The sequence below is a fragment of the Halogranum roseipondis genome (assembly GCF_059695585.1).
Window position 1 is genome coordinate 57,672 of the sequence record NZ_JBUEED010000004.1, and the last position, 57,671, is coordinate 115,342.

53 protein-coding genes and 1 pseudogene (1 of these 54 only partly in view) are annotated in these 57,671 nt (G+C 56.7%); 44 read left to right on the plus strand and 10 right to left on the minus strand.

The genetic code is table 11. The features are described 5' to 3' along the window. The 12 genes from EOHIBHHM_RS19830 to EOHIBHHM_RS19885 form a co-directional block, all read left to right on the plus strand. On the plus strand, window positions 1-282 hold the 3' portion of the coding sequence (locus tag EOHIBHHM_RS19830; RefSeq protein WP_497257483.1) for an SWIM zinc finger family protein. Its footprint begins 255 nt before the window's first position; 282 of the gene's 537 nt are visible here — the last part of the coding sequence; its start codon lies beyond the left edge, outside the window; its stop codon occupies window positions 280-282. Between the two features lie 334 nt (window positions 283-616). After that, window positions 617-1,081, plus strand: coding sequence for a hypothetical protein (locus EOHIBHHM_RS19835; RefSeq protein WP_497257485.1), 465 nt, complete (start codon window positions 617-619; stop codon window positions 1,079-1,081). Next, a complete protein-coding gene (locus EOHIBHHM_RS19840; RefSeq protein WP_497257487.1) occupies window positions 1,078-1,347 on the plus strand; it encodes a hypothetical protein in 270 nt (89 codons plus the stop codon). The genes EOHIBHHM_RS19835 and EOHIBHHM_RS19840 overlap by 4 nt, the downstream gene beginning before the upstream one ends. A 79-nt stretch (window positions 1,348-1,426) precedes the next feature. Next, complete coding sequence (locus tag EOHIBHHM_RS19845; RefSeq protein ID WP_487331558.1) at window positions 1,427-1,969, plus strand: hypothetical protein; 543 nt, start codon at window positions 1,427-1,429, stop codon at window positions 1,967-1,969. A 144-nt stretch (window positions 1,970-2,113) separates the two neighbouring features. Further along, entirely contained in the window at window positions 2,114-2,503 is a 390-nt protein-coding gene (locus EOHIBHHM_RS19850; RefSeq protein WP_487331559.1) for a hypothetical protein, read from the plus strand. Window positions 2,504-2,515: 12 nt separating this feature from the next. Then, complete coding sequence (locus EOHIBHHM_RS19855) at window positions 2,516-2,902, plus strand: hypothetical protein (RefSeq protein ID WP_497257489.1); 387 nt, start codon at window positions 2,516-2,518, stop codon at window positions 2,900-2,902. Between the two features lie 70 nt (window positions 2,903-2,972). Further along, entirely contained in the window at window positions 2,973-3,371 is a 399-nt protein-coding gene (locus EOHIBHHM_RS19860; protein WP_497257491.1) for a hypothetical protein, read from the plus strand. A gap of 3 nt (window positions 3,372-3,374) precedes the next feature. Continuing rightward, window positions 3,375-3,878, plus strand: coding sequence for a GNAT family N-acetyltransferase (locus tag EOHIBHHM_RS19865; RefSeq protein ID WP_497257493.1), 504 nt, complete (start codon window positions 3,375-3,377; stop codon window positions 3,876-3,878). Beyond that, complete coding sequence (locus EOHIBHHM_RS19870) at window positions 3,875-4,558, plus strand: hypothetical protein (protein ID WP_497257495.1); 684 nt, start codon at window positions 3,875-3,877, stop codon at window positions 4,556-4,558. The genes EOHIBHHM_RS19865 and EOHIBHHM_RS19870 overlap by 4 nt, the downstream gene beginning before the upstream one ends. Then, window positions 4,533-5,702, plus strand: coding sequence for a hypothetical protein (locus tag EOHIBHHM_RS19875; protein ID WP_497257497.1), 1,170 nt, complete (start codon window positions 4,533-4,535; stop codon window positions 5,700-5,702). The genes EOHIBHHM_RS19870 and EOHIBHHM_RS19875 overlap by 26 nt, the downstream gene beginning before the upstream one ends. 57 nt (window positions 5,703-5,759) lie before the next feature. Beyond that, complete coding sequence (locus tag EOHIBHHM_RS19880) at window positions 5,760-6,524, plus strand: CPBP family intramembrane glutamic endopeptidase (protein WP_497257499.1); 765 nt, start codon at window positions 5,760-5,762, stop codon at window positions 6,522-6,524. An 87-nt stretch (window positions 6,525-6,611) separates the two neighbouring features. Beyond that, window positions 6,612-7,124: a hypothetical protein gene (locus EOHIBHHM_RS19885; protein ID WP_089768484.1), complete on the plus strand. Its 513-nt coding sequence runs from the start codon at window positions 6,612-6,614 to the stop codon at window positions 7,122-7,124. An 8-nt stretch (window positions 7,125-7,132) separates the two neighbouring features. On the opposite strand, the gene EOHIBHHM_RS19890 is transcribed toward EOHIBHHM_RS19885, so the two are convergent. Continuing rightward, entirely contained in the window at window positions 7,133-7,507 is a 375-nt protein-coding gene (locus EOHIBHHM_RS19890) for a hypothetical protein (RefSeq protein ID WP_497257501.1), read from the minus strand. Window positions 7,508-7,612: 105 nt separating this feature from the next. Between EOHIBHHM_RS19890 and EOHIBHHM_RS19895 the strand changes: the two genes are divergently transcribed. Together EOHIBHHM_RS19895 and EOHIBHHM_RS19900 are read left to right on the plus strand one after the other, a co-directional pair. Beyond that, window positions 7,613-8,494, plus strand: coding sequence for a hypothetical protein (locus tag EOHIBHHM_RS19895; RefSeq protein ID WP_497257503.1), 882 nt, complete (start codon window positions 7,613-7,615; stop codon window positions 8,492-8,494). Between the two features lie 585 nt (window positions 8,495-9,079). Then, window positions 9,080-9,592: a hypothetical protein gene (locus EOHIBHHM_RS19900; RefSeq protein ID WP_497257505.1), complete on the plus strand. Its 513-nt coding sequence runs from the start codon at window positions 9,080-9,082 to the stop codon at window positions 9,590-9,592. A 67-nt stretch (window positions 9,593-9,659) separates the two neighbouring features. Here the strand turns inward: EOHIBHHM_RS19900 and EOHIBHHM_RS19905 are convergent, their stop codons facing one another. After that, window positions 9,660-10,472 (minus strand): hypothetical protein, encoded by an 813-nt coding sequence (locus tag EOHIBHHM_RS19905; protein WP_497257507.1) that lies wholly within the window; start codon window positions 10,470-10,472, stop codon window positions 9,660-9,662. Between the two features lie 152 nt (window positions 10,473-10,624). On the opposite strand from EOHIBHHM_RS19905, the gene EOHIBHHM_RS19910 reads away from it, so the two are divergent. From EOHIBHHM_RS19910 to EOHIBHHM_RS19930, 5 genes and pseudogenes are all read left to right on the plus strand, one after another. Next, on the plus strand, window positions 10,625-11,509 hold the full coding sequence (locus tag EOHIBHHM_RS19910; protein WP_497257509.1) for a hypothetical protein: 885 nt from the start codon (window positions 10,625-10,627) through the stop codon (window positions 11,507-11,509). Between the two features lie 143 nt (window positions 11,510-11,652). Next, a complete protein-coding gene (locus EOHIBHHM_RS19915) occupies window positions 11,653-11,829 on the plus strand; it encodes a hypothetical protein (RefSeq protein ID WP_497257511.1) in 177 nt (58 codons plus the stop codon). A gap of 22 nt (window positions 11,830-11,851) precedes the next feature. Then, window positions 11,852-12,136 (plus strand): annotated as a pseudogene (locus EOHIBHHM_RS19920) (transposase); the annotation flags it as partial. 86 nt (window positions 12,137-12,222) lie between these two features. Continuing rightward, window positions 12,223-12,822 (plus strand): DUF7995 family protein, encoded by a 600-nt coding sequence (locus EOHIBHHM_RS19925; protein ID WP_497257513.1) that lies wholly within the window; start codon window positions 12,223-12,225, stop codon window positions 12,820-12,822. A gap of 6 nt (window positions 12,823-12,828) precedes the next feature. Beyond that, the gene (locus EOHIBHHM_RS19930; RefSeq protein ID WP_497257515.1) at window positions 12,829-13,134 is read left to right on the plus strand and encodes a hypothetical protein; all 306 of its coding nucleotides are present in this window, start codon (window positions 12,829-12,831) and stop codon (window positions 13,132-13,134) included. A gap of 965 nt (window positions 13,135-14,099) precedes the next feature. On the opposite strand, the gene EOHIBHHM_RS19935 is transcribed toward EOHIBHHM_RS19930, so the two are convergent. After that, window positions 14,100-15,497 carry a Cdc6/Cdc18 family protein gene (locus EOHIBHHM_RS19935; protein ID WP_123539434.1) on the minus strand — a complete coding sequence of 466 codons (1,398 nt, stop codon included), beginning with the start codon at window positions 15,495-15,497 and terminating at the stop codon, window positions 14,100-14,102. A 900-nt stretch (window positions 15,498-16,397) separates the two neighbouring features. Between EOHIBHHM_RS19935 and EOHIBHHM_RS19940 the strand changes: the two genes are divergently transcribed. The 5 genes from EOHIBHHM_RS19940 to EOHIBHHM_RS19960 all read left to right on the plus strand — a co-directional run bounded on the left by EOHIBHHM_RS19940 (window position 16,398) and on the right by EOHIBHHM_RS19960 (window position 20,407). Then, a complete protein-coding gene (locus EOHIBHHM_RS19940; protein ID WP_497257517.1) occupies window positions 16,398-17,285 on the plus strand; it encodes an N-6 DNA methylase in 888 nt (295 codons plus the stop codon). 654 nt (window positions 17,286-17,939) lie between these two features. Continuing rightward, the gene (locus EOHIBHHM_RS19945; protein ID WP_211087405.1) at window positions 17,940-18,947 is read left to right on the plus strand and encodes a hypothetical protein; all 1,008 of its coding nucleotides are present in this window, start codon (window positions 17,940-17,942) and stop codon (window positions 18,945-18,947) included. 70 nt (window positions 18,948-19,017) lie between these two features. Then, window positions 19,018-19,554, plus strand: coding sequence for a metal-dependent hydrolase (locus EOHIBHHM_RS19950; RefSeq protein WP_497257328.1), 537 nt, complete (start codon window positions 19,018-19,020; stop codon window positions 19,552-19,554). Window positions 19,555-19,695: 141 nt separating this feature from the next. Beyond that, window positions 19,696-19,905: a hypothetical protein gene (locus EOHIBHHM_RS19955; protein ID WP_089768651.1), complete on the plus strand. Its 210-nt coding sequence runs from the start codon at window positions 19,696-19,698 to the stop codon at window positions 19,903-19,905. Window positions 19,906-19,915: 10 nt separating this feature from the next. Then, a complete protein-coding gene (locus EOHIBHHM_RS19960) occupies window positions 19,916-20,407 on the plus strand; it encodes a hypothetical protein (protein WP_089768523.1) in 492 nt (163 codons plus the stop codon). Window positions 20,408-20,445: 38 nt separating this feature from the next. Here EOHIBHHM_RS19960 and EOHIBHHM_RS19965 read toward each other — a convergent pair whose 3' ends face one another. Then, window positions 20,446-20,598, minus strand: coding sequence for a DUF7837 family putative zinc-binding protein (locus EOHIBHHM_RS19965; protein WP_164471136.1), 153 nt, complete (start codon window positions 20,596-20,598; stop codon window positions 20,446-20,448). Between the two features lie 348 nt (window positions 20,599-20,946). Between EOHIBHHM_RS19965 and EOHIBHHM_RS19970 the strand changes: the two genes are divergently transcribed. The 3 genes from EOHIBHHM_RS19970 (at window position 20,947) to EOHIBHHM_RS19980 (ending at window position 22,252) form a co-directional block, all read left to right on the plus strand. Further along, a complete protein-coding gene (locus EOHIBHHM_RS19970) occupies window positions 20,947-21,168 on the plus strand; it encodes a hypothetical protein (protein ID WP_089768525.1) in 222 nt (73 codons plus the stop codon). A 79-nt stretch (window positions 21,169-21,247) separates the two neighbouring features. Then, window positions 21,248-21,715, plus strand: coding sequence for a hypothetical protein (locus EOHIBHHM_RS19975; RefSeq protein WP_123622964.1), 468 nt, complete (start codon window positions 21,248-21,250; stop codon window positions 21,713-21,715). A 21-nt stretch (window positions 21,716-21,736) separates the two neighbouring features. After that, window positions 21,737-22,252 (plus strand): hypothetical protein, encoded by a 516-nt coding sequence (locus tag EOHIBHHM_RS19980; protein ID WP_156105791.1) that lies wholly within the window; start codon window positions 21,737-21,739, stop codon window positions 22,250-22,252. A gap of 73 nt (window positions 22,253-22,325) precedes the next feature. Here the strand turns inward: EOHIBHHM_RS19980 and EOHIBHHM_RS19985 are convergent, their stop codons facing one another. After that, window positions 22,326-22,493, minus strand: a complete 168-nt coding sequence (locus EOHIBHHM_RS19985) for a DUF1931 domain-containing protein (RefSeq protein ID WP_211087404.1) — start codon at window positions 22,491-22,493, stop codon at window positions 22,326-22,328. 492 nt (window positions 22,494-22,985) lie between these two features. On the opposite strand from EOHIBHHM_RS19985, the gene EOHIBHHM_RS19990 reads away from it, so the two are divergent. The 7 genes from EOHIBHHM_RS19990 (at window position 22,986) to EOHIBHHM_RS20020 (ending at window position 28,802) form a co-directional block, all read left to right on the plus strand. Continuing rightward, the gene (locus EOHIBHHM_RS19990; protein WP_497257332.1) at window positions 22,986-24,212 is read left to right on the plus strand and encodes a hypothetical protein; all 1,227 of its coding nucleotides are present in this window, start codon (window positions 22,986-22,988) and stop codon (window positions 24,210-24,212) included. A gap of 384 nt (window positions 24,213-24,596) precedes the next feature. Further along, a complete protein-coding gene (locus EOHIBHHM_RS19995; protein WP_497257334.1) occupies window positions 24,597-24,947 on the plus strand; it encodes a hypothetical protein in 351 nt (116 codons plus the stop codon). Further along, window positions 24,944-25,870, plus strand: a complete 927-nt coding sequence (locus tag EOHIBHHM_RS20000; protein ID WP_497257336.1) for a phosphoadenosine phosphosulfate reductase domain-containing protein — start codon at window positions 24,944-24,946, stop codon at window positions 25,868-25,870. The genes EOHIBHHM_RS19995 and EOHIBHHM_RS20000 overlap by 4 nt, the downstream gene beginning before the upstream one ends. A gap of 187 nt (window positions 25,871-26,057) precedes the next feature. Beyond that, a complete protein-coding gene (locus EOHIBHHM_RS20005) occupies window positions 26,058-27,116 on the plus strand; it encodes a DUF6610 family protein (RefSeq protein WP_497257338.1) in 1,059 nt (352 codons plus the stop codon). A gap of 138 nt (window positions 27,117-27,254) precedes the next feature. Continuing rightward, the gene (locus EOHIBHHM_RS20010) at window positions 27,255-27,530 is read left to right on the plus strand and encodes a hypothetical protein (protein WP_497257340.1); all 276 of its coding nucleotides are present in this window, start codon (window positions 27,255-27,257) and stop codon (window positions 27,528-27,530) included. Window positions 27,531-27,558: 28 nt separating this feature from the next. After that, a complete protein-coding gene (locus EOHIBHHM_RS20015) occupies window positions 27,559-27,777 on the plus strand; it encodes a DUF8129 domain-containing protein (RefSeq protein WP_497257342.1) in 219 nt (72 codons plus the stop codon). Between the two features lie 38 nt (window positions 27,778-27,815). Continuing rightward, on the plus strand, window positions 27,816-28,802 hold the full coding sequence (locus tag EOHIBHHM_RS20020; protein WP_497257344.1) for a hypothetical protein: 987 nt from the start codon (window positions 27,816-27,818) through the stop codon (window positions 28,800-28,802). 80 nt (window positions 28,803-28,882) lie between these two features. Here the strand turns inward: EOHIBHHM_RS20020 and EOHIBHHM_RS20025 are convergent, their stop codons facing one another. Beyond that, window positions 28,883-29,965, minus strand: a complete 1,083-nt coding sequence (locus tag EOHIBHHM_RS20025) for a transcriptional regulator FilR1 domain-containing protein (protein WP_497257346.1) — start codon at window positions 29,963-29,965, stop codon at window positions 28,883-28,885. Window positions 29,966-30,127: 162 nt separating this feature from the next. Here EOHIBHHM_RS20025 and EOHIBHHM_RS20030 point away from each other — a divergent pair, with 162 nt between their 5' ends. Continuing rightward, window positions 30,128-31,513: a cytochrome P450 gene (locus EOHIBHHM_RS20030; RefSeq protein WP_497257348.1), complete on the plus strand. Its 1,386-nt coding sequence runs from the start codon at window positions 30,128-30,130 to the stop codon at window positions 31,511-31,513. A 261-nt stretch (window positions 31,514-31,774) separates the two neighbouring features. Here the strand turns inward: EOHIBHHM_RS20030 and EOHIBHHM_RS20035 are convergent, their stop codons facing one another. Continuing rightward, on the minus strand, window positions 31,775-32,317 hold the full coding sequence (locus EOHIBHHM_RS20035; RefSeq protein WP_497257350.1) for a hypothetical protein: 543 nt from the start codon (window positions 32,315-32,317) through the stop codon (window positions 31,775-31,777). Between the two features lie 111 nt (window positions 32,318-32,428). On the opposite strand from EOHIBHHM_RS20035, the gene rdfA reads away from it, so the two are divergent. The 5 genes from rdfA to EOHIBHHM_RS20060 all read left to right on the plus strand — a co-directional run bounded on the left by rdfA (window position 32,429) and on the right by EOHIBHHM_RS20060 (window position 40,963). Then, on the plus strand, window positions 32,429-33,259 hold the full coding sequence (gene rdfA, locus EOHIBHHM_RS20040) for a rod-determining factor RdfA (RefSeq protein WP_497257352.1): 831 nt from the start codon (window positions 32,429-32,431) through the stop codon (window positions 33,257-33,259). A 2-nt stretch (window positions 33,260-33,261) separates the two neighbouring features. After that, a complete protein-coding gene (locus tag EOHIBHHM_RS20045) occupies window positions 33,262-35,052 on the plus strand; it encodes an archaea-specific SMC-related protein (RefSeq protein WP_497257354.1) in 1,791 nt (596 codons plus the stop codon). Between the two features lie 271 nt (window positions 35,053-35,323). Continuing rightward, window positions 35,324-37,444 carry a DUF8186 domain-containing protein gene (locus EOHIBHHM_RS20050; RefSeq protein WP_497257356.1) on the plus strand — a complete coding sequence of 707 codons (2,121 nt, stop codon included), beginning with the start codon at window positions 35,324-35,326 and terminating at the stop codon, window positions 37,442-37,444. A 384-nt stretch (window positions 37,445-37,828) separates the two neighbouring features. After that, a complete protein-coding gene (locus EOHIBHHM_RS20055; protein WP_497257358.1) occupies window positions 37,829-39,631 on the plus strand; it encodes a TrbL/VirB6 family protein in 1,803 nt (600 codons plus the stop codon). Window positions 39,632-39,784: 153 nt separating this feature from the next. Continuing rightward, complete coding sequence (locus tag EOHIBHHM_RS20060; RefSeq protein ID WP_497257360.1) at window positions 39,785-40,963, plus strand: hypothetical protein; 1,179 nt, start codon at window positions 39,785-39,787, stop codon at window positions 40,961-40,963. Between the two features lie 114 nt (window positions 40,964-41,077). Here EOHIBHHM_RS20060 and EOHIBHHM_RS20065 read toward each other — a convergent pair whose 3' ends face one another. Then, window positions 41,078-41,419: a type II toxin-antitoxin system PemK/MazF family toxin gene (locus EOHIBHHM_RS20065; protein ID WP_497257362.1), complete on the minus strand. Its 342-nt coding sequence runs from the start codon at window positions 41,417-41,419 to the stop codon at window positions 41,078-41,080. Window positions 41,420-41,422: 3 nt separating this feature from the next. Continuing rightward, window positions 41,423-41,881 carry a MarR family transcriptional regulator gene (locus EOHIBHHM_RS20070; RefSeq protein WP_497257364.1) on the minus strand — a complete coding sequence of 153 codons (459 nt, stop codon included), beginning with the start codon at window positions 41,879-41,881 and terminating at the stop codon, window positions 41,423-41,425. A 140-nt stretch (window positions 41,882-42,021) separates the two neighbouring features. Between EOHIBHHM_RS20070 and EOHIBHHM_RS20075 the strand changes: the two genes are divergently transcribed. The 3 genes from EOHIBHHM_RS20075 (at window position 42,022) to EOHIBHHM_RS20085 (ending at window position 46,775) form a co-directional block, all read left to right on the plus strand. After that, on the plus strand, window positions 42,022-43,299 hold the full coding sequence (locus tag EOHIBHHM_RS20075) for a TraC-like domain-containing protein (RefSeq protein ID WP_497257366.1): 1,278 nt from the start codon (window positions 42,022-42,024) through the stop codon (window positions 43,297-43,299). Between the two features lie 220 nt (window positions 43,300-43,519). After that, the gene (locus tag EOHIBHHM_RS20080; protein ID WP_497257368.1) at window positions 43,520-46,159 is read left to right on the plus strand and encodes a VirB4 family type IV secretion system protein; all 2,640 of its coding nucleotides are present in this window, start codon (window positions 43,520-43,522) and stop codon (window positions 46,157-46,159) included. Window positions 46,160-46,316: 157 nt separating this feature from the next. After that, entirely contained in the window at window positions 46,317-46,775 is a 459-nt protein-coding gene (locus tag EOHIBHHM_RS20085) for a hypothetical protein (protein ID WP_497257370.1), read from the plus strand. A 97-nt stretch (window positions 46,776-46,872) separates the two neighbouring features. Here the strand turns inward: EOHIBHHM_RS20085 and EOHIBHHM_RS20090 are convergent, their stop codons facing one another. Next, window positions 46,873-48,180, minus strand: coding sequence for a M48 family metallopeptidase (locus EOHIBHHM_RS20090; protein WP_497257372.1), 1,308 nt, complete (start codon window positions 48,178-48,180; stop codon window positions 46,873-46,875). A gap of 874 nt (window positions 48,181-49,054) precedes the next feature. Between EOHIBHHM_RS20090 and EOHIBHHM_RS20095 the strand changes: the two genes are divergently transcribed. Beyond that, window positions 49,055-56,551 carry a hypothetical protein gene (locus EOHIBHHM_RS20095; RefSeq protein WP_497257374.1) on the plus strand — a complete coding sequence of 2,499 codons (7,497 nt, stop codon included), beginning with the start codon at window positions 49,055-49,057 and terminating at the stop codon, window positions 56,549-56,551. Window positions 56,552-57,671 lie beyond the last annotated feature (1,120 nt).

The following is a 57,671-nucleotide window of genomic DNA, read 5'->3' on the forward strand; positions in this document are numbered from 1 at the left end:
GCTATCGAAGTTGAAGAAGAGACGGTCCCCCGCCCCGACGGGAAACTCCCGTCATCGGCACTCACCACATCAATCCAAGAGGACGACGACAACGACGTCCGTGAGGACGCTGACTACCAGCAGGCAGAAGCCGCCATCATCGACGCCATCCAAGACCGCGAGGAAGAAATCGCCCGGCTTCAGTCAGAGATTGAGGCGCTCGAATTCGTCACCGACACGCTCGAGGCCATCCGCAACCCTGACGAGGGGTTTAGTCTCGACGCGATTCGAGACCAGCGATAGATTACCTACAGCTCCACACGCTATGAATTCGTCCACTCACCACGATCGAACGGTAACCATCAACGTACAGATTCCCCTTGGTGCAACAGAGGACCTCGACGAATCAATTCCAGCCGACATCTACGCCGACTGGCTTCAAGAACGCCTCAATAAGGGACTTTTCGATCTCTCTGCCACCCCTGACCATCCCGGTATTCTCGAGGTCGACGTCGACGCCATCACGGTAACCAAAGTCACGAGGCACGAATCGGGCCCCGCTTACCGCCCCAAGTAACTACTATTTCGAGCCCAGTTTTTCTTCTCCGTTACAGGCGCGAAGAGGTTTCAATAACAAATGACAGACAGCACTCGAGACGAGGACTCCGTTGCCTCACTCCTCGTCCCTGACGACACCTCACAAGCCGCACTCATCGAACTTTTCGACACGCTGGAACGTGCCGGCTTTGGTATCGCCCTCCGCGATGGCTACGACTCCCAAGACGCCATCGCGTACGACCTCACCAAGACCAGCTCGCTCAACGATATTGTTCCGTCTCCCGGCTCGCCTGAAGACTACGACGCGGCCTATCGAGAGATGCAAACAGGCATCCTCAGTGGCCCAGCCTTTGACGCCGCTATCGCCGTTCTCGCAGCCCATACGGCAGTCGCAACGCAACACCTCATCGACGGCGAGCTGGCCGATCCAGATCTCGGCGATCTAGATGAACGCTCACTCGAGTCGGCAATCTCTGAAACCGAGACGCAGATCACTGATGCCCTGTACGAACGGGCCCTAGAGAACGTGGAGGTCGACGTATGACGTTTGAACACAACACGCCGGTTCCGATGACCTGCCCGGAGTGTGGCGGCCGGTCGTTCTCTTGGATCATTGAAGAAGTCCAGTTCGGCGACATCCAGAAGTACGAGGACGGTACTTTCGAAGAGGTCGGTATGAAGCGCGGTGAGGTTGTCGGAAGTGACGTTGAAAATGAGGGCGTCTACTGTACGAACTGCGATGAGCGCCGCGATCGCGACGAGCTCGTTCCTGGCGACGAGGTGACCGCCATCAACCAAGAGAGCGCGTGATTATCCCTTTCATCCCGTCGCCGGAGTAGTCCTGACTCACCAACACCCCCGGACTTCCGTCGTAACCTGATCCGATACTATGTCCAACGCATCCACCACGCCATCCGACGACACCGATTCGGCCGCACCGTTCGCCACTCTCAGCCGGCTTGCGTACGCCCACGTGACGCACGCCCCACTCAACGAACGCTATATGCCCTCGGGCAACTTCGAAGCTGTCGGCGAACCCGGAGAATTCGGCCCGATCGACCCCGATACCGGGGCAGAATACCGCGCTCTCGGTGGCCTCAATCATCAGTACAACCGCGACTACAGGGTCGGTAGCTCATATCCAAAGACAGTCTTCGTTTACGCCGAAGATACCTCCGGTGAATCCCTCTCCCACAATACACTCGAAGCCATCCTTGATGATCGGAATCTCTGGTCGGATGCACTCACTCCCGTCCTCCTCCCGAAAGGTATCGAAGAAGACCAAGCAACCTGGTACTCCGCGTTCCAATTCCGTCCCCCGGAGCGCGCACCGAGCCTCCGCCGGGTCAAGCGCCAGCTCGACCGCGTCTTCGACGACGCAGAGATCTATCGCGAAGGCCCGTTCCTCGATGCTCGAATCTGGCACGAGTAGTCGCACCACCTGTTGTTATTCGCCCCCATCAGAAGTGAGGTGCACAAAATGCGATCGTTCCTTCCACCGTCAGAATTCGATCTCTCGGATCTCCCCGAGAGGCTCGATGTCGAACAGCAGCTCAAAAACCGACAGGGAGTCCATATGGCGTTTGCGACGACAGCCCTCACGGTCGACATACTCGGTCGTGATCAAGGCGAACGCCACGATGCCCTGAAGGGACTCATCCAAGCGTGGGACTACATCGCCCGCCAACACGGCGAGGACGTCCACGTCGAGTACACCGGGAAGCCGTGGCAGTCACTCAACATCGACGTCGTCGACCGCGCCGACGAGCCCGCAGCAGGAGGCGAGATCAAGCAATACGGTGTGCTCAACTCGGAACGAGACGTCCTCCTCAAGCTTGGTCAGTTCGGCCCGACACTCACAACGAACCGTGAGAAGGCGGCCAAGCAGGCACAAGCGGACAGCCACCTCGAACTCGTCGAAGTCACGAGTATTCCGCTCGGTCAAAGCAGTCCACTCTCGCACTAATTAAAAGTGAATATGACCTCAGAACCCCAGCGCCAGCTTCCCACCGAAACATCCGACACCGTCTCCGCACACATCGCCGCTAGTGAAGAGGCCAGTGACCTCACCTTCCAAGACGCCATCGAGGCGCTCCGAGAAGGGATCGATGGCTACGGGGACCGGGTTCACGCAACCGCCGAAGTTCTCCGCGCCGTCGACGACCTCGGAGTCCCAAACAACATCCTGACCCACCCCCGCGTCGAACAAGGTATCTGGCGATACAGCCACGACGCAGACACCGTCCGCCGCGAGATCGAGATCACCATCGAGCGCGAGGCAGACGACGACGTCACCGTCGACGAGATTGTCGCCGCTTATCGCGTCGCCGCCGCCCGTCTCGACACGCCTATCGACGTGGACTAACCCACCACGTCCAAATCCGCTAGTAGCCCCGCGGGGTGTCAAACCCAGCAGCTCCCTTCTCAAGCCTTCCATGACAGTCATCGTCATCAACATCAAAGAAGAGCGAATCGACTCCGAAGATCAATCCCCCTCAGACGTTCTTGAGTCACTCCTCATCCCCTCCAAATCGCCGGACGATGATACTGTCGGTCCCGAATACGTCCAGAAACTCCTCCGTCAGCTTCCGTCCGACGCATTCCAAATCCGGCAATCAATTCACGAACCGGACTGGGGATTCGGAGAGCCCTGTCCGGTCTGTGGGACCGAAGCCCTGAGCGCCATGACGGTCAGCGAAGACATTTACAACTCGAGTCACGGCGAGTTCGAGTACGTCAAGACTGGCGACGCGAACGGTCCCGTCCTCTCGGTTATCTGCCCCGAGTGCCGGACGTACCTCTCGCACGTCCCGTACCAAAATCTGACCACCTGACCGATGGCATCCATCGACACCGATCCCGACATTACCGTCGGATACTCACGGCTCTCGCCAAACGCCGTGTGGTGCTTCTTCTACGAGATCCACGATGTCCCGAATCTGACCGCCGCCGAAAAACAGGAAGAGGCGTGGGAGGCCCTTCTCGACGGTGACCGCCTCGGAATGGCAGTCGTCGATACCGTCGGAATGCCGTTCGTGAGTCGAATCGCCGTCACACCGAACGCGCGACGGATAGGCGTCGCGACCGCAATTCTGGACCGGCTCCAAGACGAGTATTTGTGCCTCCGCTGTCGCGTTCACAAGGAAAATCTGGCAGGTATCAGACTCGTCGAATCCACCGGGATCCACCGGAAACAGGAGGGCCGCCACGGCGAGCTCCGGTGGTACGATACACAGGTCAACGACGTCGAAAAGGGAGACCAACTCAACACGGAGAGCGACACTACCGCGGTATCCTCGACGTCCGCTTCAACGGCGTCCCGATCAGGAGGTAACCGATGATCGACCACGACACCCGTATCAACCCCGACTGGACCGTTGCACAGCTCCTCGACCTCTACGACGGCCATACGTACGAGACGAAGCACGACCATCCTGACCGCTTCATCTGCGACTTCTGCGCCGCTGGCGTCGCCTATTCGAGCACTCCCCGTGTCGCACAGTACGTTACCGACCGCGTCCTCAATCCCGACCATCCCGTCTGGCAGTCCAAAATACGTGAGCATCCCGGGAAGCGGCCGCTCACGCCACTTGCGACCTACTGCGAGGACTGCGCCGCGCGACGTCTCTACTTTCCGTGTGAGGGCTTCAATGAGGCTCGAGTGTTCTTCACTCTCGAAGAGGATCGCACGATGTCGAATCCCGAGGTTACGGACGTCTCGTCGGCCGACGACGGGATACCCTGGAACCCCCGTGAACTCTCCGAAAAGATTACAGGCGTCCCTTGGGAGGCGAACGCCATCCTTGCCGGGGATGAACTCTGGGGGCCCGAAAATATGGTTGCCGTATTTCTCTCGATGGGGAGTGGCGTCGACATCCGCGAACTCGTTAAGTGGGACGGCTCACTCGATCCGCAAGTCCTCGGCCACGCACGCCGTGAGTATCGTGCGTTCACTCGGAAGATGCTCGAGAAGGGACAGACTCGAACTGCGTTCCGTGACCACGTTCGCGGAGACAACTGACATATGGCACTGTCAGGAGGTAGATTTCTTCGTCGCCGATAGACAGCGAGCGCCTCTTATGACCGACACAACCAGAACTCCTCAAGCGCAGCTCACGGATCTCGACTACAAGGGACACGTCCTCGAACAACCTCCTGCGGAACGAGTAACGGCTTCCGTGGAGACAGCCGAAGACCTCTACGCGGCAGACGAAGGCGACCTTCTCTGGATCGATGGCACCGAATACGCGGTCGTCAAGCGAAACTTCGGGATCTTCCACAGCCCGCTCTCAGTCGTCGCCGAAGACGGCACACAAGGGCAGCTCATCGGGGGCACCATCAACCAGCAGTCGTCGATAGCCGGCATCGCGTGGACACACGAACTCCCCGGAGACAACGACGATCGCGCCCCCCAGCCGAGTGACCTGCTTGCGCGGTTCGACCGCGTCTACCGCCTCGAGGAAGACCGCCTCGACTGTCTCCACGCCTGGACGCCCGATAGCGACCATCGCGTCTGCCCAGCGTGTGAAGAACGCAGTGGCGAACCGATACGTATCGAACAGCAGGCAGGCAAGGCCGTCGAACTCCGGCAGTGTACGAACACCGACTGCCAACACATCTATCGGTACATTCGACCCTTCCCCGAACCGGATACCGCAGCCCTCCTCATTTCTACGGGCACAGTGGACTCTCCCGTGCTCGGATCGGGATACACCACGAGTGAAACCGTCGACGAGTATAAACTCTCAGGAGTCTTCCGCTGTACCGAGCAGGACGATTTCAAGTTTCCCGTCGAGACGAACCGTGGTCGCGACGACGGCTTTTACTCAGCCTCTGAAGTCGCCGCGTTCTGCAACCCAAAGCTCGATCACGACGATCACGACGACCGCTTCGGTACCGTCACCGTCGACACCAACGACCACACTGGGGGAACAGTCATTCGATGGCGCGACGCACCAGGTAGTCAAGCGAAAATGACCGTCGAGTTTCAGGAGCTCGTCGACGGAACGAGCTCACCCACGCCGGACTACGACCGCGCTCTCGACTGGAACCTCAACCGAGACGCGTTCACCGCAATTGTCGATCAGACTGGCCCAACCTGTACCGACACGTATCCTGACATTTCCTCTCAACAGAGCGCACCCAACGATTACACAGCTGGCTGACTCACCCGACCGTTAATACCAGCGAGCCTACAACCGTTACACACGACGCGAACAGCGATGGCTACAGATAGTACATTCGAGGAGGACGTCATCTACCTCTGGCGAACGCTCCGCTCCGTCGTCCTCGTACTTGGCTTCATCTTCGGCGCGATCATTACCAGTCTCATCGTCGGCTATGTGGGCATCGTCGTTCTTGATCAGGCCTACCCAGTTGCCCAGCAATCAGAGACGGCACGCTTCCTCGCTTCCGCCGCGTTTAGTGAACTCGGATACGCGATCTTTGTCGGTGGTCTCCTCTACTGGAAAACGGACCTCCTCCCCACAGGCCTCCGCTTCCGTCGTCCGACTCATCGCGACGCCCGCTGGATACTCGGCGGCATTCTCGTGATGATTGTCACAGAATACGTACTCACGTCCCTCTTCACGTTTTTCAACGTTCCAACCGCACAGAACGCGACTGCGATCGAGGCCACCAAACACGCCTCCCTCCCTATGTTCGGCGGGCTCATCGTCGTATCCCTTCTCATCACTGGACCCTGCGAAGAAATCCTGTTTCGCGGCCTCATTCAAGGGTATCTCCGCAGGTACTTCTCTGCCATCGGAGCAATACTCCTCGCCAGCTTCTTTTTCGCGAGCGTGCATCTCTTCGCCCTGCAGGGTTCTTTGAGCGGCATCCGAAACGTCCTTCTCTCACTCTTTGCGCTATCACTCATCCTCGGCTTCACCTACGAGCGTACCGACTCACTCTTCGTCCCGATCCTCATTCACGGTAGCTATAACGCTATCCTCTTCGCCAGTCTCGGTCTCACTAGCCTCTACTAACGGCCGTCCCGATCTCACCCAAGCCATCCCGCTGTTCACACCTATTCTACCGGTATTTTTTAATATCGGATATACGACGAGTGGGCTATGCGTTTCGCATTAGCAGAAGCAAACTGGGGAGACGACGACGGCACCACGTCGCTCGCAATCGTCACGCCAACAGGCCTCGATCGGCCCTCAGAGTACGGCCGGGCCGCAACGGGCTATCAAACCGCTGAAATCGGCTACGAATTCGACTCCACATACGATCCAACCGTCAACGACCACCCCGATCCGACTCCCGTCATCTTCTACCCCAACGAACTCCGCGACATCATTACGGAAGTCCGGAATACGCTCCCTGTTGATCCATTCTCACCCGCGAACTTCGATGTTCTCGTCGACTGGGCTGACAACCAGGAGGGTGGAGAAGGGCTTCTCGCGGAGATCGGTACAAACGAAAAGGGGAAATGGTGTAAGCAGCTCAAAATGCTCCGAAACGACGGCGGCCACCCCTATCTCAAAGTCCAGCGCGGCGCCCACCACACTTGGCTCCGCGGATCGCCGACCCTCGGTCGCAAAGAGTTCGAGGGCGTCTTCGGAAACGTCACCGTCATCTGACACGAGAATCAGTCCCCCTTCGGATTGACAGGCGCGATATACTCGTTCTTCCAAGTGTCACCGTCTCGCCATTGCCAATAATAATACCTGTATCCCTGTTTCGGCTCCTTCACCGTGATGTAGGCCCCTGTAGCAGGGACATCATCGTAGTCGTCGGGGTCCATCGAGACACCCTGCTCCTCAAGGTCTTCGACGACATCATCGTCGACAGCATCCTCGGGAGCAGTATCTGGAGATGCAGGTGGTTGCTCCCGCTTCCAATCGGCAAGAGCCTGTGCGTAGTCAGCCAAGTCCTCCAGCTCTTCGACCGATAATTCATCCACCACGTCTCGAACGTGTGCCGGAAGGTCAGGTCCAGAAGGTCGCTCAGTGTCGTCCGTCATTAGTTACCCCACAGAGGGGCATAGCCATAACTATTGTGGGGTAAATTGTGATGAGCACTCTCCAGTTGCTTTCTCGCCCCCCACAGGAGGTGGAGGTAACTACGGATGTCTACCCACCAGATCACCCCGGCGGACGAGCACCTCCCACCGCTCGAACTTCCCCCAGGCGCGCTCGACGCATCGCACCCTGACTATGAGAACACCACGGGTAATGACCCACCGGAGATCGAACCGATCGAGCACCGCATCCGTCTCGACATCATCGAGGCTGGCGGGCTCTTATCTCACGAGACCCACCCTCCCACCCCGCTCGCCCGGCAGTACATCCAGAAAACGCTCGTCGATACTTACGAAAGCGAACGCCGGTTCTTTCCCTCCTACGACCGCCTCGATAACTTCCTGGGCGAGGCTCCTGCATTCCTCACAGGTGAGCTCGAACCACATTACCGCGAGCTCGAGCAGATTCGCGCCGATCGCCGAAAGTGGTACACGGAGCTCATCCCGAAAAATCTCGACACTATTCAAGGAACAGCCGACTCCCTCCTCCCCCTCCACACAAACACTTTCCACGGAGTCGCCATCGTCGACGCGAACACCGATCCCATCGAGTATGCCGACGGACACGACTTCGATGTAGACGACGTCATTCGGGAAGCCCAGCTCGATAACCACATCCTGCCCTCCGAATACGGGATCACTCTCCCGGCGCCGCTCCTCGTCGGGGAATTCGCCAGCGGGTCCACTTACGCGTTCCTTCCCTGGTCGGACGCCGTCGTCTGTGGCTGTCCCTACAAGCAGACGAACAAGTGGGCGGTGATGTGCAAACACGAGCTCGCGGCTGCGTCCCGTCTCGCCAACGCCCACGAAGAGGACCTTGACGCCAAGTACGTTCTCCCAATCGACGTCGGTGTTGACATCCCGCAGCGCGCCCGCCGGTTCGTCAGCCCGACTGTCGCTGCCACCCACACGCCCCGGAAGCAACGGTGATCACGATGACGCCCTCCATTACAGACTCGGGGAGCCACCCCCAACTGCAGTGGCTTACGCGCGGGTCGCCCGCGATTACGCTCACTGAAGCTCTCCACAACGCTATCCTCGTCGAGGTCCTCGACAACACCGTTGTCGACGCCAACGCCTACTACCACGTCGCGACAGACACTCTCATCGTCGCCCAATTCGATACCGTCCAGACAGTCTTGGAACGAGACGGTGCCCCCCTCCGCTGCCCACACGACAACGACCCCGCTTCCTGCCCGTCATGTTCCACTCAAGACGACACGTCCGAATGCGATTCACTCGACGGCACCGACCACCACCCACACGACCCGTCACCAGCCTGCTTGTGAGTCCCGATGTCTCGCGGACTTCACACGTTCGACGATAGCCTTCCCAAGCACTCCACTCCTCCTGACTATGCAGATCGATACAAGTACTCTCACTAAGATCCAGACATATCGCATAACCTCAGACCCGATCATCGCGAGTGATCACGCTGCCGGCGCCGCCAATCTTACTGACGGTATCTACGAGGAGCGTCGCGCACTCGTCAAGGACACACCTCCAGGTGAACGTGTGCCCGTCGCAACGTGGGGCGAGCTCACAGTACTCTGTTCGACGGCCTCCCTCACCCACGCGGCATTCACGAACACGGAGTTCGTCAGCCTCTATCAGTACGCCTTCCGCCAGTACCTCGACGGAATCGGTGACGATGACCAAGATGCGGACGCGATGCTTCCCTCAAACTTCACGATCCTCCCCGCAGACGACGAAATTCGCGATCAAGCCCGTAACCTCCGCGAAGTGCTCAAGCGCGACCGCGACCGCTGGTTTACCGAGCACGTCGATGATCTTGACGTCGAAACCGGTGACGTCCCCAAGGCGTTCTGGCTACACGATTCCACGACGACGGCAGCGGAACGTCTTGCCGAGGGGTTCGCGGCCGGTGAGATCTCCGACCAGCTTCTCCAGAGTCTCCCCTGTCTTCCTGGACAGGCTCCCGGGGAGAATCCCGATACAGCCGAGAGTACAGCAACACAGATGATCAACGAGAGCGATTCAGCACAGGCCGGTCTCGATATGTTCTAACTGACTCTGTGAGATCACCAGATTGTGACAAGTGTTCCACCGCCGTCGATACATACAGCGGGTTGACTTACTCCTCAGCCAGCGTGGTCTCTTCCATCATAGACACTAACGTCGACTGTAAGCTACTCTCATCCTCAACGATCTCTTCACCGAGGAGCCCAGTTGACACGCTTTCGTCCGGCACCATACCACCGACGAGCAGAAACTCTTCTCCAGAGCTTTCGAGGGAAAGGAGACCTCGGAAATCGATGTTTTCCAATTCGTCGTTGTCACCAGCTTCCCACTCTACCTCAAATGTGAAGCCGAAGTGGCGGTACTGGGGTTTCTCATACCCGAATTCCCTGATACAGCTTATGGACCAATCTTTCTGTAACCCATCCTGTATAGACGGCTCACCCCCATAACCATGCAACTCGCGCGTTTGTTGTGTATATACCTCCTGGGCGAAATTAGTGGTTGTCTCACTATAGGGGTTCTCTCCGCAAGTATTCTCTCGAAGAATCGTCATCGGGTTATTGACCGATACAGAAAATGGGACTGGACCACCACCGATTGTAATTCGTGATGAGGTATCCTCTTCATCATTCTGAATCATCTGTGTAGGGGTTGCACGAATAGCTAGGAAGGACGCAATAGACGGTGCATTTGACGCGAATTCGTCAGCGGTTCCCCCAAGCTCTGCTTGCTCTGCTCGAACCCCCTCCCAATCGAAGCTATACGCTTCTTCGGATATTTCCTCGTCATCCCACTGATCGCCAAACTCGGGGAGAGTTATTCCGTTAATTGTGTTTTCATTAGCAGATGTTACCGCACTGCCAACCGACGAGAAACCAAATGTGAGCACCGCAGTCGAACTCAGGAGAAAGTCTCTACGGTCCATACCAGATTATATTGATTAAGGAACATACGTTTATCGCCAATACAAACAGTTTGTGGATGTGTTTGATATGCTGGAAGGGGGAAATGTAGACTATATAACAGCTGTTTTCACTATGAAGAACACCAATTTATTGACCGCAGCCGAAAAAGAATGTGTCATCAGCTGATGATTTCAACAAACCCGATTATTTAGGCCTTGAGGGGATGTTTCGTTCTATGACGTGGTTTGGTGATTTTCGGAGCGAAGTAAGAGAGAAAGCACGGGTTTCGGATTTGGTTTTGATTTCTTCGGTGCCAATCCTTCTCTTGCTGATCTTCCTGCTTCCTGAATCAATTCAGAACGCTTTGATCCTGGACTACGGTGATTACTCTATTTTCAACCTCTGGAGCTCTGCCTTTGTACATCGAGGATTCGATCACTTCAGCAATAATTTAGCGGCTTACTGCGTCCTGATCGGCCCAATATATCTGCTCTTTGTGCTGGCGAATGAACGGAAGCTGTTCCGATACACGTTTCTGTCACTTCTCTTCATCCTGCCGTTCGTGATAGCCCTAATCAACATAGCCGTCCTTGGCTCTGGAACCGGAGCAGGCTTCTCCGGAATCGGCTCCGCATTCTTTGGCCTTCTCCCCGTCTCGCTATTCCTATTCATCCACAATAAAGTCTCAGAGAAGATAGAACCAACCCACGGAGTCGTACTGTTTCTAATAGCCGCCGGAATCATCGCACTAACCTACTCCGGCGTTACTGCAGCAGCCGGAATCCTGCTGATCGCAGTACTCCTTACCATCTACGACATATACCAGATAGGTCTTGACGAAGCAAAGAATGCTGCTGTCGAGCTAACTTCGATGGAGGGATATTTTGAACTGGTTATGATCACCAGTCTCCTGTTCCTGATCTCTCCAGTACTGCTCTTTCCTCAAGATATTGCCCAAGGCGATGGCGCAGTGAACATTCTATCCCACTACTTAGGGCTTGTCTTCGGATTCTTCGGACCCACGACCTACCTAGTCTATCGAAGACGTCGACAGTAGCTATCTGACGGAACCAAAGTACGAAGATGACCGGTATCAATCAAAAGGCCTCATACAAAACCGTGTGACTCCTCGTTAGCAAATCCACTTTTACAGGTGTTGGCAGTTCTATTTAACAATCGAGTTTTATTTGTTAAGGTAGGATGGCTGGAGAGACCGATTCAGAGCTCATCGAGAAAATCAGGGCTGTTGTCGATCGAGTCTATAGTGAGCAGTTAAGCGACGGCGTGAATGCAGTTGAGAGCCTCCGATTGGTGGGGAACCCTGAGCCTGATGTTGGGATCTTCCAGTATGAACCGAGACACGTAACATGGCAGTAAATCCCTTCGCGGGCAACATCGATATATCCTCGCGTTGTGTGAAGAATTCCAAGGAAATTTGATCATTATTCTTGACGGCGCGCCGTACTTCAGGGCGTCGGCCGTCACGGACCTGGCGGCCCGTGACGACCTCGAATTCGTTCAGTTACCAGCGTACACACCCGAGCTAAATCCAGTCGAAGAGTGTTGGCGACAGCTGAAACAGACGCTCAGCAACCGGTTGTTCGACTCACTTGATGAACTTACGTCGGCGATCGACCACGCTCTTGAACAGCTTTCTGCCCCAGATATACGTAATTACTTCTAACGATTACTATAGTTTACCCCCACAATACGACACGCTCTCACCGTGTATTTCTCACCCTCCACTAAGAGTGGAGGTTCCATCGATAGATGCACCAGCTTATCCGCGTACTTGTTCCCGGTACCACTCAAGACGACGCCCTCGCCCGCGCTCACAGCGCCCTCGACAAACTCGTCGGTGTCGGCGTCGATACTGCCAGTGTCTACGACTACTACGGGACGTTCGATCAATCGGACTCACGTTACAAGCCGCACGTCGCGAACGTCATCAGTGATGGCAGCTCTGAGACTGTCGACGAGACAACGGTCGCTCCAGCGTTCCCACTCGACAGCGACGAGGGGCAAGCACTCCTCGATGACGCGCTCGAAGAACAAACAGAGGAGTTCCGAGATACGTTGTCGAGATTCCAGTCGAAAGTCGAAGATCTCTCCGTTGAGGACGTGATGAACAACGTCGACGGAGTACGATTCCACCTGGGACAGCTCGCCGAATGTCGAGGACCGTCAGTGTACATCTATAACGAATACGGAGGCGGTCTCGTATCACCGACGGCCGTCGACAAATACGTCGATCGCCTACACAACGCCTCGTCCGGTACTGTCGGCGGCGACGGTGACGCCGCAGCGGCCACAAAAGAAGATGAGCAGATGTCCCGGGGATGGCTCGTCCCCGCCGACGTCCATTTCTAGCGCGTTATGCCGAGTGAGTCACACCTCTTCGAGACGCTTAATGACCCGAATCGGATAGCCTTCCGGGTAGAGCTCCCTGACGGGAAATCAACAGCGTTCGCGACGACTGGACGGACCGACGTTGCAGTCGGCGAGCGGTACTGGAATTCCTACGACGGCGAACTATACCGCGTCACGATCGTCGACGACACGACGGTTGAAGCAGTCCTCGAATTCGGCTGTGGAGATATCCCCCGATCAGTCTCCTTCGACTGTGAGTGGTTTACCCCAGACGGCCACTCCCTCCACCACATCGCTCCGGAGACCGAGTAACCGCCATCACTCTGTCGACCCATCAGTATGTCATCACTTGCTTTTCCCGTTCGTGACGGGTCAAAACCAGCACCTCTTGACCATTCCTCGCTGGCCAGCAACAAACCAACCGAGCTCGCATCGACGATTCGCGCCGGCGATCACATCTTTGAGCGAACCGTCATCGACTCTCGAAGTCGATTCCCCATTCCCGAGGTGAAGGCTGTTTACCGACGTCGCGTCATCACTAACGTTCAGCTCACTCGAGGAGGCCGTTCATTGGTCGTTCACTTCCAGGAACGGCTCCCTGCCGATGAGTCGATGGTCGCAGCGCTCCATTCGAGTGATCCTGAGTGGCGTACATACCCACCAGCGGGAATGCCGGATTTCCCACAGATAAACGTCGAACCTGGTGAAAAACCGGACTGGAGGGTCTCCCATTGGGAACCCAAGCGTGTCACGCCACCGCCTCTCGAGGACGTCACCGACCTCACAGTCCACCGCGTTTGTGGACGAGGGAGTCGGCAATTCGTCAATCACCTTCTTATCGGTGGTCCGGACGGCCGCATCGACCACCGCCTCGGCGGTGTCGCGAAATGGAAGGCCGGATTCATCGCTACCCACGAGGGGCATCCGTACTCAGTGGCGGTACTCGCACAGCCGTACACATACAGTTACGACGGGGCTCGTGAAGAGCTGTATGTTACACGGCTTGCGAATCACCCGAATCGCCCACCGAATACGTCGAGTTGGATGCTTGCGCGTCTTCGAGACTGGGTACGTGAGCATACCGAGCGAGAGCGACTCGTCGCGATCGCCGGCGTCGACGACAACACTGGAGTCTGCTACCGAGCCGCTGGGTTCGAACTCGATCGGATCAAACCCGTCTCTAGTACTGATTGGGAGAACCGTGAAGGACGTACTGTGCCCCGTCGCGACGAGTGGACTAAACGAAGGTACATCTCATCAATATAATATCTGATTAGTCAGGCGAACCGTTTCAGCGAGGATTTAGAGATATCTCCGAATCGAGAATCCTCCATTACGATATCAAGGATAGCCTCAGGATTGTGGAGTAACCGATGAGAGTTGTGGCGGCCACCGCCTTTTCCCATATTCACCTCTTTAGTTTCGATTACCTGGCTGAGCTGCATCTCATCAAGAATATCCCGGAACCGCCGTATCCCAATCGTGTCCATATCTATCGCGTTAGTGATCTGCTGGTACGCATCGTAGAGTTCACCTGTGATGATGTAATCGTCACGCGAGTAAAGTGACTTAGCAGCAATCGAGAGACAAGCTGCTTTCATTTGAGTGGGGGTACCCTGGAGGAAGTCGCGGAATCGATCCTTTTCAAGTGCGTCCTGAGCCCTTCGCACGTGGTCTTCTTCGACCATGTCAGCTCCCTCACGATCGGCTAGCTCTCCTGCGGTCCTGAATAACCGCATTGCTTTCCGTGCATCTCCGTGTTCCTGGGCTGAGAAAGCCGCGACAAGAGGAATGACCTCATCAGTAAGAACACCATCACGAAATGCGTCATCACGCCCGCGAAGAATCTCTTGAATCTGATTTGCATTATATGGGTCGAAATTGAGTTCTTGAGTCTGGAAGGCACTCTTGGTGCGTGGGTTCAACTCGTCGAAGAAGTTGATTTGATTGCTTATTGCTATAATTCCGATTTGACACGACGTATCATTTGATTCGACTGCCTTCGCGAGACTCATCAGAACGTGGTCGCTCTTGAGAAGGTCGACTTCGTCAAGAATAATGATAGCCGAATCGTAGTGATCGAGAATCTGCCAGAGGCGTTTGTAGAACTTGTCTTTCGGTAGCCCGGTATCGGGCATTTTCACGACGTCCTCATCCTCGTCATAGATATCCTCGTCGTTCAGCTGTTGGCCGATTGTCGAGATGACTTGGACTTCAGTTGAGGATTTCGAGCAGTCTAGATACGTATGGCCTATTCGGATATCATCAACTGCCGCATTGACAGCTCGACGAGTAACGTATCGGGAGACAAGAGATTTTCCCGTTCCTGTTTTCCCAGTAATTGAGATGTGATTTGGGGCACCACCATAGACAGCGTCGTTCAGACAGCTGCTGATAGTGGAAATATAATCGTCACGTCCGACAATTCGATCGCCATCAGGTACCCAACCGACACGGACCATCTCCTTATTTTGGAAAACTCCCTTCCGTTTAGAAAATAGCGGGTCGTCAACCTTGAATTGTTGACCGTCCCCGTCGCTTGATGGCGGTTTTCCATTCTCGTCTGGACTCCCCTTCGGTTCCGATGTTTGGACGCGAGATTGGTCGTCTTGACCGTCTGAAGACGTAGAATCCAAATCTCGACTTTCATCGGAAGTCGAGGTGCCGTTTGACATAGAGGCACCGACGAAACCCGATTACTTAAAAGTATTCCCACCTCGACTTCCGACGTAAATCTACCACGAAAGAAGGTCTACTGGAAGGACTATCTCGATCTTCGAACAATCACGGAACCCAACACACACACCCCTTCGGTTCCGTCGTTACCGATGAACGTGTACCCCCACGGGAAGGATACGTACAATCGCGGTTTAGTGGATAGAACGCGTCTCTACGGCGTTTCTGGACGTTCCACCCCGTTACTGATTTTCATCTCGAACCTACCAGTCGCTCCGCTTCCTCCTCTCTAGTATTTCGTCCCGCGGAGTTATTCAAGCTGTATTGTAATAAAGCTAGGGTTAACTAACTCAACTTTTACATATTCTTATCGTGGGACAGAATACAGACGACTTCTGCTATTCTCAGTCTAGTTACCGCTTTTCACGGCCGCTAACGTCGGAACCGGTGGGGTGTGTCTGGTCATCGTGATCTTGAGCTGCGTTGCCCTTGTCTATCTAACGACGGAACCGAAGGGGTGTGGGTCCGTCATCGAGTAGTGATAGGATTTTCCCGAGACCAATTCTCGTCTCTAATCTGTCCGTGGTATCCTGAAGTATTCATTCTTGACGAGGGTTCTGGAGCTTTTCTTCCGTCTTTTGGTTCCACTCATCCCGCTCTTACTTTCATCTAAAGAGAGTAAATTCGCACGCTAACGCCGGAACTGGTGGGGTGTCCCCTCCCGAGATCTGGAGACTTCATACGATTTGTCCCTCGTTTACGACGGAAGTCTAGGGGTGACCCCATTGCGATAATGCCGGAACCGGTGGGGTGATTTTCGCCTCTCCTTACGCCGGAACTGGTGGGGTGTCCCCTCTCTGGATTTTTCCCTCCCCATGTTGAACTGAGGCGATTCGTCGATGGCTTCCATCGCTGACCCGAGTACATACGAACCAATCACCGAGCATCTCGATGAAGTCCACCAGAAAACGGGCCTTCGCACATACGACATCTTCACGAACTGGCTAAACTTCATCGTCACCGCTCTTAGTCGAAACGACGACGACTACCTTGAACTCGTTCACGACCTCACAGATCGTCTCCACGATGACGACGATCTCACCAGAGATGTTCTCGAGACCTATGGGACTGCACTCGGAGCCCTCGTCAATACAATGGAAGAAACGACCGTTCCGGGATACCCGCACTCGGCGGAACTCCTCGGTGGGATTTACGAATACTACGGAGCTAACAGTGATGCCTTCGGCCAGCACTTCACACCCCAGAATATCGCCATCGCGAAGGCTCAGATGCTCTTCAGCACCCCCGAAGGCATTCGTGATGCCTCTCAGGAGGACCCTATCACGATCAGCGATCCGGCGTGCGGGAGTGGTCGACTCCCGTTCCACGCTGTCCAGCAGCTCCGTCACATCTCACCTAACACGCCCACCGTTGTCGTTGCACGCGACATCGACAAGACGTGCGCTCATATGGCCGTCATCAACTTTGCACTCCACGCCATCCCCGCGTACGTCGTCCACGGAAACTCCCTCACCTACGAGACGTGGCACGTTTGGCGAATAAACCATCCCACGCGAATCCTTACCGACTCAACCGCCAACGGGGTTATCACCGAACTTGACCCCGACAACGTACCCATCAAAACGGACTTTGAGGAGGCCGATGGCTCCGCTCAGGACGACACCAACAACGATAGCGACCTCTCTGAAGGAAACGTTGAGGACGCCGTCACGATCGATGATCCCGATACCATCGAGAACGTCACGCTTGACGCCTTCAGCGAATAACTATCTGTATTCCACACTCCACAATGTCCGTTGTTCTCCAATCCGAGGCGAACCGGCGTCAAGCCCTTCGAGAACTCTTCCAGGCCCTCGAGGACAACGCGACGCCGCCACGGGGTCTCGCACAAACCAAGTCTGGCGTCGTAGCTGCGATCGGGCCCGCACCGATGACCACCCGTGCGTGGTTCCTCGAGCGATACCCTCATCTCAAGGCCAGCGAAGAAACCGCCGAAGCGCAGGTCTATCGAGCGTACTGCTTCGACCCGACTCACACCCGAAAACCAACTACGGATCCCCGCGATCACATCCAAGGGAATTTCGTAGACGATCAGCTCGTCACCTGTCAAGTGTTCGTCCTTGATCTTCCTGCTACCAACTTCGAAAATTGTACGAGACTGGACGCAATCCTCCGGATCGCCAGCGAGCAATTCACTCCTATCATCCGTGACGGGCGACGTGTCCTTGAGAAGACGATTGTTGGCTCCGCTCGAGACGTCCACGCACTCTATCAGCGCACTCGATATCAACCAGCTTGCGACCCATCGACGGATATGTGAACTACACTGCTACCTCGATAGGAACGACGACTACACGCTCGCTCGCGTCGACGACTAGCCAGTTCACGTTGGTCATTCGTAACATTACGGAGTTCTCACGATGCCATCGAATTCCCAATCCCAACTCGATGCGTTCACGACGACCGAAGAATCGACATCCGGCCACTCAACAAATACTCCCGCAGTAACATCGACGACTGAGAAGTCTGAAGCGACCCACTCCACAGCGGAAACACCGCTAAACGATTTCTACGAAAATGTCCACAGGGTCTTCGAGGAAACATATCCGTCGGCACTGTTGAACGTCGATCAGGTTATGGCGCTCACTCCGGATCATAACGTCTTCTGTACATCTGACCTTCCTGATGAGCTCAAAGTCGCCCCAGCCCGTATCGGTCAGTGGGAACTCGATTACCACGACGATACGACCATCACCTACCGAGCCTCGGGACGTGCCTTCGACGAACGATGGGGACAAGGCGGGTCGATTGTCCGACACCGTATCTATCTGAACGACTCCGGAGCGAACCGCGACGGGATGTGGCACTATATGACCGAACTCGTGACCGGCTACGGGAACCCCTCACAGGTTCGGAAGGCAGACACCAGCGATAAGGCGCGACTTTCTGGGATACGCGGCCACAGCGTCCAGAACAACGACGGCGACTACGGCGTCTCCGGAGGGACGAACGCACGTATTGAAGACATCAAGACCGCAGTCGCGACGGTCGTTGCCCAACTCCATACAGAGCCCTCCACAATCCGAACGCACCTCCCTGACACCGACGACCTGGAGTGGACGCTGTCCAAATACGGCCTCAGGACGGCTACTTACGAGCGGCTGGCACCAAACGAAACAGATTACGACTACTTGCGTCTCACCGCAACGCAGGATCGCGTCTACCTCAAGGGGCTCAAAGAGAACGAGTCATCAGCTCAACACGACAGCGTACCTGTCCCCATACCTGATTCGATCCCGCCCGGCTGTGCTACTCAGACCGAGCGAGCGACCACCGTTGTTGCCTCCTCGCTTTCCCCCCTGCTCATCAAGCCAATCCTCAAACCGCCAGTCGAGGAGGTGCTTGAAGCTACCGCGCTTCCGCAGTGAGGATGAGACAGTCTCACTTCCCGGAACAGTCTTTTTCTTGCACGAAGAAGATGGAGCAACAGCTCCAGAGATGCATAGACGCGGTCATTACGGGCTCGCTCTTCTCGCCTTCTCACCGCTGGCGTTTCTCCTTACCGTTAGTCGAGCATCCGGAGAAGCCCTCTTGGGGATACTTATCGTCGCCGGCGTGGCACCGATTCCCGATATCGACCAGCGTCTCCCCTTCGTTTCGCACCGCGGTATCACGCACACCGTCTGGTTCATCATCGTCGCGTCCACGATCGCAACGGCTGTGACGTGGGCCGCGGCGCTTCAGGGAACACAATCGGTGAACGGGACGCTGTCAACAGCAAGCGCTCCGTCTCTCGTTGTTCCTGCGCTTGGCGTCGGCTTTCTCGTCGCGCTGGGGCTCACGACGCACCTCCTCGGTGACGTGATAACGCCGATGGGGATCCAACCGTTCGCCCCCGTGGACGACACGGAGTACACGTGGAATCTTACGACGTCAGCGAACAGTACGGCAAATAACGCCCTCTTCGTCGCTGGACTCGGTGCCACAGGAGCAGCTATCTATATCCCGCAGGTCCTCGCGACGATCGGCGTGTAATCGCGGCTCTAACGCGCTAATTGAGCAGGCCGTCTCTGTCAGTTACCCCACGAAATGGGCGATACCATCTCTGCGTGGGGTAACTCAGATAGATCGTCGACCGAATTTCTCTCTCCCCTCTACTGGTGGAGGAATCTACGTATGGGTAGTCTTTCTCGACACCGCGCACAGCAACGCTTCCGCAAGGCACTCGACCAGCGGCTCCAGGATACGTCGAGTCCAACCGAGACGTATTCAGCCTACGAGGAAGCCATCGAGGAGTTCATCGGATTGGCCCTCAACGCCGACGAACTCAACAAGGCAGCTTGCCGCGTCGCAACCGATCCCGACGCAATAGACTTCCCCGACTAACGCCACACTCATGTCCGAATCCGACCCGACCGACGACCGCTGGATCGACGCCCACAGCGTAACCTGCGCCATTTGTGGCTATCTCGCTGACGAACGCGAAACGAAGAACCTCTACAAAGACGACGACATACACCTTGAGGGCGAGGCACATTGGGACTGCTGGGAAACCCACGACTGCCTCGAGGGCGGCTGGCTGATTCGCGATCCCGGCCCCGACGTCGAGGCAGACATCGATCCGCAGTCCGAGACCGTTTCACTCCCTGTCGTCTGCAAGGTCTGTGGGAAGGTTTACCGGATGTGCTACGACTTCGCCGCTCTCTACGACCCAGAGGCCGATACGTTCGAGGTACCGGTACAGATCGACGACAACATCCAGGGCCTCCTCAACACCGTCAATAGACTAGCCAACAACGGACAGATCGACCCTGAAGAAGCTCAGTACCTTCGGGATAACATCATCGCGATCAAGGACCGCCTCGGACAACACCGCTCACGCGAGTAGCAGAAGGCGACATTCAGCAAAGTTCAGCACAAAGTGCATCACTCCGGTGCGACAACGTCCCCGCATCCCGGACACTCGGCCCACACGCCTTCTGTCCCATCATCTTTTTCGTATTCAACTAGAGTCCACGCAGTAGTAATACGCTCATTACAGTCCGGGCAGTGACCGAGTATCTGCGTGTCGTCGGGCATGGAAAGGGGATGGAAGGAGCGTGTGATAGTGTTCCTTCCACACGAACCTTGAATGTTGTCAAAAATGAGCTTTTAGCGGGCTTGCAGGCCGCCCACACCAGAATTTCGGGGAGACAGCCCACCAGAACCATTAATTCAGAGCCGCCGGAACAGGACAACTTATGAGTGTCCGCACAATTCTCGCTCGGTTTCTCTCCACTGGGAAGACAGAGATGGTCGTCGAGTGTCGCCAGTGCGGGACAACGTCTCTTCGGACACTGATGAATGTCCCGGGTGCGGATCGGAAGAGATTGGGTGCTATCAAATCCCGACGTGAATTTGTCACTGGCCGCATCAAGTGATCCGTCTATGACGATCGAAACCGCACACAACGCTCCCGAAGCTGTCATCGCGCCGGCTGAGGAGATCCACGACTTCCTCGCGACTCGATTCGGTCGCGACGACGTCCTCGTTGAGGTTGAGTCATCCGGCGCCGTCCAGACCACAATCCACCAGGACGCCGGCATCGAGTACCCCGGCGAATGGGACACTTTTCAAGATTTCACACCCTCATCAACCGACACCGCCTAACCCTATTGGTCCCCTCGATCACTTCAGCAGTCCCTCGGCTCCTAGCGTCTTTGTTTGCGGCCACGGGCCTGAACCGCTTATGGCAACCCTGCAAGCAACCACCGCATCGAATCATCCGACCGTCGACCCCGATGCGGTCGAGGCTATCGAAGCAATCATCGACGATTACGACTTCTACGGGAGTTTCCACTCCCTGACCATCGGCGTCGTCGAACCCGACCAGGAGGACGCCGACCCGTACCTCGAACTCTACGGGTACGTCGCCTTCGAGGTCACAAAGCCAATTTTCGACGAAGACGGGAGTGTCGTCGATCGAACAGAATACTGCACCGAGGAGTTCCTTGAACGTCTCGCTCCCCATCTTGAGGAGCAACTCGTCGTGGAGACCGTCGGATTCGAGAAGTGCCGTTTCCCGCTGCTTGCCGGCCAGTGGGTCGCTTGGCCTGATGGGACTCTTACCTACAATTCGTTCGACCACGCTCCTGAGAACCCGTCCGAGGAGTCGGCTACGGAAACTCCCGACGCACCGTCTGAATCGTCTGCGTAATCCCACACCCAGCTCATCATTATGGAACCACCAGATACAACGTCCGAGAATCAAGATACTGACGAGGACGCAGACCCAGCCGCTGAGCCGACATACATCAGTATACAGCCAGCGTGTCCAGTCTGTCAGAACTCCAAGTTCGAATCTACCGAAGAAGGGGTGCCGAACAATTTCGACACCCACTACGTCCACGTCAGATGTGCGAGATGCAAGACCCAGCTCACCATCGAGTATCGTGCCATCGATGTCTTCTGGCACGGCGGATTCGACGGCCAACATAGCGCCGTTTCGCAGGACCTCCTCAACCCTATCCAAAACGAGTACGTCGACGAAGCATCGTATGGGATACTTCCAGATAGCGACCTCCTCTCATCCCTCGACTGGCCGCTCACCTGTGACTGCGGCGAGAACCTCACGGGAAACGAGCTCGTCTCCGATCCAACCGTCCTCCCCGATCACGATGTCGACTACGATGATCCCGACTGCGAAACCATCCTCTTTCGATGCGTGAACTGCGACACCATCGTCACCGTATAGTGTCTCAGAGCGGCGGCTACAGAAAGTGCAGATAACAACAGCGAATCAAACGAAATAGGATGACGAAATCGGCTTAGAGATCTCGAGTTTGAACAGTCTTCCTGTCGTTCGCGTCTGCACGACGCGCAGCATCGTCAAGGAGGTCAGCGACTTCCTCGTCAAGCGCATCGAAGAAGTCTGCCGAGACGTTCATTTCGTCGAAATGCTCTCGAACCTTCGATTGGACAATCAGGTCTGCCATACGATTCCCCGATTCTCAGACCCCGACTTAATAATTAACGCCTCTATCGTTTGATTTCTCCCGTCCGATCGGTTCCGAGGACTCAGAATGCTCAAGACTCAATCAACTCTGTTGAATAACTCATATACCTCACCAACATCAGATACGTCAGATACAATCTCGGCCGAACCGGCCACGTCCCCGACGTAACCCATCAGTAACACTCGCCCTCCCTGTAGCGCCCGCTCCGCGAACCATCCTCCACTCATCAGTATGCCCACCTCGCTCTCCTACTGGACGATCCAACCCGACCGCTGGACGTTCAACGCACAGAAGCTTCGTGATTGGGTCGAATCGCAACTCGACAGTCGCGTCCTCAACGCGTGTGCTGGACGGACCCAGCTCACCCATAATGGGCGGATCGTCCGGAACGACATCAATCCCGAGATCGATGCTGACTATCACGTTGATGTCCGCGATCTTTCTGACATCCTCGAAGCTGAATCGTTCGATATGATCGTCCTCGACCCACCCTTCTCGGAACAACAGAACACGACTACTTACGATCGCGAGGACGACACACTACCTACGATCACCGAACTCGCTAGCGTGGTCGACGCCCTTCTGAAACCCGGTGGTCGCGTCATCCGACTCGGCTATACGACGACGCTTATGCCGCCTGGAGAGGAGTATCTGCTCGAAGAGGTCACCATCTGGAACACCCTCGGTCGCCAGCACGACTGGCTTGGGACCGTCGCTCAGAAACCCGATAACGAGACTGTGTCGGCAACCCGCCCAGTACACGTGACTGACGCCGCAGTTCCGAACGCAGGAGCCACCGCGTCAGGCGGTGTCGCGACCAGCGAGAACGGGAACACGCCCCTCTCCCTCGAGTACATCCGCCTCAGCCCCGAGATTATGCCTCAAGACGGCGTCGCCGACTACCTTGCCACCCACCTCTCCGGACGTGTCCTCGACGTCTCGACGTACGAACGGTCACTCTCCCACGACGGCCACTTAGTGCAGACGAGCGTCGATGAATCCGTCGACGCCGCGTACCATTTCGACGAGCGTGAACTTGCCGCCGAATTCGCTGCTGACATCTTCCACACCGTCGTCGTGGACCTTCCGAGTGAGGCGTTCCAGCAGACCACTAATTATGGTGGCCGCACTACTGGCCGGGATACAGCACTCAAGCAGGAACTCCACCCACTCATCGCCGCGGGCGGCCAGATATTCCAAGTCGGCCACACCGCGACCTGTATGCCGCAGCGCCTCGACTATCGTCGATCCCGAGTCGCCGTCATCGAGCATCCCTGCGTCGAGCAGGACTGGATCATCAGTATCGACATGAAACAGAACACGGGACTCGATGTCCACGCGACCGACCACTCACCCCTGGACATCCACGTGCCCGACTCAGACGCCGAGGCACAGCACTCGTGTATTCGGTGTGGCGAGGGCTGGTATCTCCACCCCTCCTGGTACGTCGACTGTCCTACCTGCGGAGCGCGACCCGAGAACTACTGCGTCACCGACGACGACACCATCCTTTACCGCCCACACTCCGAGCGCCTTGACTACCTCGAAGAGCACCACAACCGACACGAATGCGATCCCGGCGTCACTTCCAGAACGCCATCCACTCTTTCCACCGACCAGGAGGACGACTCCACAACCTCCTCGACAGCCCCAACCGAACAGGAATCCCTCGAACAGTTCGCTTCACAGAAGAACTAACCTCTGTCCCCCACCCTTCCCAACACTATGTCCTCTCGCGCTCACTCTACGACAACTCGCCGCCAACACCATCAGCGCGCCTCAGCCCACGCCTGTCCCGAATGCGGAGCTGATCCGCTCATCATCATCTTCACTGACCCCGCCTCGAACGAGGACGCGACCTACTGGTTCGACTGTCCACACTGCACCTTCGCTTCGGCGCTTCGTGCGATCCCAACAACTGACGACGAACCCACTCCTCATGCCCCGTTAGCACAGGAAAATATCAACGAGTACGTCGCAGCGATCGACGTCGAACCACCGTTCTAACAGCACCCTCCTCGCTCGGTGTGTTTTTCTCGCTCTTCGAGCCTGAAAGCCCGTCGAACGGGCTGCGTGATCCATATGACCGAGACAGGCTCCACCACGTCCCCCGACGCCCGCAGCGAGACCTCCTACCAGCTCACTGGGCCCCGTCCAAGCGACGAACCGTACTGCGTCACAGCCATCGCACGCGACGACTGGGAGCCGGGTCAGCCCTGTCCCGAGTGTGGGACGTCCCACCTCCACGAGATGCATCTGAACGAGGAATGCGCGATTCATCACGATGGGTCGAGCGCGTTCAGCGCCGCCCTCGATCGACTCGGCACCGTCGAGTACTGGTGTCCCGAGTGTGAGACCGTCCTCTACCGCCACGCCGCATACGCTCTCTGGCTCGCCCTCACAAACAACCTCGACCACGACGCCTCAGTATGAGCTCTACTGCCGCCGTCTCGTCGACGTCGGACTTCCGGCTGGGTTTCCCCGACGACGTCAACGCCGTGGCTGCGAACACCGCTCGTCGCGTGATCGAGGCCGCCCCTGAAACAGACCGTGTCTACGCGCTCGTCTCCGGCGGCCACGATTCATTGACCGCGATGCACGTCGTCTATCAATCTCACTACCTCGATCTGGATGGTGTCATCCACATCAACACCGGGATCGGCATCCCGGAGACGACCGCATTTGTCGAGGAGCGAGCAGAAGCGCTCGATATCCCGTACTACGAGGTCGGGGCGCCCTGCGACGATCCGGGCCAAGAGCACGAGTACCGTCGGCCGCACGAGGAATACACGGCGCTCATCCAGCGGTTTGGCTTCCCTGGCCCCGGAGCGCACAAGTATATGTACTGGAATCTCAAGGAGAAGCCGCTCTCGCGCTTCCTGAAGATGCTTGAGGACGACCTCCTTCTCATCTCCGGTGTCTCTCGGCACGAATCGCAGAACCGGATGGAAAACGTCGACGCGAGCGGTCAGCAGGAGTTCCTTGGCTATCCGACGATCTCTCCGCTCGTCGAATTCACTCCACTCGATGTTCGCCGCTACCGACGCAGCCTCGACCTCCCGATGTCACCCGTAAAGGAGACGCTCGAAATCTCGGGAGAATGCCTCTGTGGGGCGTTCTCCAAACGGAAAGAACTCCGGATGATCCGGCTCTTCTATCCCGATGTCTATCGGCGCATTCTCCGTCTCGAAGCAACCGTCGGCGCGTTCGCCGCCCTGGACAACGGACCCGACGAGGCGTACAACCGCTGGGGCCATAACCGACTGAAAGACCACGAACGCGAGGCGATGGACGATCCCGACCAGATGCTCCTCTGCCAGAGTTGCGAGCAGCGCCATCAGTGCAATACCTCCTAACCGTCGCTCTGGACCACAACTCGTCACCTGAACGCTCGAACTCTCGAGATATGAATTCCTCCATCTCTCGGGACAGTACCTGTCTCGCGAGTCTTTCTTCGCGGCAGCTGGCCTGAGCCGCTGCACAGCACGGCATCCGTATCGTTCGTCAAGAACCGTCGCAACCAGCTTTTCACACTTCCCGCGTATGGCTTCCAGTTCTCTTCAGGTAGCTTCGGCTTCGACCGAGATACAACGTCCGTTCGCACCACCGCACGCGGCACCCGAGCCGGACACCCTCGAGTCGGCCCGTCGCCCCGCATATATCGGCTTCCTCTTCAGAGCGCCGTTCGCGACAGACGCCTACAAACTTGGCTTCACCACGGGCATCCGTGAGGACTATCGCCTCCAGATCGACTCCTACCGGAACGTCGACCTCCCGGTGGTTATGCTCGACAACGAGTTCCACGACCCCGATCCCGACCGATACGTCGACCGGTTCCGCGAGTACGAGCCCGATGTAGCCGTCATCGGTGACGCTGACACGCCGCAGGACGCTCGCGAGTACACCCAACTCGCTCGCAACCTCCGCGAAGAGTACCCGTCGACAACGTACATTATCGTCCCGAAGTGCCACGAGGCAATCGAGATTATCGACGACGACCAGGTCCTCGGGTATCCGCTCGGCTACTCGTCCCTCCACGCAGACGACTACAGCGACCCTGTGGACTGGCGTGGCCGCCATATTCACCTCCTCGGTGGGAGTCCTCTCGTCCAGTACGAGGCGCTCCAGGATCTCACGCAGCCAACGCTCACAGGTGCGCCGCCGGCGAACATCGTCGGGATGGACTGGAACGGGCCGGCGAAGGTCGCCTACCTCGGAGAGTACTGGAGTCGCGATGGCTGGCAATCCGCTGACAATCTCGGGATTCGTGAAACTGTCCGTCGGAGTCTCCGTGAGATGCGTGCCTTCTGGCAAGAACGCGACCTCTGGCCGGAGACGACCCCCTGTGACGTCTACGGAGAAGCGGTTCAGGAGCCACAGGACCCCGTCTGGGCAGCGAGCGGGCGAAACATCTACGAAGAGCCGAGTCCGTTCGCTCCTGACGATGCACCGGTCTACGACCCGGAGGATCCCGACTACGATCCGCTCGAGGATGCGATCGTTATCGCGTACGAAAACGGATGGACGCTTGCGTACCGCAACGAATCGGAACGGAAGCGTATTGAGTACCAGGAGGGACTCACGCCCGTCAACGGTGATTAGTCTCTCTCGAGTTACCCCACGGAGAGGCATCCGCAACGTTCCTCGTGGGGTAACTACGGAGACCGCTATCACCTCTGAACGGGAATTCACCCAGAAACGCGGGTTTCTCCCCACCGCCAAGCAGGTGAAGTGTTTCATATGTCAACAGCTGCCTCTACCGTCGACCCGGAAACGATCGCACAAGCCGGTGACTCGCCTGAAACCATCCGCGACAAGGTCCTCCGCACGCTCTACCACAACGTCCCGGGAATCGAACTCGAGGATGTCCTCGAACTTCGGGTACTCATCGATCCACCGACGAACGAAGATTCACATTCGAGGCAAGCGCAAGCCGTACTCACAGCCGTCCAGGAAGAAGTAGAAACGTGGCCTGACCCGCCGACGATTTACACCCCACCTTCGGCCTATGAGTAAGGCGTCATCCAACGGAGGCGAAGACATCGTGACTGACTCAGACGACAAGATCCTCGAGGAACTCCCACCGAAACGATTTCTCGACACGTCCAACGCACGCCTCATCAAGGCGGGCCTCCACTGTATACATTCCCGAGAGACGATCCAGCAGTACCTCGCTTACGAGAACCAGCACAAAAACCGAACGTGGGTACAACGACTCCTCGCGAGACGAGCCCGAGAACTTGCCGACGAACAGTCGGAGTAGTCACGAACACACCACCGCTTCAAGTGGTCGTTCATCCTATGACATCCGAACAATCAACCCTCAGTTCCCTCGGTCATTCAGATACCGACAGCACGTCAACCACCCAGAACGCGTCACCAGACGACTCCGACAGCTCATCTTCGTCACCTACTCCTCGAAATGACGACGCCTCTACGTCAGCCGAATCGGAGACTTCAACTAATCCATCGACCACCGGCCGCTCTGGTGGACCACCGACAGACATCGGTGAGGACCAGATAACAACGTTCGACGCCAGTGAGGAACTTGACGAATGGACGTCCACCTGCGAGGCCGAAAAACTCGATTACGCATATCTCCACGTCCAGGTGGACGTTTATCGAACGCTCTCCGACACGTGGTGGGGACTCCGTGTTACGACACAGAAGAAGATAATCGAGAATCATCGGAACAGCTATGGCGGGTATGTCGGACAGCGCCGCCCCGGTCCCGACGAACTCGTCGATACGATAATCAACTGGGTGACTTCAACGCTCGCCACACCTTACCTCCCCTTGGATGTCCACGATATCCCAATCGGTCACCATCTCCGGTCGGTTCCGAGTGACCGGATTCGTATCTTCATCGGTGATGACGCGGTCGACTTCCTCACACAACGCGACATCCCTATTGACGAGGTACTTACTGCACTGGACAATCTCGAAGAGCACTCACCCCCCTCAGCGTACAAGAAGCAAGTGAGAGAGTACTACGCTGCTCAAGATACCATCGACACTTCACGTACCCGAATCCGTAAAATCGAGCAGGCAATCGGGGCCGTATTCGGTATCTCGACCGGATATGGTGGGAACGTCCCCAGCGCTCCGCCAGTAGAGTATGCTTCACTCTCTCCGAATGACCTCCAAGACGAGTTGAAAACGGAGCGCGAAACTCAGCAGACAGCTGAAGCCAAACGAGATTCCCTCAAAGAGGAACTGGCGTCACGACAGTCGGCGTGGGCTGATGACCTCAAAATAACACTAAAAGAGTGTCTTCCATCGTTTTAGAAATATCCACACAACAACCCCTCAAGCTATTCTACGCAGGTCCACCTCGCCCATTGCGATAGCAACATAGACTGATGCGTTTACATCTCGGCAGGGTCGTGAGCCTGCTTTTGGTACTGATTATAGAGATCCTCTCCCCATTGGACTACTGCTTCATTTGAACTGAGGATCATCGCGATATGTTCTCCCTCCCCAATTTTATTGTACGCCCCAACCGCGATCTGCTCCCTATCGTAGATACCAATGCCGAGCGTCAGTGGTTCGTCGAGACAGAATATCTGAAAGTTGTCGTAGTTTGAGTCGTCCAGAAAGTACTCCATCTCTTCTTCATGGAGTCGCTGGTAGAGCGAGGCGTCGACGATTGCCTCCCCTTTCAGACCAAGTTTGAGCAGTTTATTGTACGCGCTAAAGAGCGTCGGGTTGAAAATCGATGTCAACACGCGGAAGTGATCAAGCCGTGGATCGCAGAGTTTGAGAGCTGTGGCCAGGACGATTCCTGGAGAGTGGGGTGAGGAGACATACAGCTTTGCGTCAGCGAGGGCTCGAACTGGAATCTCCGTTCTAATTGGACTGAGCCGTTGGAACCAGGGTGCTTTATCCAACACCTGCTCGATTGTCTCGGCCAGTTCCTCATACCGTTCTACTGTTTGTTGCCCAGCGGGCGTGAGCCTGTGAACACCGTCGCTCTCTACACTCCATCCTTCCGTCTCAAACATCCGTAACGCTCTCCGAACAGTTGCGCGAGACGGAGACCCGTTGGTTATGTCCACCAATTCGCTCGGGCGGCTGGGTTGCTCTGCAAGCGTTTGTAACAGCGGGATAGTATGTTTCGACCGAGTTAGCTGGGTGAGTGGCTCGCGATCGAGACTATCTGGACACGATTCAAACGCTTCCAGCGTGATTTTCCCCCCTGCCGTCAGCTCATATCCACCAGCATCAGCTGTTTTCGTCAACCCCAAATCGGTGAGTTGCACGAGATGTTTCGATACCGTCTGTCGGGTGATCTCTCCCGATTCTGCGATAGTCGAGGCCGTCTTTGCGCCCTCGTCGAGTGAACGCAGTATATCTAAAGAGGTGGACCCAGCAAGATCACTAATGAATTCACGGACGACAATCCGTTCGTCCGTGAGTGGATTTGTGGTCGCACGCTCGGACTGCGTCACTTGTTTTCACCCGTTACTAAAGTGCGTACCCAACGCTATGAATATATCGCACAAATCTGATATTGAATCGAGCTTATTGGAATACCCTTCCTTTTCAAAACCCACCCGAAACCCGTCTTTCAGCGGTACTTTTTACATATACTGATACAAAGAGCGACTATCGTGAGCTCCAAACTACCACCGGCACCGTCGGGTTATCCGGTCCTCAAAAACGCTGTCCAGTTCGCTCGCGATCCATTCACGTTTGTAGAGCGGGCGACGTCGGAGTGCGGAGACATCTACCGGATGGCTCTCCCGGCAGTCGACGATGTCTTTGTTTTCACTCACCCAGACCACCTTGACCGTGTCCTTGTGTCCGATGTCGAAGTCTTCGGGAAAACCGAGGACTATCAACGCGCGTTCGGGAACGGCCTCCTTTCGGTCGAGGGCCAGAAGTGGCGACAACAGCGTGATATGTTACAACCGCTCTTCTACCGAGACCACATAAGAGGCTACACAGAGCAAATGGTTGCGTGTACCGAACGACGTCTCGAGACGTGGATTGAGGGTGAAACACTAGATATGGAGCCTGAGATGAAGAACCTCACTCTGGAGGTTCTCTTTTCCACGCTGTTCGGTCGTTCGTTGGTCCCAGGCGAGGATCAAGAACTTCGTGATGCCGCCGATGGACTCAACGAATGGTTCACACCATCATCATGGATTCTGCCACCGTGGATCCCGACACCAGCACGGCGTCGATTCAATCAATCCACGAAGCGCCTCCGTCAGGAGGTTCGAAGATTACTCGAAGAAGGAAGCGACCGAACAAGAATCTCAGAAGACGAGGCAGGTGGGTCCGAGGGCCAATCGAACTCTAAGCAGGGTGCTCACTCAAATACTCCAGACCTGCTCACACAGCTCCAAAAGGCGCGTAATAGGGCGGATGGATCAGATCTTACAATCGAAGAGATCGAAGATCAACTGATCACTATGGTTTTTGCGGGGCACGAGACGACCGCCGCAGCTCTCGCATTTACTTGGTACACGCTGGCGACGAACCCAGACCTCCAAGAGCAACTTCATACGGAACTGGACACAGTTCTCGATGGAGACTCGCCCACTTACGACGACCTCCAAGAGTTGGAGTTCACAGACCGAATAATCACTGAGGCGCTACGGCTCTATCCACCAGTTCATACGATCCCGCGCCGGACGCTCACTGATGTCGAAGTCGGTGGATATCGGATTCCCGAGGACCATGAGATTCATCTATCGATAATCCATGTCCATCGAGATGGACGGTTCTATGATGAACCTATGGCGTTCCGCCCGGAACGATGGACTGATGAGTTTGAGGAGGAATTCCACGACTTTGCGTACGCCCCCTTTGGTGGTGGACGTCGAACTTGCATCGGTCGGGAGTTCGCTCTCTTAGAAGCAAAAGTAGTCCTAGCAACGGTCGGGCAGAAATTCCAATTTAATTGGGAGAACGACGAAGCAATTGAACTCGAACCACGGGTTACGACTCGATCAAAAGAAGGCATCCCAATGCGAATTCAATACCGTTGAGGGTACAATCTTATACCTGATCGGATAAAAATTCTCTCCATAATCATCGATTAAATCCTCGCCTTCTGACCTGTGTATGTTCATACATTTTGACGGTGTAAACACGGGTGAGTATAACACACAATCCGGTAATATTCAAAAGCGTATCTCATGAACCGGAATTCAGTCGCCAATCTCCTACTCTTCCCATCTCTAAAGCAGTCATTACGGATCGATATCCGCCTGCCCGTTCCATCCGAATTAGACAATGTCAGTACACCACTAGTTCAAAACACACCACTCCGGAAGTACCGCCCTGCCAACCGCTCCCTGAAATAGTAGAATGCCCCCATGACGACCATCGTCATCACACTGAAAGACGGAAAGATATCCACCGACGGAGGAATCGATGTTTCGTCCAGCCAATCGACGGCCCCAACCACTGATTCCCACAATATCAATCGTCACCTCGACCTCGATACAGTGGTTGATCTCGTCGAACAAATGTCCGAAGATGAGATCTGCGCCCGACAGAGCACCAAATATCCAAACTGGTCCCGAGGTGACCCTTGCCCTGTCTGTGAAAACACCGAACTCGCTATAATGGAACTTAGAGAAGCTACCTACACTTCCTCTGACGGCGAGTTCGACTTTGACCACTTTACTGATAACACAGGACCACAGCTCTCGATTGTCTGCAAAGAATGCCGGACACACCTCCTCCACTTCCCCTATCACACACTGACTGAATAGGCCAGCTACGACTCGCTCAGCGTTACGGAGCCCAGCTATTGAGAACACAACTACAACGTACTCATCACTCAATTAGGCACCCTTGGATAGGAAACGGACATTTAGCTCAAGTTTAACTGAATGTCGGGCGGTCTGAAGAACACTTCGCTTTTATTGATGTGGACATAGAATTCCTACCCGGAGATGTGCAAAGTCGACGATCTCATCGCAGAGTATGGGTTAACAGCCCCCGGATCTGACTATGACTCTGTAGATGACTACCTCGCGAAACGGTGGACTGGAACTGACGGCCGCACTTCAGAAGGATATAAAAAACTAACAGATTGGTTCAACAAACGAGTTCTCAAGTCGATATATGAAGACCACGGGAGATCAACTGTCAGCATCCATTTGGACCGAGAATATGATGTTATTGTAAACAAAGATAACATCCAACGCGCCGAGCTCGCGGCCGACCTCGAGGGCGACGGGATGGACATCGACGAACTCAAAAAAACGCTCGTCTCTCACGGCACAATCCGAAATCACCTCAAAAACTGTCTCGAAGTCGAAAAAGACACTCAGTCCACAACCAATTCCACTACTACGTCTCGAGAGAAAGCCATCACGTCGGCGAAACGAATGGCTGCCTCAAAAACAGAAAACATCCTTCCAGAACTTGCAAAAGACGGCGTTGTTCCTTTTGCAGACCAAGCCACCGTCGACGTCGAAATCAGACTACAATGCCCCAAATGCGACACACGGGTCCCCATCGAAGATGCAATCAAACGGGGGTACGTCTGTAACGACCATCTGACGGATCCAAACAATACAGACCCACCCAATAACTCAACTCCAGATCTGCCGGAGAATACCGAATCTGACGAAGACGATTCACACCATCAGTCAGATACAACGATGAATTCTATGCCATCATCACAAACCTCTCTCCTGCTCTCTCTACTGGCCCTCGGAGTCACTTCGTTCTCGTCCCAATCGCCTATGCTAATAGATAGTATGCTCAACACCACGTAACCATGACCTGGCATCTAGAAATCGAAAATATTGCAGGCATCCATCGAGGGGAGGCTACGATCGAATCCGGTGTGAACGCTGTCCGAGCGAGCAACTGGCAAGGAAAATCGAGCTTCCTCACCGCAATTGAAACAGCCTTCGGGACTGAAACAAGCCTCACCGAAGGCCAAGATCACGGTCATGTTGACCTCGAAATCGACGACACCACCTACGCTGTCGACCTTGATCGTACCAACGGCACGATTACACAATCCGGCGATCCATACCTCACCGATGATGTCGATCGCGTCTGTGCTGACCTCTTCGCGTTCCTCGATGAAACCAACGAGGTCCGCCAAGCCGTCCGTGTGGGTGAAAACCTTGAGGACCTCCTCACTCGTCCCCTCGATTTCGAGAACATCGACGAGCAGATTGCCGACCTTAAAGCCGAACAGAAACAGGTCGAGGCCGAACTCGACCGAGCCCAAAACGCTGCTAACCGCCTCCCGCGCCTCCAAGAGAGGGTCACTTCGCTCGAATCCCAACTCGAAGACCTCCAGGAAGAGTGGGACGAACTCGACAACGAAGCTTCTTCAGATAGTGACGCTCGAGACGAGCTGAGTAACCTCCGCGCCCAGCTCGAGAAGACCAAGACAGACATCAACCGGTACGAATCAACAGCAGATCGCGTCGGGGATGAACTTGAAGCAAAAAAAGAGGAACTTGAGACGTTGGATGTCCCAACACACGAGGAGCTCGAAGACGACCTCGAGGATCTCCAATCTGACCTCCACGAAATCGAACGGGATAAAGAACTTCTCCAGTCGATTTATGAGGTAAATCAGCGCATTCTCGAAGAAGACCGTCTCTCGCTTCTCACAGACGTCTCTCACGATATGCTCTCCGACCAGCTTGCCTGCTGGATCTGTGGCAACGACACCTCTCGTGAAGAGGTCGAGGCACAGTTAGACAGTATCTCTGACCGTCTTAATTCACTCCGCGACCAAGAGTCGACTCTCCGCACCAAGGTAAACGAGCTTCAGGAGAAACAACAGACTGTACGGGATGCGGAGCGGAAAGAACGCGACCTCCGCGACCGCATCGGAGAGCTTGAATCTCAGCTGGATGACGCACAGACGAATCTTGAATCGGCCAGAGAACGAAAAGCCTCCCTCGAAGCACAGATTGACGAACTCGAAGATCAGGTCAGTGAGACGCAAGACCACGCGACTGACCTCCAGAGTGAGATCAAATACACGGAAGCTGAGCTTGAAGACGCTCGTGACGAACTTGAGACAGTCAAGTCGGAAGCCTCGCAGCGTGATGTCCTCGAAGAGGAACTCGAATCTCTCCGCTCCGAGGTCGAGGACCTTCGAACACGCAAGGAGCGTGTGAAGCGAAACACTCGGGACGCATTCGATTCGGCGCTCTCCGACATTCTCACGAGATTCGACGTCGGGTTCGAGACAGCACGCCTCACCGACAACTTCGACCTCATCGTCGCACGTGGAGGCCGCGAAGCCAGCCTTGACGCTCTCAGTGAAGGCGAGCGGGAACTCCTCGGCATCATCGCTGCTCTTGCCGGCCACGAAGCATTCGATGTCGCTGACCGGGTTCCCGTTATGCTGCTCGACGGGCATACCGGTCTCGACGATACCAACATCCACCATCTCGTCGATTACCTCTCTGAACGTGTCGATGTCCTCGTCCTCTCCGCCTTCCCCGAGTACGACGCCTTCGAGGGTCACGAAGTCACTCCAACCAACTGGGAGACCATCTCCTACGGGGACGATGTTGAGGAAGTCGTAGGATAGTTCTCGCTGCTCACTCTCGATTTTATACCCCGCGGGGGGTTAATCTCTCAACGACTTTTTGCGAAGACGCGACTTCTGGCTCCCATATACTACTCTGTCCGCCCTGGCGTTCACTCATCACGCTCACGAGTAGCTGCTCTACTGTCTCCCAATCGCGGAAAACACTTTGTCGCCGGACCACATATCCGCAGGTAAGTTCGTCCCCTATGCGGCCAGTAGCACTCGCAACTACCATCATCCGGGTTACTATCCAGTCCCGGAGTGGTGATGTATGACCTCCCGGTTTGATACTCCCGCGGGGGATCAAGACAACCCCCGTCCATCCGACGAGCCTTCGTTGACGATCACTAGGGCTACACCTCGGCAGTTTTCCAGCCTCTTCGTCGCCTTCCTTCTCCTTTCGAGTGTCTGCTTCTCCACGATTGCGGTAGTCGCGACCAACGAATCCAACTCTACCGCGCAACCGCCGGTTGACGGGAATGCTCGTGTATTTGTCGCGAGTGACCGCGATACGGAGGCTCTCGGCATTCCGGGTGGCGGTCGTGGTGGCATCCTCCTCCAGTATGTTGTGGAGGCCAACGCGTCGACTGAAAATCTCTCTCGTGCCGTCGACACCTACACGCTCACGACCAATCCAGAGACGCGCGTCCGTATTGATGGCTCACCCCGGACACTGCAGGAGTATCGACTTGACCAGTTGGCGAGAGTCGAACGAACAAACTCAACGAGTCGGTGGCCGGCGAGCGCACCGGACCGGGAGGATAGCCTATTCATCAAAGACGGCTTCATCGCGTATATGGGTGCGACCAGCGCTGCCGAAGTGAACGCCCCAGGAGCGGAAACAAACGGCACTTATCTAATGGGGCCAGACGGGCGTGTCCTTGAGTACGTCGACTACCGCGTCGCCCTCCCAGAACCAAATACGACCACCCGCTATGTCCGCGAAACAAAGGATGTCACCCTCAACATCCCTGCGCCGGAGGACAACTCGTCGGACGACGTACAGACTGTCACCAAGACAGTTGAGTTCGAGACGCTCGACGGTCACACCATCACACGTACCGTCAGCGCCACCGGTCGTGGCCCGCTAACCGTAAATCGCTCTGTGACGGCCGTCGTCGGCGGCTATCGCACTAACACCACATACGATCTCGCCTCACAACGGGTTGAGCGTAACCTCAGCATCGACGATCAGACGTGGTCGAAACACACGACACCAGAAACATCGGCACGAGAGGCCCGGTATATCGACTACGCAAACGCTCCCCCTTCGGATGGTGAGAGGCAACGTCTAGAGCTTCAGGCGACGATCAACGTCACCGCGGAAGTCACCACTGATCACTATTTCTACCATCCGCACAACGATACGTGGACGTACACCCACACGGAAGTCAATGCCACCTATGATGAGCTCACCGTTACCGACGATCGGCCAGTCCACGTTGTCCCACCAGACAGCGTCTCGATTTCCCAGCGCGTAATTGAGGAACCACACGACCGCCGCTCCATCGTCCTCTCTATCGAGGGCCCGGAGCATCTCTCTGAGCGGGCACTCTGGAGTTGGGCCGCCCTCAACGTAGAAGGAGACTCGAATGCCAGTGCCCAACGCCTAACGAACGTCTGGCAGGTCTACGGTGTCCGTCAGTACCGCTGGGGTGAAACAACGTCGAACTGGGACACAGACCCACAACGTACGGAGTTCCCACCAACACTTGCCCTCCGACTTACTGCTCGACAACCGTCCCCAAGTGTTGAGGGCGTCGGAGAAACGGATGTGTATCGTCACGGACGGGTGACGGATCTCCGCCAGCGCACTGTTCCTGGCGTCTCGAAGCGGGCGACCCTGGCGGAAAATGTGAACCTCACTACGGCGACCGCCAACCAGACCTCGAGAATTGTCATCAGGGACGCCCCCGGTCAGATCACCTCAGTAACGTCGGTCTTCGGGGATGAAATACCCGTCTCGACAACAGAGGTCACCTCGATGGAGGATTCGTCGCTCACCTACACAGTGATTCCGCCGGCAGAAGGGGAAGAAAACGAGCCGCCGGAACTCAGACTCCGTCTTACTGGCCCAGACGGAACTCCACTCCCGGATCGGAAACTGATCTTGACCGGGGCGACCGAATCCTCAGTCACTACAAACGACAACGGTGTCGCCTACGCTACGTTCGATAGTGCGACGATCACCGCGCGCTTCCCCGGTGACCCATACACAGAGCATCACGACATCTACTACTCGTCCAGCCATACAACCGCGATCTCTCCCGGAAACGGGAGCCTGATTGCCGATCTCTGGACGTTCTTTTTACGGCCACTACAGGCCGCTCTCCTCTCGCTGGCTGTGAGCGTAGGCTTACTCGTCGGGGTCGGCTGGTATACCATCAAGTAGCCATCCCTCGGAACATTCTCTCAAGATTGACGACACCCACTTCTAGGTCATTCAGCCGGCCTTACGAACTTCAGTTGACGATGAGATCGTAGCGCGACTCACTGTCCTCGGTCAATGGCTATCTCCGATTGGTTCGGGGATAGAAGTTATAGGTATTGGACAACGTATTCTGACACAGCGATTCACATGGAGCGCTCTCCAACCACCCTTAGTAGGTGGCTCTACCGTGTCGGTCGCCGTCTTCGCCACCGAAAGTCTAGGGACTCAACAGAAACCTCCGCAATGGAACCGTCGACGTCATCCAGCATCCTCTCGGCCAAAATTCAAGACCGTCTCTTGGGTATCGCACCTACAGCTCAACAAACCGTTTCCTCCACTGCGGCGATGGCTGCCCTCCCGATCATTCCGCTATTTAATCCCCTTGACCCAGAGGATTGGTTCGAGGGGATCGTCAACACGCTCGCGACCGGCTTGACGAACGTCCTGGGCGAGGTTTTCGTGGGAATGGTCCAGGAGTTTCTCGTTATCGACCCGTTGTACTACCAGGAAGGAGCGAATGCAACTTTTATACAGAATCTCCAGTACTCGCTGATTCTCTTTCCGACCGTCATCGTCCTCGGGACGATCGCGGCACTCTTTTCGGAAGCCCCAGAGGGCTCCTATTTACGGCAGGGAATCCGTATTGTTAAAGCCCTCTTCGCACTCGCTCTCATCCGTCCATTCCTCCACGTCGCTGTCGTCTTCACGAATAGCGTTACGAAGCTCGTGATGCCCGAGACTTACGCGGTCTCCCTCGCCGGCCCCGCCCTCAACAACGCCATCGGCGATTTGATGGGCTCGGCTATCGCCGCTGTGCTCGTTTACCTCGCCGCCGGTACAATCTCTCTCATCGCTATCGCTCTTGTTGTAATGATCCTCTTCCTCCGCATCTTTATGATCCATTTCGTCTACACCGCTTTCCCGATCCTGCTTGTTATGTGGTACACCGACTGGGGACCACTCCGGTACGCGAACGATGTCGCTATGTTTGTCTTCAAGGTCACAGCGTATCTCCTTCTCGCGGGGCCGCTCATCGCGCTCGCCCTTCAGACCGGCTGTAGTATGTCCGCCCCGGACATCTGTGTGGCTAACGCGAGCGGGGCCCACGGCCCGGAAGCACTCACTGCCGGAATTGACGCATCGCAGAATAAGCTCGTCCTTTGGAAGCGGTTCCTCGGCTGGCTTTCCGGCCTCGGTCTCGCCGGTTTCGTCGGGATTCAGGCCCTGTCGATGGGTGGGAGTTCCGCCGGTCATCTTCTCGGGTTTAGTGGCCTGAGTGCGTTACGCGGCGGTGGCAGCGGTAGTCCGTCTTCGTCCGGAGGTAGTGGTGGAGGAGGAGGTGGCGGTGGACCGACTCCGTCGGGTGGCGGTGGCGCCGGACAGCACACCCTCCGAAACTTCGGTGGCGGTAGCGGAACCGGTCCAAAGGCGTATGGAGCGACTGGCTCAGCAAAACCCGAATTCCACCCCCGACAGGCAGCTAGTTCGGCGAAAACTAATCTGAAACAACGTGTCTCGTCGGCACGGGATACTGCACGGAGTAACGCGCAGCGCGCCTACCGTGGCGTAAAATCACGGAAAGAATGGATGAGTCAGGCTACGTGGGGACAGGGCGCTCGAGCTGGGGCCGGATTAGCAGGCGGTGGCGTGGCGCTCGGCGCTCGTGAGGCGAAAGCGGGTGTGAGCCACGTGAAAAATAATCTCAACGAGCCGATTGCGAATTGGCCCGGCCACGCCTATCGGCGGGTGAAGAACGGCGATTGGAACCCACCGAATGACGATCTGGGTGCAAGTACGGACAGCGAGGTGGCAGCGGATAATGAAGTGTTGGCACTACCTGAGGGGAATCCGCCTCTTCCAGAGGGTGAGACGCTAACCCCCGAGTATGAAGACAGAGCACCGAATCCTAGGGAGGCCCAAGCGGTCGCTGGCGGGTCCGACATTGATCAGGCGAATCCGCATTCGGTCAACGAATCAGTCCAAGCTTGGTACGACCGCGTGAAGACAAAGGACCAGCAAAAAGTGGAGGCGATGCGCCCTGACCTCGTCAATCGAGATGTCTCTCCGCCCTCTTCCTCACCATCGGAGGAACAAATCCAGGAGTCCGTTGACGACTACGTCGACAGAACTCGCAACACCGGCTCATAACGATTCAACTCAAATTCCTCGTTGATTCCGAGTCACTTCCAGAACCACGTTAGAACTAGTCACTGGCTCTTTTGTGCTGTGTTCACTGAGCGTGCTTCCCGGCTGATATTTTAAATAGCAGAACACGGTAGATTAGTACAGAAACACAAACACATGGGTTCCGAAACCACCACCGCCCGTCGCGTGCTGGCGGCTCTCCCTAGGCACCCACTCTCGATTTCGGATTTCATCAGCCTCCAAGCACCCGATAGTTTCGAGTCCCCCTCCACCTTGGACGGCACCGATATTCGCACCCGTGTCGACACCTCCAACATCCAAAATCTGGGCGGCGTCGTCGCTATCGGTGATGATTGGGTCGACCGTGAGGGCATCGTTGGCTTCCGCTTCATCGCCGGAGACACTTGGTTCGGTGTCGGCTTCGAACCAGAGACTGGCTGGACTATCCTCACCGAGGACTCCATCGACGAGAAGTTCTCGCAGGCTATTGATGATCGTATCGCGACTTGGGCGACGACCTTCTACGAGGAGGAAACCGTCCGGCCGTCATTCTATGATACTTTCGCGGCCGCCTGTGTATCTCAGCTCCCACCGCGCCCGCTCCAGCACGGTGAACTCAGGGAGACTCTCTCCCCCGGAGGGATCTACCAAGAGTCCTTCGTCGAGGTGATCCCCATTCCCCTCATTCAGATCGAACACACCGACAAGGTCATCGCCTTTCTGATGAAGGTCACTGCCCCCGATCGGTCCGGTCACGTCGTTGAATACGGCTACCGGATCCACACTGACGGGGTCTGGCGGAAGGCGTGGGCCGACTCTCTCTCCGGAGAAGAGGCCGAGGAAGTCGGTCTTCGCGACCGGCCAGTCGCCACTCTCATCGAAGACGCCAATCACGATTACCTCAACGAGGTCGACCTACTCGTGGAGCCACCGGCCGACCACATCCAGATTGAGGTCTACATCGATGTGATGTCACCAGAGCCGGCCCCCGGTGGTATGTGGACTGCGGCATCTGACTGGTTTCCGTCCATCGAGTACGGTGCTCCTATTGTCGGCCTAAATACTGACGAGAACCCAGGTGACTTGACTGTCCTCGGCTACCTCGAGGGAACGGAAACTGGCGTCTATGTCGGCCTCAACCGCCAGGACGACACGTGGGAGAAAATCATTTCCTTCGATGTCCCCGTCGACAAATACCTGAACAGAGAGATCGGCAACACCCTTGACGGCTGGCTTCAGAGCCAGTACGGCGCGCTCGTCGCTCCGTCGCAAAATCCGCTCATCCAGCTCACCGAGTGGGAGACGAGCGCTCCCGACCTCTTCGCATCCGATTGACCTATCCGAGCGTAACAACTTCATCGTAGCCGCGGTCGGAAGAGAGCTACTGAGCAGTCGGCGCGTCAGAGATGTGGGTTATGGGGTGATATCCTGTATCGGAAATAGGCTGTCCTACCTCTTGAGAACCATTGCTGCGAATGCTTTTGCGAGCCGTCTCATGGTATCTTCACCGAATCTGGCGTGGACATCGCGGATATCGCTATGGTCGACTTGTTTGGTCGCCCACGGTTCTACATAGGAGCGTTTCAATAACTCCCCGACTTCAGGTTCATCTTGTTCAACGGTGACGGCGTAGCGATTCTGTCCGTATTGTTCGCTTCCGGTCATTGCTGCGACCGTATAGAGCTCACCGTGGTCAGGACAGTCTTCGTCGGAGATGATAACGACTGGACGAGATGGCCGCCTCTCGTATGGATCTGAAATAGATACAACGTGTCCGTGTTGATAGCCCATCGATTATTCCTCTACGGCATCCTCTTCAAGCTCTGCGATGATCTCTCCTGCTTCGTCTTCGGAAGTTAGTTCGTGCGTTTCGTCAGTTCCTGACCTCCCGTTCGGGTCAATGCTTGGAACTTTTTCTTCCCATCCTTCTTCAGCGTAGGCGTCATCGGTAGGCGCAGACTCGAAGAGCTGAACGACTGAGTCGAGAGATTCGAGCCGCTGCTTCAGCTTCTCGGCTCGGTCTGGGTCGACGTAGTAGGCACCTTGTGACCGTTCGACGAGCCCCTTCTCGAAGAGCCGCGTCATCGTCTTCGATGCGCTTGATTTACTGATATCGGTCTGGTCTGCGATTTCGCTTGGCGTGAAACCGTACTCACGGTGAGAGAGCAAGAAGCGGAGCGCTTCGTACTCATTCGTCTCTGGTTTCACGGGGAACGGTTCGTCGTTTGTTAGTTCACGGACGTGGATTGGCATCGTTGTCACTACTTGTCACCGTGTGTCATTAAGACTTTCGCAGGACGCGCCGCATTGACGTCGTCTTCTAAGTACTCTTCAATCCCTATTGGGGAGAGAATTTTTAGGCATTCACGACACGTATTCACACAAGACGTCCCATGAAACGGTACCCAGTAGCCGGCCAGTTACTCGAGCATCGCCTCTTCTTCGGACTCAGCGTCAGCGATCTCGAAGTCGGCGTAGTCCCACTCGCTGGTATCATCCTTGCGTCCGGTATCAACAACGTCTTCGAGCCCTCGTTCAGTGGGCTACTTACTATCGGAAGCGGGATTCTCGGTCTCCTCGTCGGCTTGTACGTTCTCTGGCGAACACCTGCCGGTCAGACCCCTCGCGAGTGGCTCATCGGGGCTGCAAAACACATCGCGGGCCCGGATCGCTATCTCTGGCAACCCGTCGAACGCGGTCTCGTTTCTGGACAGCACCTTGACGACATCCGCACTTTCCATTCTGAGGATTCCGAATCCCCCGACGACAACAGCGATCCGGACCCAGAATCCTCGTCCTCGAGTGGCCCCCAGCAGTCCGCCTCAGATGATAACAGCGGTCAGCAAATCGTAACTGACGGCGGGCAGATGCACTCTCGCGAACGCCCACAGCGTGACCCGAGCCAGTACTACCACCAGCTCACGCAGGAAGAAACAACAACGCAGTCGCAACTAGCTTTCGAGTACGTTCGCGAAGACGGCATTATAGTCACCGAGAGCGACAACGAGGAACCTGCGTACGTCGGCCTTGTTCACATCACCCCGACGAGTTGGCTTTCCCTCGACGATGAAGGACGCCAGTCTACGATCAACGCGTACGCTGACGTTCTCCGTGGAATCTCTTACCCCTTCCAAGTGCTCGCCCTTCCTCGTGAATTTGACCTGACGACGCACTTCGAGGAGATCGAACGTGCAGCCTACGAGGCTGAGGATCCGCCAGACATTATGCAGCTTGGTCGGTCGACGTATATCGACTGGCTCAACGAGTCGGTCGGTACCCGGCGAGTCAAAGTCCGTGATTTCTACATCGCCGTTAGGGTCGAAAGCTCGCACGTCCGAGAACAGTCCTATGGCCACTCTACAGACGTTGTTTCGGGATCTCTCTTCCAGCGAATCGTGGGCTGTGTCAATTCTGTCACCTCCTCAGTTCGTTCTCGGATCGGCTCGAATACCGACGACGACGTCATCGAACGACAGTGTATTTCTGAAGTTAGAAGTCGGCAACACGAGTTTGCCGAAGCACTCCCCAGGACCGGTGTTCAGACCGAAGTGATGGACGACAGGGCAGACGTTCTGGACGTCCTCTACCGCTACTACAACCACGCCGACTCACCACTCGACGAGTATTCTCCCAAATCTTACGCGGAAGTTCTCCCACCTCGCCGGCCGTAGTGATTCCCGACCATCCCAGCATCTCTTCTTCCATCTTCTCGACTGTTCCTGCGGCACTTGAGGTAGCACCACTGCCGGCGTTACCCCACCAGTGAATTATCTCTGTAGTTTGTGGGGTAACTCGCTGCCCTCCCTCAACCTACTTGTCGAAACGCCTTCTTTGCGGAAAGCTATCAACGGGCGAAACCATTTACCGAGGCACTACGTATCCCACGATAGCATGAGTAGCGTCCCAGTAGCCTGGGTACTCGGAATAGCATCTGCTACCGGGCAAGTGCAACAGATCATTCAGACGATCCAGCGAGCGATCCAAGGCGGCCCGAACGCTCCGTCACCATTCATTCTTGTCGGCGTCGCTGTCGGCGTCGCCCTCCTCCTCGGTCTCGGTATTCTTGCGTCACGTCGATTTGTTGGTTCGGCTCAACATCCATCTACAAACGCAATGAAAGGCGCACCTGAGACGGAGGCCAACAGCGGCGTTCTGAATCGTCTTCTCTCTCGGCTTCCCGGTAGTTTTGGATCTATCCCTGGTGCCGGTACCTCCGCCCGAACAGATCCAGCCAACGTCAACCTCGAGGAAATCGACGACGAAACCTTCGACCGCGCCGTCAGCATCCTCGAACAGGAAGGCCGGGAGACGAGTCGGGCAAACATCCGTGAACAGGTTGCCCGCCTCATCGACTTCGAGGCCGCCGACCCCGACGAATTCCGCCTTGGACTCATCCAAGACGCCGACAGCCAAGCCCAGATCGACCAAGCGAGCGTCGCCCCACCAAGTATCGTCCCCGAAGATCCAACCACTCTCTACCGGAACGGCGAATTCGTCCGTATCCTCACTCCCGCAAGTGCTCCCGAGAGTGTCTTCGGTGGCTGGCTTATCAACCTCACCACGACCAATCTTGACGTCCGCGTCAGCTACCATCACTCTCCCCGCGATCCCACAACGATCCGCGGTGCCCTCCAGGACCGTCTCACCGAACTCCAGATCGCCCTCTCTCGGAAGGAGGAAAAGGGCGCGACAGACTATCACGAAGACCTCAACCGCCGAGAAGAACTCGATCGTCTCCTTCGTCGCCTCACCGAAGGGACGACTCGGCTCTACGACATCGGTATCTACATCGAAGTCGCTGGCAGTACCCGTGATGAACTCGAAGAGACCGCTCGGAAGGTCCAGCAACTCGTGGCTGACCGCGACGTCGAACTCGTTCCCCTTGAATTTCGCCAACTTGAATCTCAAGACGCGATCGCACCTGTCGTCTCCGACCCCATCCAGAACACGGACCTTATGGAACACGACGCGGCGGCCACCCTCTTCGGCTTCGTCGAGCCCGCCATCGCTCACGAGGACGGTGTCCTCTATGGCTTCGATGAGACCGGAAACCCTGTCATCGTCGACCGATACAGCCTCTCCGGCTTCTCTAAAGTCATCACTGGGAAGATCGGGTCCGGAAAAACGTTCGCCGCGAAACTTTCTCTCTGGCGCCGTCTCCTCATCGACCCTGAATTCACCGCCATCGCATTCGACCCCACCGGTGACGACTTTGTCGACTTCTTCGAGACCCTCGGTGGCGATGTCGTCACCTTCGGTGGCGACGTCACAATCAACCCGCTCGAAATCCACCGCGGTACGGGTGAGGCCGAAGACCCCTATAAGGACAAACTCCGTTCCTTGACGGGGATGGTGCGGACGTTCTACGATCAGAGCGGCGACAGCCTGAGCGCCGAACGTGCTGGCCTCATTCAGCAGGTCTTCCACCTTGCATACCTTATGTACGGTATCACTTCCGAACCCCGCACCCACGAACGCGAAAACCCCACTATGGAAGACGTCCTCGACATCCTCAAGGCCCTTGCTGATGGTGAGGACCCACTTGAATTCGTCAGCTACCAGGGAGACGCCACCGATCTTCACCGTGAGGAACGCGACGAGCTCGATGAACGCGTCGACGAAGTCACCTCCCGACTTCAGTCGAAGGACGACAGCAACCTCAAGTCCGAAGCCAACAGCCTCCTCCGCTCGCTCGAAGCCTTCCAGCCAGGTGGCGTCGCTGCGAACCTCTCTGGGAAGACGACCGTCGACCTCGAGGACGAGCGGCTCATCGTCTTCGATATGAGTGCCTTCCAGGATACCAATCAAGCCCCTCTCCTCCAGCACGTTATGCTTGATTGGAGCTACCAGCGGGCTCGCGAGAACTCCCGTCGGATGGAGGTCATCTTCGAGGAGGTTCACTACCTGCTCAGTCAGAAATCTGCCCGCTCGCTCATCGGCCTGTTCACCCGCCATTCCCGACACTTCAACGCTGGCTTGACGCTCATCTCCCAGACTGCAGAAGAATTCATGCAGGAGACTGACGATGTCCACTCACCACGCGCGATCTACGACCAGTGCGACATCAAGCAGCTGTTTTACCAGGAATCAATTTCAGACGAGGTAATCGACTACTACGACCTCTCCCCAGCTGATGTCGAGGCCATCCAGAGCTTTGCACGTGGACAGGAATCCGACTTCAGTGAATGTCTCCTGAGCGTCACCGGAATCGCGCGTCGACATCTCGAAATCCACGCGAGCGAGCTCACGGTTGATCTCCTTACTGAACCTGAGACGGCCGCCGCAACCGCTCAGTTGGTTGAACAGCGTCGCCAGCAGGCTGCCACCGCTCGCAGTGAACAGACTACCACCCAACCAGAGGAGAGCGCCGAGACTGCCGGTGGTTTGGGCGAAGAAGCTGCTGAGAAGGAAACTACTGACTCCAGTACGACACCCAGCGAAACGAGTGAGCCTCCAACTGACCCCATCACAGACGGAAGTGGGGGCTCACCCTCCTCTGGGGACACTGCTGACGACACTAATTCCGAATAATACCCTTCCATTCTCTTTTCTCTGTCTACCTTGCCTCTCGTCATTTCACACCTCCCCTGTAATCCACCAGCACAGTCGGAGAGAGTGGGTTTTCGCCTGTACCCCCGGTGGAGTTAAGTGTTAGACCAGCATGGTTCAAACTAACCGGGAGACAGATATGACCAGCGTACTCCTCGGTGTCCAGCTCGCAGCTTTTGCCATCGCGGATGCCCTCCCTGGTGGCCTACGTGGGCTTGGACTCCTCACGGCTGCCCGCGCACAGTTCGCGATCATAAAAGCCGACCTGATGGCTCAGGCCGCGCCGATTTGGACTCGGCAGATGAGTGTGATCTTGCAGGCAGACTGTCCAGATGGGACTGAGGTTAGCTCAAATGAAGTCATCCAGTCCATCCACAACATCAACGACTTCATCTTCCTCCTTGGATGGACGCTCGTGCCCGGAGGATTCGTCCTCGGAGGTATCCTCTACTTCTACGGCTGGAACCAGTCTTGGAAAAAGCGGGGCCTCCGGCTGATGGTTGGCGCGGTGGCGATCGCCGGCGTCATCCTTCTTTGGGGCGCTATCGCTAACCTCATCCAGTGGGCGACCGGCGGCACTTGTGCGCCCACCACGTAACGGCGTTGAGTCGATTATTGGCGCTGGCAGACTGCCGCCTTGCCGTCCCCCATCTTCTCGGCATCATCAGTAACTACAACCTGTGACCACGCTCTTGTTAAGGCGAGCTGTCACACCCCTGTCGCTCTCGGAGTACCGCAATCCTGTCCTCGACTGAGGGGTGCACTCGAAAGAACCACTCGATAACAAACGGAGCCCCCCATGGAAGGGACGACGTCTCCGTCTTTTTCGAACTCTCCCTCGCTCGGAGATCGGCAACCGACTGCAATGCGGTTATCGCGGTCTCACTTCCCACCCGTTGTCGTTCGTATTCGTCGGCAGCCAACTCAGCTCGGCGAACCCACCGTACGAGGCCGAATCGGAACCCGAACGCGAGAATGCCCATCACCACACCGAGTGTCTGCATCGATGGCGAAACAACCGCAAGTATCCCACCGACACCACCGAAGAAAATCAATCCGGCCCCAGCAGCGAGGCGAAGATGTCCAAGAACGTGATGCCCGTGCTCGTGGTGGAGGATTGCGTGGAGTGATTCTGGAGAAATACTGTCATCTTCGAGGAGGGTCTCGCCAACGAAGACCCGGCGAAAGGGCCAGACACCCGCCGCCATCGCCGTCGAACGAAGCCCCACCGTAGCAACCCAAATCGACGTGTGGGGGTCAGCATCGATCTCCTCTGGTACGATCGCTGCGTATTCTTCAGGTGTGAGCGGCCGCGCCATATTCAGAAACGGCAAGAGCGTGATTGCGAAGAACAGGTAGGTGAACGTGAGCGCCCAGGTCACCGGCATTCTGAGCTCAGATGGAATCGGCAGCGCCGTCCACGGTGCTACAACTAATATAAAGAGTCCACCAACGACCAACGCAACCCGGAGAGCGTGATCGTGGCGCGCCTCCGGCGTCTCAAGATGACTTGTCGTCTCCCTCCAAAACATCGAGATGAACGGCGCACCTGTCACCGCCAAACACCCGAAATAGCTCGCAAGGATGAGCATCGGAAAGAGTCCTTTGACGACGACATTCGGTGAGGGCATCGGATATTCTGGCGTTAGTCTAACAAAGAACACCCAGACCAGAGTGGTGAATCCACCACTGACGATAGACCCCCCTAAGAACAGCACGAAGAAGTTGTTCAAGTGATCTGGAAGCCAAGAGACCCACCGAAAGCCTTCGGACACTTCATATTCTTCCGAGGCGGTTTGATCCGTGTTTTCCGATGATTCCGTCGACGCCGATGCCTCTTCGCGGTTCAACCTATACTCATCGTAACGGTTTACCGCAGCACCGATCTGCCAGCCAAGTGCCACTGCGATAAGCATCGGGACCGTCACCCCGACGAAGAGCAGCGCCGTCGCCGATGTAACCCTAAACACGAATCTGACCAGAACATAACTGAAGCCCGCCACTATAGGGGCAGTAAGAAATACACCCAACCCCCACCAGACCAACGTATCGACCGGCGAAGGTAGCCACGCAAGCGACGAACGAGCCTCGGATAGGACTCGTCGCCACCGTGGACAGGGGCTTGAGTCGCCATTCGAGGGCATCTTTTACCGTAGATCATGCTATCTGAACCCAAAAATTGTCCGGGGGAACTCCAGTCCCTCGACCCACTGGCTATGAAAACGATTGCTTAGGAGACATCAGCGCATCGACTGAGCGAGCAATCGACCGGCCCCAAACTCCCGAATAGTATTTTACGCTGAGCAGATGAAATATCTGTAGAGGTCACTACTGGCTATGCCGACGCTCCCAGCCTTCACTCGAGCTTGGCTCTCGCCGGCCCCGCTCACCGATGACCATACCCAGTCGCCGCCCGATGCAAGGACAGATCGTACTTCGCATTCGTCGCGGTCGGTAGAGCCGACCCAGACGTCTCGATCCACTCGCTTAGGCCGCCCGAGGAATCGCCGTCCCCTGTACGGTGTTCTGTTGACCCTGAGCGTCATCGGTATCCTACTCACGGCGGCCACTGGCCCAGCTCTCGCAGCACACCCCGCTGACTCCACGAGTACCACAGAGAGCCAGGACCTCTCTTCTACTTCGCTGCAATCCACGAATACAACCTCGCCGTGCCAAACTCAGAACAATAACTCGTACGGATGGACGGAACACTACGCGTGTATCCAAGTTCATCTCTACCAGCAGCATCAGGATCTCTCGATCTTCCCAGAAGACGCAACACAGGCCCGGGAAGCTGCGAAGAACGGAGAGTCGGCTGAAACCATCGAGGATTGGCTCTTCCGATACTATCGTACGGAGCAATACCCCGACTGGTGGATGCCGTCAGAGGAACAGATTGAGCAAACCCCGAAGCTCAAGCTCTACCCACTCACGAACGAAACAGTTCACGAGTACGAGACCACTCAATCTCTCTCCGTGTTTCCGGAGGAAGCTCGCGCCGTCCGATTCGCGGCAACTCATAACGCAACGGTGAACGAACTCCGGATGGCCCTCCTCAACTACTACGCCGTTCAGTGGGATCAGGGCTGGCGCCCGGACTCAGAATCATCCACGACCACCACAACCAACACAACTGCAGGAGGCGGCTCAAACGGAGGAGACTCGGAGGCTACGGCCAAGCCGAGTTCAAGCCCCGCTTGGTATGCTCCGTATCTTAGTGGGATCGTCGACGCCGTAAATCAATTTCGTGGATGGATGAGTGGAGTGCAGGAGTTCATCGGTGGGCTCCTCATTTGGAGCTTCAAGAATCCCATTATCGCAGGGATTGTCATCTTCACGTCTCTCGTCGTGTTCCTCCTTCTCGGAGTCGCACGGCGGATGCGGCGGACGTGGACGGCGATGCTTGCGGTCTGGTCTCGATTCGTCCGCGCGATCGTCTGGGTGGCCGACACTATTGGCATCGGAACGATCCGGCGAACACAAATCAAATTCTTCCGATTCCGTCGCACCCTCAACGTCTATGCTCACGCGTTCGCAGCGATGACTGGCTGGGCAATCCGCGAAGGGTTTCACCGTGTCGACCGTACGATCACAGACTACGTCACCGACGAAGACTCCAGCACGTGGTCGTATATCGCACCACCCGCTCACGCACGCGCCAGTAGCGCAGCTGATGCCGCCGTCTCGGAGACAACGTATGCGAAGAGCAAGCGCCTCCTTGATCCTCTCGATGCACCAGCCGTGTACGAACTCGATGAGGATGAACCACCGCGACCAGGAGACGACCTCTGGTACCGCATTACGGCCTCCGATCAACCGGCCTCACCGGAGACAATCACTAAACAGATCGAAGGTCTACCCAATCTCACTGACGGGCTGGAAGTCATCATCCGATCGGCACCTCATGACCCCGAGATCGGAGGAGAAGAAAGCGAGCTTCAAACTACTGAAGGCGATGGCACCCGACTCGCAATCGAGGTTCTAATCCACTTCATCGAGGATGGCCAGACGAGCACGCTCGACCGGACGAAGCACAACTGGGTACGACAAGCCTTCGGTGGTCCCGACTACGACGTCACGCCCGTCTCGACGACGCTCCAGCGACTCCTCCGGGCCCGGCCGTACCGGCGGTGCAAGCATCTTCTCGGGAATGATGCGCCCCCATCAGCGACGTTCCCTTGGAGTAACGCGCAATCATCGGACGCCGCGACAGACGGTGGGCGGACTATCGGCGAGGACACGCCCACACCGAGCGAACGCGCAGCTGCAGCCGAGGCGATTCCTCAACGGTACTTCCGAGAGCATCTTGAGGATCAGTTCACTGCGGTCTGCCCGGAAGCGCCCGTGAGCTATCCACTCGGCTCCCGAGGAACCCGCCGCTGGGACTTCCTCCAGCGACTCAACGTCTTCGACGAAACCGCTGCCGAAGAAGCCCCTCCGATGGAAGCCGCTCTCGATGCACTCCTCGAGACCGACGAACCTGCACTACTCCGTGCCCGGATTACATCCGCAGGCGACCTCAGCGACATCATTCGGCAGAAACTCGACGTCATCGAGGGTGAGGAAAGCACCCAGTTCGACAAACGAACGAACCGCCGTGGGCGTAGCCGTGCGACACCAAGCTCGGGAGAGAATACCACCGAGGAAGACCGGGCTGCTGCTCGAGAACGAGAGAGTAGTCGGGTCCGTGGGGAAGTCGCGAGCGCGGAAGGGACACGGAACGAAGAACTCCAGAACAAGGGTGTGACTCGGAGTTTCAAAGTCACGATGGATGTCTTCACCCAACCCACACCCTTCTTGAACGACGCCCTCGAAGAGACTGCTGGAGGGTCAGTTGAACCCTCCTCAGAGGCCCACCCCGTCCCCTCCCCCCTCTTCCATTCAGACGAGGACTCCACCTCTGCCTCGACAAATACGGCGAGTGACGGGGGCGTCTTCACCGAAGAACAGCCCGATCTCAACGAGATAGACAGTACTGCCGATCTATCTGGTTCCGACACCGACATCGAGACCTTAGCGAGTCGAGGTGACACTCTCCGAGTGACTCCCGAGACGCTCGCTAAAGCCGCAGCCAGCCAGCGGACTACGGCTCGCGACGACGCCTGGCGGCTCGCAAAAACGTGGGCGACTGCTGCTGACGGCGAGTTCAACAAGCTCACTGAACCACCAGAGAACAGCCGCCTCGCAAAGTGGGCACGGCAGTTTGGGTGGCGGAGACATACGCTCGGACAGCTCCGTGACTCGTACCGTTTTCACCGCGCTCAGGAGTATGCTGGTAGGGCACCCACATTCGGCCTACACTACTCTCTCCGTCGCCGCTGGCCGATCGTCCTCGCCGCCGCCGACGAACTCCCTTCGTTCACAGCACTCCCGAGTACCAGCGCTGTCTCGGACGACCTCGCAGCCCATATGGAACGCCAACTCTCCCACACAGCCCCACTCTCTGAACTCTCTCCTGCCGAGGACAACGAAATCATCGGTACGGACATTGACGGGGCCACGCTCGGCTATGCGTTCGATCGTCTCCACGCTAGCGACCTCACTCGTCCCGTCAAACATCGCACGGACTATATGGACCGGTCGATCCTCCACCAAGGGCTCCCCGGCTCCGGGAAGTCTGTCGACCAAGCTCACGAGATCGTCGAGCGTCGGAAGGCCACGAACGGCCCCATTATCATCTACGCCGGCCCCGGCGCAAACGTCGGTGAACTTGCTGTGCGCGGTCTCTTGGATGAATTCGGCGGAGACTGGGTGCGCGAGCACGTCCACTGGTTCGATATGCCTGAGGTCCTCCCCGGACTAACGGTCTTCGACACACGACCCGCCCAACAGGCTGACGACGCCCACGGCAACCCCCAGGCTGCAGAGAGCGTCGCGACCGACGACACCTCTCCCCAGCGCCCTGATATCGCTTCCAAGGACACCAGCTGGGAGACACACGGCTCACAGGTTATGCAGACTGTCCGGAAGATAGCCGAACTTCTGATGGGTGAGAGCGACTTCCAGAACGCCCGCGTGTCTCGTGATGTCCTTCGGGCCCTCGGGACGGCTGGCTTTTCACCACACACATATCCGACAGGCGTCGATGGCACGCCTGCGTACAAGCGGAAAGGCGGTGATACCAGCAATAACACGCTCCCAACTGCCGACGACCTCGTGAGCGGCGGAAATCGCTCCAACGATGAAAACGAGGACGATTCAAGATCTCGACAGCCCACCGTGATGCCGTTCCGCTGGGGGTACGACGCCAGCCCGAACGTCTATCCCCTCTGGCAGCTCCAAGAGCAGACCCAGCAGGTCACCGAACTGACGAGGTTGATGGATCCGGATATTCCGATCAATCCTAAGGATTTACTGCCTGATCCGGGCTCGCACGCAGTCAAGCGGAATATGGAGACGCCGTTCAACAATCAACAGCACACCGCCCAGCAGATCCTCGGCGGTGTCACCAACCGTTTGAACGCGCTTACGACGGACGCCCGTCTCGCGCCCCTCTTCAATAACACGACCCGGCGGTTCTCCTTTGCCGACTTCCTTTCTGGCGATCGCCAGAACGACGTCCTCATTTTCGACGTTGAGGATCTCGATCCGGACGCCCAGCGTGACTTCGTCCTTACACACGAACTCCTAATGCAGTACGAACTCGAACTCTACAAGTCCTTCCTCAAAGAGGAGGCAACTGCGGACGATTACTACGTCAGCGTCTTCATCGACGAGGCCGGCCGCCTCGTCGAGCCGGATGACCTTGCAAAGATGATCGCCGTCGCCCGCAACCACTCTGTCTCCCTCTCACTTGCCGTCCAGACGCCCGACCAGCTCTTCGACGCCGACACCGACAACAGTGTTGGCGACGACCCGACGTACGCCGAGATCATCGGTAATATTCAGACGACCGTCGTGCGTGCCGGTGAAATCACGCGTCAGCAGGCAAAGGCGCTTTGTCCGGCCGACCTCGAGGTCGAGGACTTCATGGATCACGTCCGCGATCTCCCCGTCGACCACCGGCTCGTCCAGTATCCGACACCTTCCGAAGGAACACGGTCTCAGACCATCGAAATCGCCCGCATTCCCCTTCCGAACTGGCATCAGGATGCCGAGGAAGCCCCCGAAGGATACGATTCTCGCGAAGATTTCGAGGAGGCCTTCCGAGAGGTTCGCGCCGATGTCATCGACCAGACGAACGAAGAGTACGGAATCCCCGACGACGAGTCAGAATCGGCTGTCCGTAACCGGGCGATTCTCAACATCCCCGAACTCGCCCACCATCTCACAATAGACGACCCACTCCTCCCGGTTGTCCTCGCGTGGGCGACTTGGATAGTCGCTCGTGACCCACCCAACGGGCTCGGTGAAGAAACTCTGCACAGCGTCTCCAACACCGACAGCAAGCTCCCTGACCTCGAAGACCCAGTTGAACCAAATAATGATTCGACGATAGAGGACTCCCCGGCTGAGGAAGTCAGCGCGATAGATGTCCTATCGGACGATGCAGGACCCGATGAATACACAGCTGAATCGGTATCTACCAGTCGCGAGAACGATTCTCCATCCACTACGAGCGAGCAGCCAGATACGCTGTTCGACTCAGGTGGGTGGGCTCGCGACCAGTGGGATGAGGCGAAGACCGAGCTCACCCAATCCAATACCGAGCGCCAGACTCCTCCCTCGGCCGCTGAGAGCTCAGGCCCTGCGTCCAGTCTTCATCACGTCCTGAAGGGCAGTATGACGACTGACGAGTGGGAGGAGCTTACCGACCTCCTCGAGAAGGGGAAGTCGCTTTCCCCAGAAGAATGGGCGATTCACACCGACCTCCCGACGTACCGGAAAGACGAGGAATCCATCCAGGCCCGTGCGCTCAACAGCCGTGTCGCGACTCTCCTCAACCAAGGTATCCTCACCGAGGATGAAGTGGCCCGGATTCAGGAACTCATCGATCTCGCACGGGATACCGGGAACTGGCCACCGACTGCGGTTCGTGATCGTCTCGACACGGAGTCCGAAACTGCGCCAGCAGACAAATCGTCTCCCGAACAGCAAAGCGCCACTGTGGATAACGAGAGTGTGTCCGCGGCGATCGAACGCCGCCGGACCAGTGAGAGAAATTCTGTTGGGATCGACCCGTTCGATGGGGAGGAACCACGACCCGGAACGTACCGCTGGGTGCGCCTTGACGAGATGTACCGCCGGCTTCGCCTCGAAGTCGAGAAAGTCCTCGCCACAGAGGGCCTCAACGAGGGAGAACGTAATCGTCGCCGCGATGCCCTCCCCTCGCTCAAGGCGTGCGCCGATGAGATCGAGGCGTTAGGCACCATTATGACCCATCGGGGCGTCGCTGGCGACACTCCCATCCCGGAAACAGACGGTATCTTCGAGATTGAACTCGCGAAGCACCGTGACGACGTCCCCGGCGACGAGGGCTACGCCATTCGGTTGACTCCCGAGGGTGCTCGTCTCCTTCTCGAAAACGTGTTTTCGACTGGCTGGGTCGCAACCGCTGGGACCGATACTCACGATACCGGCCTTCGAGACGCTATGACGGCACTCGAAGACGCAGTCCCCACCCGAGTCAGTGGCCGGATCATCGACCAAGACACCGGGGACATCCCGGACGCCGTCCTCACAGTCTTCGCCAGCGAGCCTACGGAGTGCTTCGCTGACGACATCATCTCATGCACAGTCGAAGAGGAGACCGACCCACGTCGACACCCCACGAAGAAACTCCGTAACCTCAAGAAGGCGCTTAACACTACTACGAAGAGTGGCGAATGTCGCCTCCCCATCTTCGTCGCCGAAACGCCGTGGGACGAAGACGCGGGGTGCCCCGACCTTGGACCTGCAACCGCATTATCGAACATCCTCCGTGATCCGATGAACACTCAGTGGTCGGGTCGCCGGTTCTACTCGCAATCGAACACGCCAATCGAATTCGACGGCGGCGCCCGCGACGGCGGTGTCACCGCTGTCGTCCCCCGATCGATCGAAGAGGGCGCAGGCACGTCAATCTGGATTCGCGACCCGGACCCCGACTCGAACGATTGCCTCCTCGTCGACCCGACTGCCGACGACATCGGCCACCCCGACGACGAGGATATTCACCTCCGTATCGCCCCCGGTGACTTCCAGAACCTCACTCCTTCGAGCATCCCGTACCGGGCTACCTGTCCCCCGGGAAGTGCAAACGAGTCAGCTCGCTACATCGTTGAGACTCCGGGAAGCGAGCAGACGTACAAGTACGAGACGGAAGAGCGGTTCCGTGAGGATTGGGTCCGCGTCAACAAGCCATTCGTACCCGACATCAAGTTCCGGCACCCGGACTATCCGGAAACCGCATATGCCATCCTCGTCCGATACGAGCTGCCCCGCGCCGGCGACGACGCACAGGCACGTATTGCCTGGTTCGATCATCGGACCTCGGGCGACGAGGAGATGGGGACGCTTCGGCCCGTCGAGGACCTCATCGAAGCGATTCAGACGGGCGAACTCAAGCCGGCGTCCGCTGGCCCTGGAACGGCACCCGAGAGGACTCACGAAGACGAAGTCTCGACCGACGAAGCACAAGACTCTGAAGTGGATGAGGAAGACACTGGCGCGTCATCATCGACGGACGAGGCACCAGACGAATCCACTCCCGAGCCATCCGACAACAAGGACGAAGAGCTTGACGGCGATGATACTGACACAACGCAGTCCGAGGAGGGAGAGACAGACGATACTTCCGAACCACTCCAGGATGAGGGGAAAGCAGCTACCGCCGCGTTCATCGCGGCTTACCTCCGTCCTGCACCGAACAACGTCGTGGACGTGGATATCGCCTTCGACCGTTGTCAGGAATTCGCGAGCACGCACAACCTCGTCTCACCAGAATCAGAGGACGAGTTCGCAGAAACGATCGATTCCCTCTTCGATGCGTTCGACACGGACACCGGAATCGACGGAGACCTCTTCGACATCGATCGCGACGTCATCAGTGCCCTCGAAGAGGGATTCAATATTGTCTCAACGTCAGGTGGAAACGAAGACAGCACTCGAACCGTTATATTGGGTGTGAAGATGGTTGATCCCACAGAAGAAGACACGTCGTTCTTGACGGAAGCAGCGCCCGAGCAGTCGGCAGGTGGTGCGGCGTTCATTGCGAACCAGCTCACGTCCGACCCTGACGGAGCGCTTCCGAGTTCGGAAACCTATGACGAATACGTCGACACCGTCACCGACTGGGGATTCGAGTCTCTCCCTGACCGAGGTTCGAGTGTGACGTTCAAACGGTTCCTCCAAATCTGGGGTGCGGTGCTGTTCGGCGTCTCGGTCGAACGGAAACGCCGGCGGATCGACGGGTCGCCTACGCGGTGCTATACGCACCTCGAGTGGCGCGAGTAGCCTCTTGATTTTCTCTCTCAGTCTACCGCCTCGATCTCCCGTCTAATACTATGAACTCAAACTGATATTTCCGATAATTTCCCTTCTGACGGTGTCCCTTAATCCTCGATTTTCTAGAACTATTACTGAATAGCATATTTTGGATAAACCACCGGACGGAACGGTAATACAATACTGGAACGGTAAATCGGAACGCGAATCTCTGAGGACTCACAAAATCACCATATAGCGTCGGGATGGTAAACTGGAACGTCAATCATTAGCATACACTCCCGAAAGGACCGGATCCTTTTGCAAACTGGAACACCGTGCAGTCTTGCGGTTTTCACCGGAAACCTGGACACATCTACGCACCACCACACACCAGCATCTCGATAAACTGGAACTCCGCGCAGTCTTGCGATTTCGGGCCTATAGTCAACTCCGTGCTCAGAACACCCTTCGAGCGACTCTCCGCACTCTCGAAACTGGAACGCTACGCAGTCTAGTGATTATCCCCGGCTATTGAGAAACTGGAACACCCCCTTTCCCACTAGTATAGAGGGGGCAGATTCGTGTGAAAGGGGGGTACCGATGTGTTCCGGCGAGCGGGTACCCTGGCAGCGGGTACAGGCTGGCCCCCTGGGCGGTCGTCGAAGACGAGTGTCTGATGCGTATCAGATTGTGGAGAAGTCGGTAGCCGAAGCCGAGGTGAATAGCCGTTGTGTGTCGCGTGGAGAGCGCGGCCTGTCGTAACGTAGGAGCTGGTGGGTGGCGTCGAGGTGTAGCATCGAGCGCGCGTGGGGAACATACGGCTTTGCGTACGAGCGAGTGGGAGTGGATGGTCGTGTCGCGGTGGTGCCTACACTAGGGTCTGCTGGCTATCGCACGGGGACGTCAGGGTGCGTATCTCAAACAGGCTAGGGACGTGCTGCGTATCGCGGCTCTCGCCTCGTGGTTCGTTCTCAGCGTGAGGATTGGGCACGGTGACGTCGACTTCGCGAGGGGCTGTCGGCTGTACTCGAGGCGGGGGGTCGCGCCGTCGTGAGACGCCGTGGGCTGTCGATAGAGCATAGTGGTGTGGCCTCGGCGGCCGAGTGGTCGCTGTCGCCACCGCGTTCCGGCGTGACGGCCGTCGGCT

Coding starts and splice junctions, on each gene's coding strand:
- EOHIBHHM_RS19835 (WP_497257485.1), top strand. CDS start 617: ATGACAGACAGCACTCGAGACGAGGACTCCGTTGCCTCACTCCTCGTC.
- EOHIBHHM_RS19840 (WP_497257487.1), top strand. CDS start 1,078: ATGACGTTTGAACACAACACGCCGGTTCCGATGACCTGCCCGGAGTGT.
- EOHIBHHM_RS19845 (WP_487331558.1), top strand. CDS start 1,427: ATGTCCAACGCATCCACCACGCCATCCGACGACACCGATTCGGCCGCA.
- EOHIBHHM_RS19850 (WP_487331559.1), top strand. CDS start 2,114: ATGGCGTTTGCGACGACAGCCCTCACGGTCGACATACTCGGTCGTGAT.
- EOHIBHHM_RS19855 (WP_497257489.1), top strand. CDS start 2,516: ATGACCTCAGAACCCCAGCGCCAGCTTCCCACCGAAACATCCGACACC.
- EOHIBHHM_RS19860 (WP_497257491.1), top strand. CDS start 2,973: ATGACAGTCATCGTCATCAACATCAAAGAAGAGCGAATCGACTCCGAA.
- EOHIBHHM_RS19865 (WP_497257493.1), top strand. CDS start 3,375: ATGGCATCCATCGACACCGATCCCGACATTACCGTCGGATACTCACGG.
- EOHIBHHM_RS19870 (WP_497257495.1), top strand. CDS start 3,875: ATGATCGACCACGACACCCGTATCAACCCCGACTGGACCGTTGCACAG.
- EOHIBHHM_RS19880 (WP_497257499.1), top strand. CDS start 5,760: ATGGCTACAGATAGTACATTCGAGGAGGACGTCATCTACCTCTGGCGA.
- EOHIBHHM_RS19885 (WP_089768484.1), top strand. CDS start 6,612: ATGCGTTTCGCATTAGCAGAAGCAAACTGGGGAGACGACGACGGCACC.
- EOHIBHHM_RS19890 (WP_497257501.1), bottom strand. CDS start 7,507: ATGACGGACGACACTGAGCGACCTTCTGGACCTGACCTTCCGGCACAC.
- EOHIBHHM_RS19895 (WP_497257503.1), top strand. CDS start 7,613: ATGTCTACCCACCAGATCACCCCGGCGGACGAGCACCTCCCACCGCTC.
- EOHIBHHM_RS19905 (WP_497257507.1), bottom strand. CDS start 10,472: ATGGACCGTAGAGACTTTCTCCTGAGTTCGACTGCGGTGCTCACATTT.
- EOHIBHHM_RS19915 (WP_497257511.1), top strand. CDS start 11,653: ATGGCTGGAGAGACCGATTCAGAGCTCATCGAGAAAATCAGGGCTGTT.
- EOHIBHHM_RS19925 (WP_497257513.1), top strand. CDS start 12,223: ATGCACCAGCTTATCCGCGTACTTGTTCCCGGTACCACTCAAGACGAC.
- EOHIBHHM_RS19930 (WP_497257515.1), top strand. CDS start 12,829: ATGCCGAGTGAGTCACACCTCTTCGAGACGCTTAATGACCCGAATCGG.
- EOHIBHHM_RS19935 (WP_123539434.1), bottom strand. CDS start 15,497: ATGTCAAACGGCACCTCGACTTCCGATGAAAGTCGAGATTTGGATTCT.
- EOHIBHHM_RS19940 (WP_497257517.1), top strand. CDS start 16,398: ATGGCTTCCATCGCTGACCCGAGTACATACGAACCAATCACCGAGCAT.
- EOHIBHHM_RS19945 (WP_211087405.1), top strand. CDS start 17,940: ATGCCATCGAATTCCCAATCCCAACTCGATGCGTTCACGACGACCGAA.
- EOHIBHHM_RS19950 (WP_497257328.1), top strand. CDS start 19,018: ATGCATAGACGCGGTCATTACGGGCTCGCTCTTCTCGCCTTCTCACCG.
- EOHIBHHM_RS19955 (WP_089768651.1), top strand. CDS start 19,696: ATGGGTAGTCTTTCTCGACACCGCGCACAGCAACGCTTCCGCAAGGCA.
- EOHIBHHM_RS19960 (WP_089768523.1), top strand. CDS start 19,916: ATGTCCGAATCCGACCCGACCGACGACCGCTGGATCGACGCCCACAGC.
- EOHIBHHM_RS19965 (WP_164471136.1), bottom strand. CDS start 20,598: ATGCCCGACGACACGCAGATACTCGGTCACTGCCCGGACTGTAATGAG.
- EOHIBHHM_RS19970 (WP_089768525.1), top strand. CDS start 20,947: ATGACGATCGAAACCGCACACAACGCTCCCGAAGCTGTCATCGCGCCG.
- EOHIBHHM_RS19975 (WP_123622964.1), top strand. CDS start 21,248: ATGGCAACCCTGCAAGCAACCACCGCATCGAATCATCCGACCGTCGAC.
- EOHIBHHM_RS19980 (WP_156105791.1), top strand. CDS start 21,737: ATGGAACCACCAGATACAACGTCCGAGAATCAAGATACTGACGAGGAC.
- EOHIBHHM_RS19985 (WP_211087404.1), bottom strand. CDS start 22,493: ATGGCAGACCTGATTGTCCAATCGAAGGTTCGAGAGCATTTCGACGAA.
- EOHIBHHM_RS19990 (WP_497257332.1), top strand. CDS start 22,986: ATGATCGTCCTCGACCCACCCTTCTCGGAACAACAGAACACGACTACT.
- EOHIBHHM_RS19995 (WP_497257334.1), top strand. CDS start 24,597: ATGACCGAGACAGGCTCCACCACGTCCCCCGACGCCCGCAGCGAGACC.
- EOHIBHHM_RS20000 (WP_497257336.1), top strand. CDS start 24,944: ATGAGCTCTACTGCCGCCGTCTCGTCGACGTCGGACTTCCGGCTGGGT.
- EOHIBHHM_RS20005 (WP_497257338.1), top strand. CDS start 26,058: ATGGCTTCCAGTTCTCTTCAGGTAGCTTCGGCTTCGACCGAGATACAA.
- EOHIBHHM_RS20010 (WP_497257340.1), top strand. CDS start 27,255: ATGTCAACAGCTGCCTCTACCGTCGACCCGGAAACGATCGCACAAGCC.
- EOHIBHHM_RS20020 (WP_497257344.1), top strand. CDS start 27,816: ATGACATCCGAACAATCAACCCTCAGTTCCCTCGGTCATTCAGATACC.
- rdfA (WP_497257352.1), top strand. CDS start 32,429: ATGTGCAAAGTCGACGATCTCATCGCAGAGTATGGGTTAACAGCCCCC.
- EOHIBHHM_RS20045 (WP_497257354.1), top strand. CDS start 33,262: ATGACCTGGCATCTAGAAATCGAAAATATTGCAGGCATCCATCGAGGG.
- EOHIBHHM_RS20050 (WP_497257356.1), top strand. CDS start 35,324: ATGACCTCCCGGTTTGATACTCCCGCGGGGGATCAAGACAACCCCCGT.
- EOHIBHHM_RS20055 (WP_497257358.1), top strand. CDS start 37,829: ATGGCTGCCCTCCCGATCATTCCGCTATTTAATCCCCTTGACCCAGAG.
- EOHIBHHM_RS20060 (WP_497257360.1), top strand. CDS start 39,785: ATGGGTTCCGAAACCACCACCGCCCGTCGCGTGCTGGCGGCTCTCCCT.
- EOHIBHHM_RS20065 (WP_497257362.1), bottom strand. CDS start 41,419: ATGGGCTATCAACACGGACACGTTGTATCTATTTCAGATCCATACGAG.
- EOHIBHHM_RS20070 (WP_497257364.1), bottom strand. CDS start 41,881: ATGCCAATCCACGTCCGTGAACTAACAAACGACGAACCGTTCCCCGTG.
- EOHIBHHM_RS20075 (WP_497257366.1), top strand. CDS start 42,022: ATGAAACGGTACCCAGTAGCCGGCCAGTTACTCGAGCATCGCCTCTTC.
- EOHIBHHM_RS20080 (WP_497257368.1), top strand. CDS start 43,520: ATGAGTAGCGTCCCAGTAGCCTGGGTACTCGGAATAGCATCTGCTACC.
- EOHIBHHM_RS20085 (WP_497257370.1), top strand. CDS start 46,317: ATGACCAGCGTACTCCTCGGTGTCCAGCTCGCAGCTTTTGCCATCGCG.
- EOHIBHHM_RS20095 (WP_497257374.1), top strand. CDS start 49,055: ATGCCGTCAGAGGAACAGATTGAGCAAACCCCGAAGCTCAAGCTCTAC.